We start from the raw sequence: 57,671 nt of genomic DNA, 5'->3' as shown, positions 1-57,671 counted from the left end.
CGTAAGCGCATTTAAATGCGTCTGCTCCATATAATATAAAAGGAGTGGTGACTTATGTCAGAGTATCTTGGTACAATCATTGTGGCGGCCATAATCGTTCTGATGGTGTTCTTCATTGTCAGAGGTATGGTAAAGGATAGAAAAAAGGGCAAACACATATGTGGTGGCGACTGTTCGAACTGTCATGGCGGATGTAGTCACAAGCTCTAAATAAAATAATAGTTGTAGTTTTAAATAGAATGTGCGTCGTAAAAAATTACGGCGCACATTTATTTACAATGTGCTTGCAATAAGGAAGGATTTACTATATTATAAAAACATGTTGGTACACGACTGGCGGAGACAGCCGATGGCTGGTAGGAATTACCTACAGGGAGTGTACTGTTAAGACAAGCCGACCGCCTGGGCAAGCAAATATATCAAGACATGTATTTGTGTGCGCAGGTGGCCGGCTTTCTTTTTTAGGATGCTTTGCAGCATAACATCAGCTCACAGGTACGAGAAAACACATGGAGGTATAACAGAAAATGGAAATGTTATCACTTGAGAAGGAACTTAGCGAAAATGCATATCCAGGACGCGGAATCGTTATCGGTGTGTCCGAGGATGGTAAGAAGGCAGTGACAGCTTATTTCATCATGGGAAGAAGCTCAAACAGCCGTAACAGAGTATTTGTGACAGAGGGCGAAGGAATCAGAACAGAGGCGTTTGATCCATCAAAGCTTGAGGATCCAAGCCTTATCATCTATGCACCTGTAAGAGTTCTTGGCAACAAGACTATAGTTACAAATGGCGATCAGACAGACACTATATATGACGGACTTGACGATGAGCTCACATTTGAGCAGTCACTCAGAAGCAGACAGTTTGAGCCTGACGGCCCTAACTACACACCTAGAATCTCAGGTGTCATGCACATAAAGAATGGTGTGTTCGACTATTCAATGTCCATACTTAAGAGCAACAACGGCAACCCTGCTGCAAATAACAGATACACATTTTCATACGAGAACCCTGTAGCCGGTGAGGGACATTTCATTCACACATATATGCATGATGGCAATCCGCTCCCAAGCTTTGAGGGTGAGCCAAAGTGGGTTAAGATATCCGGTGATATCGATGAGTTCACAGACAAGGTATGGAACAGCCTCAATGAGGACAACAAGGTGTCACTGTTCGTCAGATATATTGACATCGCAACAGGTGAGTATGAGACAAAGATCGTGAACAAGAATAAGTAATTAAAGAATAAAGGAGATATTTGATCATGAACGAGATTCAGTTAAAGTACGGTTGTAATCCAAATCAGAAGCCATCAAGAATATATATGGAGGATGGCGGTGATCTTCCTGTTAAGGTTTTAAACGGCAAGCCTGGATACATCAACTTCCTTGATGCATTTAACGGATGGCAGCTCGTAAAGGAACTCAAGGCGGCAACAGGACTTCCAGCAGCAACATCATTCAAGCATGTTTCACCAGCAGGTGCTGCAGTTGGACTTCCACTTACAGATACACTTGCAAAGATCTACTGGGTAGATGATCTCGGAGAGCTCTCACCACTTGCATGCGCATATGCAAGAGCAAGAGGTGCTGACAGAATGTCATCATTCGGCGATTTCATCGCACTTTCAGATGTATGTGACGCAGACACAGCACGCCTTATCAAGAGAGAGGTATCAGATGGTGTTATCGCTCCTGGATACACAGATGAGGCTATGGAACTTCTTCTTGCAAAGAAGAAGGGAAATTACAACATCATCCAGATAGATGAGAACTATGTTCCTGCTGAGATCGAGAGAAAGCAGGTATACGGTGTTACATTTGAGCAGGGAAGAAATGAGCTCAAGATCGACAAGGATCTTCTGTCAAACTTTGTTACAAAGAACAAGGATCTTCCAGAGCAGGCTGAGATCGATATGAAGATCGCGCTCATCACACTCAAGTATACACAGTCAAACTCAGTATGCTATGTAAAGGGCGGACAGGCTATAGGTATCGGAGCCGGACAGCAGTCAAGAATCCACTGTACAAGACTTGCAGGACAGAAGGCAGACAACTGGTTCCTTCGTCAGTCACCACAGGTTATGGGACTTCAGTTTGTTGACGGACTTGGAAGAGCCGACAGAGACAATGCCATCGACGTATACATGGGTGATGAGTATGAGGACGTTCTTAAGGAAGGCGAGTGGCAGAAGAGATTCAAGGTTAAGCCTGAGGTGTTCACAGCAGAGCAGAAGAAGGCATGGCTTGCGCAGAACACAGATGTTGTCCTTGGATCAGATGCATTCTTCCCATTCTCAGACAATATAGAGAGAGCTCACAAGAGCGGTGTCAAGTACATTGCACAGCCTGGCGGATCAGTTCGTGACGATCTTGTTATCGAGTGTGCTGACAAGTACGATATGGTCATGGTATTTACAGGAATCAGATTATTCCATCACTAATCTGCCAGACCTGTCGGCGTCAGATATTGTATTTATAGAAGAATTGAGAGCGGTTTTGCTGATGAAAATCAGCAAAGCCGCTTTTTTACTTTATATATTTGTTGGATTGTGCTAATATAAAATGATGTATAAACTGCGGTAGCTATGCCGTGTAATAAAAATACTGTGATTCAAAGGAGATAACATATGTCTAGACGTAAACGCAGCATATTTAAAGAGAGAAGAAAGATCAACTATAAACTAATTTTTGCATTGGTGATACTTGCGTGTGTGGCTGTATTGCTGATCTCATACGCTATATCGGCAATAGTGTCACAGAAGGATGAACTTTACGATCAGGGCGTAAAATATTACAAGTCAGGTTCGTATCAGGAGGCAATAGATTCATTTGACAATGCCTTGGCAGAGAATCAGTTGTTCTCAAAGAAAAAGGATCAGAATATAAAGCTGTATCTGGCTGATGCGTATCTCAAGAGCGCGCAGTACACAGAGGCCGCAAATACATACAACGAATTGATACAGGATTCATATACCGGATCAAATGTAAAAGATCTGAAGGAACTGGCAACTGCACTCAGTGATTTCTCACAGGGAAATTATGGCGGTGCTCTCGATGTGCTTCTGAAGCAGGCGGAGACATATCCGGAGCTTTATATGTACATAGGAACATGCTACGCAGTTACTGATGAGTCCGATAAGATGTTTGAGAGCTATGAAAAATATGTCCAGACATTTGGATTCAACTCGTATGTATATGCCATGTACGGTTCATATTATCTGAATAACGGTGATATGGAGTCTGCAATCGCATATATTACAAATGGACTTGACAGTGGAGACAAGATATACAGAAAAGAGCTCCTGATGCTTGAGATAACATATTATGAGAAGAACGAGGATTATGATAAGGCTTATGAGATAGCGGGACAGCTTGTGTCTGAGTATCCGGATTATGAGAAAGGACAGAAGGAGTATACATTCCTGAGCACAAGAGTGTCACAGTAGTATTTGTATTGGGAGGAGTTATTTTATATGGAGATTCAGCTTTGGAAGGAGATACTGTCTCCTTACGAGCAGGCGGTTGATGAGCTTCTCGTGAAGTTCAACCACATAATAATGCAGTACAAGAGTATGGGAAAGTACTCACCTATAGAGAGTGTGACCGGAAGGGTGAAAACGGTCTCCAGTATTATCGATAAGCTTCAGAAGAAGAATATTCCTATGGACCGGATCGTTGAGGAGATGGATGACATAGCCGGAATCAGGATCATGTGCCAGTTCACCGAGGATATCAGCAAGGTGGTTGAGATTATACGTGGCAGACAGGACATGAGGATACGTGAGGAGAAGGATTATATAGCAAATGCCAAGGCCAGCGGCTATCAGAGCTATCACATCATACTTGATTACGATGTATATACGGTAAATGGATGCACCACCATACAGGCGGAGATCCAGATAAGGACCATGGCGATGAACTTCTGGGCAACCATAGAACATTCATTGCAGTACAAGTACAGGAAGGGAATTCCTGATGACATAAGGGCGAAGCTTAGGAACGCTGCGGATGCCACAGTTGCACTTGACAGGGAGATGTCTTATGTCCGCGGAGAGATCATGGATGCACAGAATTCATTCAATATCAAGGCGAATATAGTTTCGGAGATCATTGTAAATATCCAGAATCTGTACAAGGTGGGAAATCCAAGAGAGATCCAGAAGATTCAGGATGAGTTTTATTCTATATATAAGAAGGATGATATGGAGCTGCTTGAGAATTTTGCAAAGCAGCTTGACATAATAGCTGAGGGTTACAAGGCCCAGAGCATAAGATAAAAGGAGTTTATTATGGCTTTACCAAAAGCGTTTGACGAGAGGATCAGAACACAGCTTGGCGATGAATACGAGGATTATATAAAGTGTTTTGACAGTGATATGTATCATGGAATCAGGGTGAACACATCCAAGATATCCGTGGAGGACTTTCTGAAGATAAGTCCTTTCGAGCTGGAGCCTGTGCCGTGGACTAAGAATGGTTTTTACTATGATCACAGGAAGTATACGCCGTCCAAGCATCCATACTATTATGCGGGGCTCTATTATATACAGGAGCCAAGTGCCATGACACCTGCCAGCGTTCTGGATATAGAGGATGGAGATGTGGTACTAGATATATGCGCGGCACCGGGAGGCAAATCCACCGAGCTTGCGGCGAAGCTTAATGGCACGGGAATACTTATATCCAATGATATAAGCAACTCGAGAGCCAAGGCGCTTCTGAAGAACCTGGAACTTTTCGGAATAGGAAACATGTGTGTGGTAAGTGAACCTCCAAATAATCTGTCAAAGGCATTTGAGGGTACATTCGATAAGATACTTATAGATGCACCGTGTTCCGGAGAGGGCATGTTCAGAAAATCCTCATCGATGATGACTGCATGGGAGAACAACGGAACTGAACTTTTTGCCGGACTGCAGAGAGGAATATTAAATGAAGCGTGCAAGATGTTGAAACCGGGCGGAAAGCTGCTTTATTCCACATGTACATTTTCCCCCGAGGAGGATGAGAGGTCGGTGGAGTATCTGCTGTCGATAGATGACAGTATGCATCTTGTGGATTTTCCTAAATATGAGAAATTTGATGACGGCAATCCGGCCTGGGGAGAGACCGGCAATCCTGAGCTTGTGAAATGTTCAAGACTGTGGCCTCATCACGTGAAGGGCGAAGGTCATTTCATAGCTCTGTTTGAAAAGGATCAGGATGACTCATATAGAGGAAACTCAACATACTCGTTCAAGTCGTACAGGCCGGATGAGGATTTCATCGCATTTATAAAGCATGTATCTGAGTCTGCGGGTATAAAGACAGACAGGATAGAGGAAAATAAGGGAAGACTTTATTATATATCAGAGGGAATGCCTGATGTTAAGGGACTCAGGCTTTTGAGGCATGGACTGTTCCTCGGTGAGGTCAAGAAGAACAGATTTGAACCGAGTCAGTCACTTGCGATGTATCTCAAGTCAGATCAGTTTGACAATGTTGTGAGTTTTTTGGCGGATGACATAAGGGTCATAAAGTATTTAAAGGGAGAGACCGTCGAGCTGGAAGATGATCAGGATATAGAGAATGGGTATGTGCTTGTCTGCGTGGATGGATATCCGCTCGGGTGGGCCAAGAACAACAGAGGAGTATTAAAAAACAAATATTTATCGGGATGGAGGATGATGTCATGAGAAAGGTAGCGATAATCACAGGAGCATCTTCAGGGATTGGAAGAGAATTTGCACTTCAGATAGCACAGCGATACAGGACAATCGACGAGATATGGCTTATAGCAAGGAGAAAAGACAGGCTTGCTGAGGTTAAGACCGAGATAAACGCGGTAAGTGGAAAGCTTGTAAGGATACTTGCGCTTGACCTAACCGATGAGACTGATATCAAGTTCTACAGAAATCTTCTTGAGAGACAGGCTCCATCAATAAGAGTACTTGTAAATGCAGCTGGATACGGAATAGCAGGCCATTTTGAGAATATGACAGTGGACGACGTGACTGGAATGTTGAATCTCAACTGCAGGGCGCTGGCTGCCATAACACATATATCTCTGCCATATATGTCAGGCCCTTCAAATATAATCAATCTTGCTTCATCTGCAGCTTTTCTGCCTCAGCCATCATTTGCTATATATGCGGCATCCAAATCAATGGTGCTGAGCTTTTCAAGAGCACTTAACAGAGAGCTTGAGGAAAAGGGGATAACTGTTACGGCTGTCTGCCCGGGACCTGTCAAGACAGAGTTCTTCGATGTTGCGCAGAAGTACACAAAGTCCAAGCCGTATAAGATGATTCTAAGAGCAGATCCTGTGAAGGTTGTAAAAAAGGCACTGTTTGACGCGTATTATATGAGCGATATATCGGTGTATTCGCCGCTTATGAAGGCGTTCAGACTTGTGAGCAAGTACCTGCCTCACAGTTTGCTGATCAGATTTATGAAGTAGATATATGGGCTGCAGGCGGACATAGCTCTACAGCCAGACCAGAGATAAATGGAGGATGATATGGAAAAAGGACAACACGGATACATGAACAGGCATAAGAGAAATGTTCTTATAAGTATCATTGTACTTGGATTGTTTGTTATAGCCGGAGTATTCTTTACTGTGGCTATGTTTGACACAAGAAAGACTGTATTTATAGTCATACCTATACTCGTCGCCCTGCCGCTTGCAAAACAGCTTGTGGCATACATAATGTGTGCAGGGTTCAAGGAACTCACGAAGGATGAGTACGCTAAACTTGAGAAGTTATCATACTTTGGAGATCCGTCACTTGTATATGATGTGTCGATAAGCAGGTACGAGGGAATAGTGTATTTCCCTGCTGCGGTCATAAGAGATGGCAGAATGCTGTTTTACTACAATGGTGGATATGGCAAAAAGATACCTGATGAGGCAGCGCTCAAGAAGATCATTACAGAGGCTCTGGCAGACCAGAAAAAATATGTTGTGATTATAGCCACAGACATTGATGGTTTTGTGGCAAAGGCCGAGAAGATCAAAGCACCTTCAGATGAATTTGTCGGTGCCGATGAGAAGATCAGAAACAGATTATATGAGCTGGGAATATAGACAAAAATGAGAGAGATAGTTATTTCAAAGAACGAAGCCGGCCAGAGGCTTAACAAGCTGGTCATGAAGTACCTTAACAAGGCTCCTTCAAGCTTCGTCTACAGGATGATAAGAAAGAAAAACATAAAACTTAATAACGGCAAGGCGGTTGGAAATGAGATCGTGTATGTTGGGGATGTGATACAGCTCTATCTGTCGGATGAGACCATAGAATCATTCAGGGATGACAGCGTGAGAGCCGGTGCTTTCACAGGTGGAAACAGGTTTAAACCGGAGATCATATATCACGACCACAACATACTTATAGTCAATAAACCGGCGGGTGTATTGTCACAGAAGGCATCGAAGGACGATTACTCGATCAATGAGAGTGTCATCGATTATCTGCTTGACAATGAGTATATAACTGAGACTCAGCTCAGAACCTTCAAGCCTTCTGTATGCAACAGGCTGGACAGGAATACCTCCGGCCTTGTTCTGTGTGGAGTGTCACTTATGGGAAGTCAGGAGCTTTCGAGGATCATAAGGGAGAGACGCATAGACAAATATTACTACACCATAGTCAAGGGAAATATGACAGAGACGCAGGATATTACGGCATATCTCGTGAAGGATGATAAGAAGAACACTGTGACAATACGTGACAGCGTGGAGGAGATACGCAGGGCTGCCGGGGACTTGGGCTATGATAAGATCCATACCATATTCCAGCCGGTCAGAACAAATGGAAAATATACAGAGCTTAAGGTAAAGCTCATAACGGGTAAGACTCACCAGATAAGGGCACAGCTCCAGCACATGGGGTATCCGGTGATCGGTGACCAGAAGTATGGTGACAGGGAGACAAACATACATTTCAGACAGACATACAAGCTTAGAAACCAGATTCTGCACTGCGGCGAGGTGGAGTTTACCGATGTTGTCGGTGGACTGGATTATCTGACGGGCAAGAGCTTCTCAGCATTCAAGCCTGATATGTATAAAAGAATAGAAAAGGATTTGTTTGAATAGATGGCTACATGGAATTCGCGAGGGCTTCGTGGCTCCACACTGGAGGATATGATAAACAACACAAATGAATATTACAGACAGAAGAACCTCGCGCTGGTCCAGAAGATCCCGACACCTATCACGCCGATAAAGATTGACAAGGACAGCAGCCAGATCACCCTGGCGTATTTCGAGAAGGATTCAACCGTCGACTATATAGGTGTTGTCCAGGGAGTTCCGGTATGTTTCGATGCAAAGGAATGTGCCACTGATACATTTACAATGCGTAACATTCATGAGCATCAGATAAGGTTCATGGAGGATTTCGAGAGACAGAACGGTGTAAGCTTCCTTATCATAATGTTCTCGGGACGAAATGAACTGTATTATATGAGATTCGAGGAGCTTAAGGGGTATCTTGAGAGAGTCCAGAATGGGCATGCCAACAACTTCAAGTACAATGAACTTGATCCCAATTTCTTTATAAGAGCCAAGGGTGGTGCATTGGTACATTATCTTGAACCTCTAAGCAGGGATCTTGATGATAGAGGTTGACAAATACAATCCGCTTTAATATAATGTGCACGTTGACATGCTACCAAAGTAGCAAATTATCACTTTAATGCGATAAAGTAAAAATAAAGAACGTGAAGCATGGCAAAGTTTAATTGACAAGGAGATATGATTATGCAGGACAAACTGTTACAGACCCCGGATGGAGTGAGAGACACCTACGATGTAGAATGTAAGAAGAAGAGAAAGGTTATGCATGAACTCCATCATATTCTGGAGTTATACAGCTATCACGATATAGAGACACCTACATTTGAGTTTTTTGATATATTTAACAGAGATAAGGGTTCAGCACCTTCCAATGAGATGTACAAGTTCTTTGACAGGGACAACAATACTTTGGTGCTCAGGCCGGATATAACACCTTCAATAGCGAGATGTGTTGCAAAGTATTATGCAGATGAGGAACTTCCTGTCAGACTCTGCTATACAGGCAATACCTATACAAACACACTCAAGCTTCAGGGAAAACTCAAGGAGGTCACACAGATCGGTGCCGAGCTTGTAAATGATGATTCATCCGCTGCTGACGCTGAGATAATCGCAACTGTGATAGACTGCTTCAACGAGATCGGGATCAGTGATTTCCAGATAGAGATAGGCCAGATAGACTACTTCAAGGGTCTGGTTGCTGAATCTGGTATCAGTGAGGACGAGGAGGATCAGATAAAAGAGTACATCCATATCAAGAACTTTTTCGGACTTGAGGAGTATGTGGATGCACTTGATATAAGTGACTCTCTTAAGAAAGCATTTGTTGCATTTGATTCTCTGTTCGGCGGAATATCCATGCTTGACAAGGCTGAGGGATATGTGTCAAATGAGACATCACTTGAGGCTGTGAAGAGGCTCAGAAGAGTGTATGCAGCTCTTGAGTGCTACGGATATCAGGATCACATAAGCTTTGATCTCGGTATGCTTGACGGATACAACTATTATACAGGAATCATATTCCGCGGATATACTTATGGAACCGGTGATGCTGTTGTCAAGGGCGGCCGTTACAATAATCTTCTCAAGCAGTTTGGAAAGGATGCACCGTCTATCGGTTTTGCCTTCACTGTTGAGGAGCTCATAATGGCCATGAACAGACAGAATATAGACATAGATGTGGATTATTCAAACACGATCATCCTTTATGATATAGAGAATCAGGGCAAGGCTATCAAGGCTGGTATGAAGCTCAGAAGTGAGGGACGCAAGATAGAGCTCATAAGAAAGTCACAGAAGAAATCGGTTGATGACTATATCGAGTATGCGGGTAGAGAGCATTTCTCAGGCCTTATATATTTTGAACAGTCAGGCGATGCGGTGGCATACGATCTGATAAGCCGATCACACTCCAAGTGGGATGGCAATTTATAGAAGAAACTTTTACGGCTTGATTGAGAATAGATTGAATTAGATGAAAGGTTATGGAGAGATGAGATATTTAACATTTGCCCTTGCTAAGGGGCGACTTGCAAAAAAGACACTTGCGCTGCTTGAACAGATAGGTATAACATGTGAGGAGATGAAGGATCCCGACACAAGAAAGCTTATATTTGTGAACGAGGAGCTTAAGATGAAGTTCTTCCTGTCAAAGGCCACAGATGTTCCTACTTATGTAGAATATGGTGCGGCCGATATAGGCGTTGTAGGTAAGGACACAATACTTGAGGAGGGAAGAAACCTGTATGAGGTCATGGATCTCGGTTTCGGAAAGTGCCGCATGTGTGTATGCGGACCGGCATCTGCCAGAGAGCTTCTCAAGAAGAATGAGATCATAAGAGTTGCAAGTAAGTATCCGGTGATCGCAAAGGATTACTTCAACAACCGTAAGCACCAGACAGTTGAGATAATCAAGCTCAATGGTTCAGTGGAGCTCGCTCCTATAGTTGGACTTTCAGAGGTGATCGTAGATATAGTTGAGACAGGAAGCACACTCAGGGAGAACGGACTTGAGGTGCTTGAGGAAATTTGTCCACTCTCAGCCCGCATGGTTGTGAACCAGGTAAGTCTCAAGATGGAGAATGAGAGGATACACAAGCTGTTGGAAGATCTCAACAGACTTATAAAGGAAGAGAACAAGTAGCATATATAGATGATATAATGAGCGCAAGTGAGCCAACATGCTTGCATGATTGGCGAGCGGCGAATTGGATCATGATAGTTGCGAAAGCAACGGAAAGCACCGTAGGTGCGAATCATGATATAATGAAGCACGCTGAGGCATGCGCATGTCATCGCGCTCACGCACGACGACCTATGATATAACAAATTGATAATCACACGGAGGCATAACAGAGATGAGAATCGTAAAGCTTAACGCAGAGACAAAGAAGGATCTTCTGAAGAATCTTCTGAAGAGAAGTCCAAGTAATTTCGGTAACTATGCAGAGATTGTACAGGGAATAGTTGACGATGTGAGAGATAACGGTGATGCCGCACTCTTCTCATACACAAAGAAGTTCGACAAGGCAGATATAACAGCAGAAAATGTCAAGGTTACACAGGAAGAGATAGACTACGCATATACACAGGTCAGCCCTGAGCTCCTTGACGTTATCAGAAAAGCCAAGAAGAACATTTGGGAGTACCATGAGAAGCAGAAGCAGTATAGCTGGTTTGACTCCAAGCCAAATGGAACTCTTCTCGGACAGAAGGTTACAGCACTTGCATCTGTAGGTGTCTATGTTCCGGGTGGAAAGGCTGTTTACCCTTCATCAGTTCTGATGAATGTTATGCCGGCAAAGGTTGCAGGCGTTGAGAAGATAGTCATGACAACTCCATGTAATGCTGAGGGTGAGGTGTACGCCACAACACTCGTTGCAGCAAAGGAAGCAGGAGTGGATGAGATATACAAGGCAGGCGGCGCGCAGGCTATAGCTGCCCTTGCATACGGAACAGAGTCAGTACCTAAGGTTGACAAGATAGTTGGCCCTGGAAACATATTTGTCGCTCTTGCAAAGCGTGCCGTATACGGACATGTCAGCATAGATTCCATAGCCGGCCCATCAGAGGTAATGGTACTTGCCGATGAGACTGCCAATTCTAGATACGTGGCTGCAGATCTACTGTCACAGGCAGAGCATGACGAGATGGCATCAGCCATACTTGTGACCACATCAGAGGAGCTTGCCGAGAAGGTATCAGTTCAGGTTGACAAGTTCATCGATGAGCTTTCAAGAAAAGAGATAATGAGAAAGTCTATAGACAATTACGGATATATTCTTCTTGCAGACAACATGAGCGATGCCATAGATGCTGTCAACGACATTGCATCAGAGCATCTCGAGATCGTAACAGCCAATCCATTTGACGTGATGACAAGAGTGAAGAATGCTGGAGCTATATTTATCGGAGAATACTCATCAGAGCCTCTTGGAGATTACTTTGCAGGCCCTAACCATGTACTTCCAACAAACGGTACAGCAAAGTTCTTCTCACCGCTTTCAGTAGACGATTTCATCAAGAAATCCAGCATAATCTACTATTCAAGAGAGGCACTTGAGGCAGTTCACACTGACATTGAAGCATTTGCCAAGGCTGAGCAGCTCACAGCACATGCCAATTCAATAGCAGTAAGATTTGAAAAATAAGACATAATGATATAGAATATGGGAAGGAGACAGGGATATGGCAGAGAAAGCAGCTAGAATCGCCAAATGTACAAGAACGACAAACGAGACAGACATAACCCTCGAGTTTAATATAGATGGAAAAGGACAGTCAAAGATCGACACAGGAATCGGTTTCTTTGACCACATGCTCACAAGTTTTGCGAAGCATGGTTTCTTTGATCTCAACGTTACAGTCAAGGGAGATCTGTATGTGGATTGTCACCACACCATTGAGGATGTGGGAATTGTGCTGGGCAAGGCCATCAAGGAGGCTCTTGGAGACAAGAAGGCCATCAAGAGATTTGGCAATTTCTTCCTGCCGATGGACGAGACTCTCGTAATGTGTGCCATAGATCTGTCGGGAAGACCATATCTTGTCTATGATCTGAACCTCCGCACAGAGAGGGTTGGATACTTCGACACACAGATGGTCAAGGAATTCTTCTATGCAGTATCATACGCTGCTGAGATGAATCTCAATATTAAGCAGTTCTCAGGGGAGAACGATCACCACATCATAGAGGCCGCATTCAAGGCATTTGCGAAGGCTCTTGATGAGGCGACAACTTATGACAGAAGATTAAACGGAAAGGTGCTTTCTACCAAGGGCACACTTTAAGGAGGTGCTGGTTCACTATGGATAATGATATGATCTGCAAAAAGATAATTCCATGTCTGGATCTGAACAATGCGGTCGAGATGGCAAAATATTACAATGATGCCGGAGCTGATGAGATAGCTTATTTTGACAGCAAGGCAACAAAAGATGGCAGAGAACCCAATGTTGCCATTATAAGACAGATATGTGACAGTGTTGATATTCCACTTATTGCCTGTGGCGGTGTGAGGGAGCTTGAAGATGTCAAGAAGCTTCTGTATGCAGGTGCATCCAAGGTATGTATGAAATCTGCGGCGCTGAACACGCCGGAGCTTGTCACTGAGGCTTCTGACAGATTTGGTTCAGAGCGAATAATCTGTACTATAGATCTTAGTGAGTGTGATGATCCTGTCGGATATGCCAGAAAACTGAAGGCGCTTGGAGCGGGAGAACTTCTGCTGCTTCACAACAACATGGTGCCGGAATATCTGGATATAGTAAAATCCATAAGAGAAAATGTTGCACTTCCTGTTATAGTTTCTACCTATTCCACTAACGGGGAAGCTGTGGCAGAGATGCTCAATGAGACAAATGCTGAATCAATTTCTCTGTACAATCTCCAGAAGATGGATATAATGGAGATTAAACAGCATTGCCGTGAGGCAAATATAGATGTGGATCTGTTTGAATCGTCCATGCCTTTTGAGGCGTTCAAACTCAATTCGGATGGACTTATTCCATGTGTTACACAGCACTATAAGACCGGTGAAGTGCTCATGGTCGCTTATATGAACAAGGAGTCGTATGAGAAGACCATCAGAACAGGGCGCATGACATACTGGAGCCGCAGCCGCAATGAGCTGTGGACCAAGGGTGATACATCCGGTCATTATCAGTTTGTCAAATCTCTTACGATAGACTGTGACAAGGACACCATACTTGCCAAGGTGTCACAGATAGGAGCTGCGTGTCATACAGGCAGCCGTACTTGTTTCTTTACAGATCTGGTGAGAAAGGAGTACAATGATACCAATCCTATGAAGGTATTCGAGGAGGTATACAATACCATACGCGACAGAAAGGATCAGCCAGGAGATGATTCTTATACCAATTATCTGTTCGGCAAGGGTATTGACAAGATCCTGAAGAAGGTCGGTGAGGGAGCTACGGAGATAGTCATAGCTGCCAAGAATCCTGATTCAGAGGATATAAAATATGAAATATCTGACTTCCTTTATCATCTCATGTGTCTGATGGTAGAGAGAGGAATCAGCTGGAAAGATATTACAGAAGAACTGGCTGACAGAAGATAGAGTGGAGGATATTAGACAATGCAAAATTATGGCGTGAACGAACTGAGAAAAATGTTCCTGGAATTCATGGAGAGCAAGGGTCATCTTAGAATGAAGAGCTTTTCACTTATTCCACACAATGACAACAGCTTACTGCTGATCAATTCAGGTATGGCACCACTTAAGCCTTACTTTACAGGTCAGGAGGTACCACCTAGAAGACGTGTGACAACATGCCAGAAGTGTATCAGAACAGGAGATATCGAGAATGTAGGTAAGACAGCCCGTCATGGTACATTCTTTGAGATGCTGGGTAATTTCTCATTTGGCGATTATTTCAAGCATGAGGCTATATCATGGACATGGGAGTTCCTCACAGAGGTTGTAGGACTTGACAAGAACAGACTCTATCCATCGGTTTATCAGGATGACGATGAGGCATTTGATATATGGAATAAGGAGATCGGTGTCGATGCTGACCGTATATTCAGATTCGGCAAGGAGGACAACTTCTGGGAGCACGGAGCTGGTCCTTGTGGTCCTTGTTCAGAGGTTTACTATGACAGAGGCGAGAAGTATGGCTGCGGTAAGCCTGGCTGTACTGTAGGCTGTGACTGTGACAGATACATGGAGGTTTGGAACAACGTATTTACACAGTTCAACAATGACGGACACAACAACTACACAGAGCTTGAGCAGAAGAACATAGATACAGGTATGGGTCTTGAGAGACTCGCAGTTGTTGTTCAGGATGTTGATTCTATATTTGATGTTGATACGATCAAGGCTCTCCGCGACAAGGTATGTGAGATGGCAGGCGTGGAATATGAGACAGATCATGAGAAGGATGTATCGATCAGACTTATAACTGATCATATCCGTTCAGTTACATTCATGACATCAGATGGTATCGTTCCATCGAACGAGGGCCGTGGTTATGTTCTTAGACGTCTTCTCAGACGTGCTGCAAGACACGGAAGACTTCTCGGCATCAAGGGCAAGTTCCTGTCAGAGCTTGCAAAGACAGTTATCGAGGTGTCAGAGGATGCATATCCTGAGCTCAGTGAGAAGAAGGAATATATCTTCAATAAGATAGACAAGGAAGAGGAGAGCTTCAATAAGACCATAGATACAGGTCTTGCGATCCTCAAGGATTATATAGACGAGACTAAGGCTGCAGGTGAGAAGGTTCTCTCAGGTGACAAGGCATTCAAGCTCTATGACACCTATGGATTCCCTCTTGATCTCACAAAGGAGATCCTCGAGGAGGAGGGGATCGAGGTTGATGAGGACAGATTCACCGAGTGCATGAATATCCAGAAGGAGACTGCAAGAAAGGCCAGAAAGACCACAACATACATGGGTGCAGACGCAACCGTATATGAGCAGCTTCCTGTTGACATGACATCTGAGTTTGTCGGATATGACAAGCTGACATACAAGTCAACTATATCAGCCATCACAACAGAGGTTGGTGAGGGTGATGATAAGAAGTCAGTTCTTGCAGATACTGTATCTGAGGGAGCACAGGCTTCAGTTATAGTTCCTGAGACACCTTTCTACGCTACCATGGGTGGTCAGATCGGTGATAAGGGAATCATCAAGACAGAGAACGGTACATTCGTTGTTGAGGATACTGTCAAGGTTGTAGGCGGCAAGATCGCACATATCGGTTATGTTGAGTCAGGCGAACTCAATGTTGGTGATGAGGCAGAACTCACAGTTGATGCTGAGAACAGAGCACTCATATGTAACAACCATTCCGCAACACATCTTCTTCAGAGAGCACTCAAGATGGTTCTCGGAGATCATGTAGAGCAGGCAGGTTCACTCGTTGAGCCGGGAAGACTGAGATTTGACTTCTCACATGATCAGGCGATGACTAAGGAAGAGATCAAGAAGGTTGAGGATATTGTAAATGAGCAGATCCAGCTCGATATACCTGTATGCACGGATGTAATGTCTGTAGATGAGGCTAAGGAGACCGGAGCCATGGCTCTGTTTGGTGAGAAGTATGGTGAGAAGGTCCGTGTGGTATCAATGGGAGACTTCTCAAAGGAGCTCTGCGGTGGTACACATGTTGCCAGCACAGGAGCTATAAAAACATTCAAGATCATATCAGAGGCAGGTGTGGCCGCAGGTACAAGACGTATCGAGGCACTTACATCTGTCGGAGCACTTGATTACTACAGAAATGTAGAGCAGGAGCTCATGGATGCTGCAAAGGCAGCTAAGACTGATATCTATGGTGTGGCATCAAGAATAGAACAGCTTCTTGCAGAGGTTAAGGAACTTACGAATGAGAATAAGAAGCTCAAGGATAAGATGGCAAAGGAGGCAGCTGGAGACGTTCTTTCAAGTGCTATAGACAAGGACGGAATCAAGATCCTCACAGCGGCTATCCCGGATACAGATATGAATTCACTGAGAAACCTCGGAGATGACTTCAAGAGCAAGCTTGGTGACAGCGTTGTTGTTCTTGCATCTGCAAAGGATGGCAAGGTAAATCTCATTGCCATGGCTACAGACGGCGCAGTTGCTAAGGGAGCCCATGCCGGTAATATCATCAAGGCCGTGGCTGGCCTTGTAGGTGGTGGCGGCGGTGGTCGTCCTAACATGGCTCAGGCCGGTGGAAAGAATCCTGACGGAATCGAAGCAGCTCTTGCCCAGGCGGTTACAGAGGCTCAGAATCAGATAGCTTAAGGTTTCGTGACAGATATTTTATTAATTTGTCATTTTCCTGTTGACGATTAGGAATTTTATGTATATAATACATTTTGTGCTTAAAAATACCCAATCAGTTGTTATTTGGTAGCATAATTTTACAACTGGAGGGAGGTCAGGTGAGAGAATGTCAAGTGTAATAGTTAAAGAGAACGAAAACTTAGATAGCGCTCTTCGCAGATTTAAGAGAAATTGTGCGAAGGCTGGTATTCAGCAGGAGATTCGTAAGAGAGAGCATTACGAAAAGCCTAGTGTAAAGCGTAAGAAGAAGTCAGAGGCAGCTAGAAAGCGCAAGTACAAATAAATCATAGTATATATATTTGATTTTAAATTGATTTCTAAGAGTACCGAGTTTATTCGGTACTCTTTTTTTATGTGTATTCATATAATGTTCCAAAAGCGTTATGGTGGTATTCATGAAAGACAGAGCGAAAAAAGTTATAGCATTTGAACCTCCGTGCTGGTGTCCGGACTCGGCGGGAACGACCTCCAGACTCACCATGTTCAACAATGATGAGCTGGTGATAGAGAATTTCAGACATGTGATCTACTCTGACGACGAGAGAGTGTCTGTTAAGACCCGGAAAGGGATATTGAATATATATGGGAAAAGATTACAGATTGCTTACTACGCATCCTATGAAGTGAAAATATGCGGTTCGATAAACAGTGTAGATTGGCTGACAGTGTGACTGCATGAATATTAGAAGGGAAATAAGAGGTGTGTGCTATGTGAGCTGTGACAGCCGCGCAGCTCTGCGCCTGATGAATATATGCAGCCATAAAGGAATACGTACATGGTGCGAGAGGGATGTAAAGAAGAACAGAAAAAAGAATGGCAGTAAACAGAATGACAGTAAATGGAATGGCAAGGCAGAAAACTTCTTCATATACTCCGATGACAGAAAAAGACTTGAAGAGATAGCGGACAAATGTATGATAGATATCCGAATAGCTGAGAAGAAGACTCTGAGAACCGGTTTGCTGGGCAATAGGAAGAGGATCTCGATATTACTCGGAGTTTTATTATTTTTGCTGTTTGTATACTGGGAATCAGGGTATGTATGGTACATAGAAATTGACGGATGTGAGGATTATACAAGTGAGGAAATTGCAGATCTTATCGAGATGGAGTATCCGTGCTATGGACATAGAAAAAAGAGTATTGATCTGAGCGAACTGACAGACATGCTGACGGATAATCTTGGGGAGATATGTTGGGCATCCTGCAGCATCAGTGGGACAAAGCTTACAGTTGCGCTCAAGGAGTCCGTGGATGTATTTACAGTTCCGGAAGTTGACAGACCGTGTGACCTCGTGGCAACAATGGATTGTACGATCTATTCCATTGTTGCATCGGCGGGGACGCCTGTTGCATTAGTAGGAGATGAAGTGAAAAGAGGGGATACTCTTATATCAGGAACAGTTAACATATGCAATGATGACAGTGAGGTTGTGGATACGGTATTTGTACCTGCTTCCGGAGAGATATATGGTCTTTGTGATGTAGAGTACAGAGATGTGGTTGAGAGTGAGCTCCAGGAAAAGGAGACTACAGACAGGAAGGTAAACAAAGTAGATATAAAAATTGGACGCCGGGTATTTACTCCGTATAAAACTGCTGCCTCCGACGGCTCATACGACCTTTCCGCCGAGGAAAAACGGCTGCATATCGGCGATATGTATTTTCCGTTATCCGTGAATATAGAGCGAAAAGTGTTCTATAAAGTAAATACACGTAAGCTTACGGATAAGGAGCAGAAAGACAGACTTAACCAGCATCTGCATGTTTATATTGGCAAAATGCAAGAAAAAGGGGTGCAAATTGTCCGAAAAAATGTTATTATTACTAATGAAAGCGGTGAGGCTTCGGCTGAAGGCGATATCAGTATCAGACTCCCGGTTGCTGTGCCGAGATATATTGACGTAAACAATACATCGGGGAGCGAAGAGGTGGAGCCTGACTGACAAATAATAATGACAGGGGATACAAGTATTGAGCGAATATTCAGAATCCGTAACTGTTGCATCAAACTATATACAGACTGTGTTTGGACAGTTTGATGCCAATATAAAAAAGATTGAGAAAGAATACAGTGTGTCAATGATACTTCGCGATGACAAGCTTAAGGTCAGCGGCTCCGAGGAAGGCGTGAAGAAGTCTATTCAGGTTATAGAACAGCTCTTCCAGATGGCAGACCGTGGCTCGTCCATCGATGAACAGAAGGTAGACTACACTATATCGATAGTCAATGAACACCCGCAGGAGGCTAAGGAGAGTCTTGCTGAGCTTGACAGGGACATAATCTGTCACACGATGAGCGGCAAGCCGATCAAACCGAAGACTGTCGGACAGAGAACATATGTCAATTCAATAGAAAAGTCCATGATAGTATTCGGAGTGGGCCCTGCCGGAACAGGAAAGACTTATCTTGCCATGGCAAAAGCCATAACGGCATTTAAGAATAATGAGGTTGGAAGGATCATACTTACAAGGCCGGCCATAGAGGCCGGTGAGAAACTGGGATTTCTTCCGGGTGACCTTCAGAGCAAGGTTGATCCTTATCTTAGGCCGCTCTATGATGCATTGTATGAGATAATGGGTGCTGATGCATTTATGAAGAATATGGAAAAGGGACTGATCGAGGTTGCTCCTCTTGCCTACATGAGAGGAAGAACTCTTGATAATGCGTATATTGTGCTGGATGAGGCCCAGAATACCACTCCTGCCCAGATGAAGATGTTCCTTACCAGAATAGGATTTGGCTCAAAGGCCATAATAACAGGAGACCTTTCACAGAAGGATCTTCCACACGACGCGCAGTCAGGTCTTGATGTTGCACTCAAGGTGTTAAAGGATATTGATGACATAAGCATTTGCCATCTGACGAGTCTTGATGTTGTGAGACATCCTTTGGTGCAGAAGATCGTAAATGCGTATGAGAAATATGAGGATAAGAGGAGCAGACAGGCAAAGCCTAGAAAAACCACAACTGCTCAGAAAAACAGAGGAAAATAATATGTCAGTTAATATTGAGAATGAGTATGGAGATATTGATATTAAGAATTATGAGGATGTCATAACAAGTATCGTCCAGGCTTCGCTGGAATTCGTTGGGTGTCCATATCCCTGCGAGGTGAACGTGCTGCTCACGGACAATGACTCCATACATGAAATCAATAACCAGCAGAGGAATATAGACAGGGCGACAGATGTTCTGTCATTTCCACTGATTGATTATACAATTCCTGGAAACTTTGATGGTCTCGAGGATAGCCGGTGTGACTACTTTGATCTTACTACAGATGAACTGCTATTGGGAGATATCGTTATATCTATTGACAAGGTGTATGAGCAGGCAACTGAGTACAATCACTCAAAGACGAGAGAGCTGGCTTTTCTTGTAGCCCACAGTATGCTCCATTTGTCAGGATATGACCATATGGAGGACGATGAGCGCAGGGTCATGGAAGAGATGCAGGAAAAAATACTTACAATGAAAGGATATACAAGAGACTATGAGGAGAATTAAGACGGGATTAGTTCTGGCAACCGCTCTTGTGATGGGATTATCACTTTTTGGATGCGGCTCGAAGAAAACGGAGGAGAATGTCACTACAACGGAGGCTAAGGCAGAGGTGGATGTATCACAGGCCGATATGATGAAGTCTGCCACAGCGGTTGATGAGACTTACCATGAGGGAGTATATAATGATCTTACAGGCGAGTGGAACACCGACAGAAAGGAAGAGTACGGAAGACCGATCGCTATAATGATCAACAATATTGAGAATGCGATTCCTCAGTCAGGCATAGGCCAGGCTGATGTTTTATATGAGTTTGTCGTTGAGGGCGGAATAACAAGAATGCTTGCAATATTCAACGACTATGACAATCTTGAGAAGGTCGGTTCGATCAGAAGCTGCAGACCTTACTATGTTACAACTGCCATGGAGTTTGATGCTATATACATGCATTATGGTCAGTCTCCACAGGGACAGGAGGAGCTTGACAGGACAGGAATAGATCATATAAGCGGACTTGGTGGAGAAGGATCTGTATCTTTCTACAGATCATCAGACCGCGAGGCTCCACACAATGTGTACACAAACAGCGATATGATCAAGGCTGGTCTTGATTATCTTGGATGCTCAACTACCCACAACAAGGGATACAAGAGCAAGTTTGAGTTCAATGAGGAAGATACGGTTCCTGAGGGCGAGTCTGTAAACAAGCTCACACTCAACATGTCAGTTTACACACAGCCTTGGTTTGAATATGATTCAAAGAATAAGGTATATAACAGATTCCAGTATGGTGACAAGCAGATCGATGACCTCACAGGAAAGCAGCTCACATTCAAGAATATCATCATACAGTTTGCTCACTACACCAGCATTGATGATCACGACAGACAGATGATCGATCTCGTTGGCACAGGAGACGGATACTATGTTTCAGATGGAAAGATCGTTCCTATCACATGGACGAAGTCAACCGATGACTCCGTGACAAAGTATTCAACAGCAGATGGAAAAGAACTTCAGCTCAATCCGGGCAAGACCTATGTCACAGTATTTGAGAGTGATAATAAGGCCGGAGTTGTATGGGAATAATACAGACATAAACCACATATATTAACAAAGACAGAAGATGGGATGGAATATCCTGTCTTCTGTTTTTTGTTATGAAGAGAAGGTGTGGTAATGTTTAAAAGAATTATGTATTTTTTTGTTATCATTATAGCGGTATTTGTGTTATCTTTTATAACTAGAGAGATCGTGGTGAGCACGGCGTGCAGATCCGGAGACAGTAAAAGTGTGTATAGAGAATTTGATGGTATGGATAGCGGGCATATATTACCCATATCAAATGAGAGTGAACCGGAGCTTTACGGAGGGCTCGTGATTGCTGCTGAGGGTGGAACACCACATGGCAATTTCTATGTGAGCACTTATAATGGACATGTGGCGGTGTACAACAGATTTGGCAGTCTTTGCAGGGAGACGACTTGTACAGTGGATTCATTGGACAAGCGTATAAGAGAACTGATCCACAAGCACGTGTATTTCAATGATATAGATGACATGAACAGGTTTATTGACAGCCTGTAAAACGTATGATAAATGATTATGGGAAAGGTGTATCGGAATGATTTATGATATTATAGTTATCGGCGGTGGCCCGGCTGGGATGACAGCCGCAATAAAAGCAAAAGAGACAGCACCATCGGCTTCGGTAAAGCTTATAGATAAAAACAAAAAACTCGGAAAGAAGCTGTATGCGACGGGAAATGGCAAATGTAACATTGCAAATACGAAGCTTGATCTGTCATGCTATTCCAGTGCAAATGAATTTTTCCCATTTCAGTTCGTAACAACGGACAGTCATAATGATGTCATGGATTTTTTTGAAAGCCTTGGTGTTTCCAGCTATGATGATAATGGATATATATATCCTGCATCGTTGCAGGCATCTACCATAGTGTGGGCACTGACGGACAGGCTCAAAATTCTTGGTATAGAAAACAGCACATCGGAGGAAGTCCTGAGTATAAAACAGGGAAAAGATGGTACATATATTGTAGACACAGACAAAGGCGGGTATAGGACGACCCAGGTGATACTTGCACCCGGAGGTGCGGCTGCGCCAAAGCTTGGCGGATCTGATAGAGTATACAGACTTCTGGATGATCTGAATGTACGGTTTGTGAAAACGCATCCGGCTCTGTGTAAATTAAAATGCCATGAATATATATCTGATATGTCAGGGGTACGTGCAAAGGCTGTTGTCCGCCTAATGTGTGATGGCGAGGAGTATGACCACGAGAGAGGCGAGGTTCAGTTTGCATCGGGATATCTTTCGGGTATAGCGGTTTTTAATATGAGTATACAGTGTATAGACCTGATGGAGACTGGCAAGAAGCCATACATAGAACTTGAACTTGTTCCGGACATCAGTGATGATATGCTGGCGGACAGGATGAGACGATTTGCCGAGGTAAATGGCAGACGGAGAGTCGAGGCGATGCTCAATGGTATTGTCAACGAGAAGATCGCCGGGTATATTATAAAAAGTCTTGGTATCAAAGCTTCTGAAGCAGCCGGACTTGACGCGGCTGATATAACATCCATATGTGATATGCTCAAACATATGAGATTCAACATAGATGGATTCGGTAGCTATGAGGACAGCCAGGCGGCAAGCGGTGGAGTTGACACATTGCAGCTCAGGGCAGATAACCTGGAACTTGATGGACACAGAGGCTTATACGCCGCTGGAGAGTATGTCGATGTGACCGGCAAATGTGGTGGATATAATATAATGTGGGCTGTTATAAGCGGCATGAGAGCCGGGGAGTCTGCAGGAAAGAGAATAAAAGATGATCAGAATTAACAATGTAAAACTGCAGCTTGGATTTACAGAGGCAGATGTTAGAAGTGTTATCAAAAAGACGCTGAAGACAGATAAGGAGTTTGAGTATATTTTTTTCAAGCTGTCTCTTGATGACAGGCGGAGAAACCAGGTGAAATATATTGCATCCATAGATGTGGATGTTCCGAATCCGGAAAAATTATTGAAAAGACTTCACAATAATAATGTTATGTTAACAAATGCTACCCAATATAAATTTCCGGAGCCGGGAAATGTCAAAATGACCTATAGGCCTGTGGTGATAGGAACAGGACCGGGTGGCTTATTTGCTGCACTGTATCTTGCCAGAGCCGGATACAGACCGGTTGTTTTTGAGCGCGGCATGGATGTTGACAGGAGAATGGAGCATATAGAGAGATTCTGGAAGGGTGAGGAAGGACTTGATCCAAATTGTAATGTACAGTTTGGAGAGGGCGGCGCAGGAACCTTTTCGGACGGCAAGCTGAATACGGTCATAAAGGATGGCTCGGGCAGACGCACTGAGGTCATGCGGACATTTGTGGAGTATGGTGCAGATCCGTCCATAATGTATATAAATAAGCCACATGTGGGCACTGATGTGCTGTCTGGTATTGTAAGGAATATGCGTGAGGATATAAAGAGACTTGGCGGAGAGGTACATTTTGATTCACTTTTTACCGGTTATGATCAGATCACACAGGATGAGGTGTGTGTACATATAAAGAACCTTTCAGATGGCAGTGAGAAGGAATACAGGACAAATGCCCTTGTTCTGGCACTTGGACACAGCTCAAGGGATACTGTGGAGATGCTTTACAAAAAAGGTGTTCCGATGGAGCCAAAGCCATTTGCCATGGGACTTCGTATCGAACACAAGCGAGCAGATATAGATGTCATGAAGTATGGCGATGATCCGGCGTATGCAAAGCTGCTGCCGGCGGCAGACTACAAGATGACGCATCAGGCGTCAAATGGCAGGGCTGTATATTCATTCTGTATGTGCCCTGGAGGTTACGTGGTGAATGCATCATCCGAGCACGGTGAGACGTGTGTGAATGGTATGAGCTACAGCGGCAGGGATGGTGAGAATTCCAACAGCGCCATTGTGGTAAATGTTACCCCGGAGGATTACGGGTCAGATCATCCTCTTGCGGGAATGAAGTTTCAGAGAAGATGGGAGAAGGCCGCATACGAGGCCGGACAGGGGGCTGTTCCGGTGCAGCTCTTCGGAGATTACAGAAGGGATATTCCTACGGAAAAGCTGGGCGGTGTTAAGCCTCAGATTAAGGGTAAATACAGGCTCACAAGCCTCAAATGCTGTTTGCCAGAGTATATAAAGGATGCTATAATAGAAGGAGTTGTGTCCTTTGATAAGAGGATGCCGGGATACTCATCTGACGATGCAGTTCTCTCAGGAATCGAGGCCAGAACCTCATCACCTGTTCGCATGATACGAGGCGATGAGCTGCGCTGTGAGGGGACATGTATATACCCGTGCGGGGAAGGCGCGGGCTATGCAGGGGGAATAACCTCAGCCGCTGTCGATGGTATGAAGGTGGCCGAGGCCATAGCATCCAGATTCAGCAATGAGGCAATAACAGACGGTACACAGGAGAATATAAATGGATAGAGAGTATTTGAAAGACAAGAAAAAGATAGTAATAAAGATTGGTTCATCTTCACTTATTCACGAGGAGACGGGTGGACTTGACTATACAAAGCTTGAGAAGCTGGTGCGCATCATATGTGATTTGAGAAATCAGGACAAGGATGTGGTCCTCGTATCATCGGGAGCCATCGGAGTCGGAGTACAGGCGCTGGGACTTGCCAGAAGACCTAAGACGACCTCGCTCAGACAGGCGTGTGCTGCAGTGGGACAGGGACAGCTAATGATGATATATCAGAAGCTTTTTCAAGAGTATCACAGCACAGCAGCTCAGGTTCTGCTAACATTTGATGTTATATCGTCGGATGAGAGGAGAAAGAATGCCATCAACACATTCAACGAGCTTCTTCAGCTCGGTGTCGTACCGATCGTCAATGAGAACGATACGGTTGCCATCGATGAGCTGGATGACAGCGTGGCATTTGGCGACAATGATACACTGTCTGCCATAGTTGCATCCATGATCCATGCAGATCTCCTGATACTTCTCACGGATATAGACGGTCTGTACACTGATGATCCACATAGTAACCCTGATGCAAAACTGATACCAGAGGTGAACTGCATAGATGATCACATTATGGATATGGGTAAGGGCGCAGGCTCCAAGTACGGAACCGGTGGAATGACGACCAAGATCGCAGCCGCCAGGATAGCAACCAACTCCAATTCGGATATGGTCATAGTATCCGGAGCGGATATGGACAATATTGTTAAGGTAATGAACGGAGAAAGTATAGGAACTCTGTTCACGGCATATAAGGATCATGACTTTGACGTTGTCAGATTTATTTTAAATAAGGAGTATCTTATATAGTTATGAAAGAGACGATAATCGATGCGGCAAAGATCGCACGTATAAATGAGTTATATCACAAGTCCAAGGCTGAGGGGCTCACCGACGCCGAGAAGAAAGAACAGCAGCAGTTAAGGCAGGAATATATATTTGCGGTGAAGAATAATCTCAGGAACACGCTCAACAATATAGACATCAAGGAGAAGGACGGTTCCATAACCAGACTTCAGGATCTTGATCCTACCAGAAAGGCATAGGCTGGCTTATGAATAGCGAGGATAGTGTAAATTCCGGCAGCAAGGAAGTTATAAGAAAAAGAATAAAAGTGGTCAGAAATGACATGGACAGGGATGACTGTGCACGCAGATCTGAACTTATATGCAGACGTCTGTCTGAGCTTCCTGAATACGAGAATGCTCTCAATATATGTGCATATATTTCCAAAGGAAATGAAGTGGATACGAAGCTTATAATTGAGAAGGCGTGGTCGGACGGAAAGCATGTATATGTTCCAAAGGTTTATGGACAAGACATGGAGTTTATTGAGATCACAGACTACGGGGAACTTACATCCGGAAACTTTGGGATACTCGAACCGGTTTCTGATGATTTTGAGGAGATCGAAGATGGGCTTATGTTCATGCCCGGGATTGCATTTGATCACAGCCGCAACCGCATAGGCTTTGGCGGAGGGTATTACGACAGATATCTGGCGAGGCATGCAGGGCTTGTCACGGTGGCACTGGCGTATGAATTCCAGATAGTTGATAAGATAGACAGTGAACCTACAGATATCAGACCACATATCATAGTAACAGAATCGGAAGTTATATCATAATGGAGGGTCAATGAACAGAGACGAGATAACAGCAAAGATCGCTGAACTTGAAAAGAAGATACAGATGGATAAGCTGCAAAATGCCGGGGCGGATGATGCCGGAAAAGTTGCAGGACGCACTCAGTCCGGTGATATGGCTGACAGCTATGCGCTGTGCCTTGGCGGTGGCGGCGGTAAAGGAGCGTACCAGCTCGGGGTGTACAGAGCACTTGCAGAGTATGGACTTATGGACAAGGTTACAGCCATATCAGGAACTTCCATAGGTGCGATAAATGCCGTGCTTTTCGCGTGCAATGATCCTGACAGAAGCGAGGAGGCATGGAAGAAGATACATTTTGAGACGGTGTTTGACGTTGATCCTGATCTGATGTTCAACGACAAATCGGGATTCATGTCGCGCAGGGAGATGATAAAGCTCATGGACAGCTATGTGGATTACGGAAAGCTGTCTGATGGGCAGGTCACCGTGTATGCAGCCATAGCTGAGTGCGCGCAGGAAGGTGAAAGACAGGCTGAGTATATAAGCCTTGCAGGAATGGATGCGGAGGAGATCAGGACAGTTGTCATGGCATCATCCACCCTGCCTATGCTCTATGAGTCTGTGACTTATAACGGTAAGGAGTATTGTGATGGCGGTCTCGCCGACAATGTTCCGGTGAAACCTCTGTATGATATGGGATATAGGAATATCGTTGTGTGCGGCCTTAATCCCGACTCAAAGAAAGACATATCTGCATATACAGATGCGGATATCATAGAGATATATCCAAGTGTAAGCCTGGGAGATCTGATAGATGGAACCTTGAATTTCTCTGCAAATTCAGTAAAATTCAGAAGCCTGCTCGGTTATAAGGATGCCATGAGGGCACTTAAGGTTCATTTTGAGAATGATCCTGATTACATCGCGGCGCTGGATCATTACAGGGATATTGATCTTGCGGATATACAGACTCAGATGAGGATGGATGCCGCGGATTCCAGCGTGAAAAATACTATGGATAACATAGGCAGGATACTTGGTAAGCTAGGCATAGAGGAATAACTCCAGTCGGATTTACGCAGCTTTAAAGAAATAGATAAGGATACATAGATATTATGAATGATTTGGAAAAAGTTATTGACGGCATAGATCTGGGGCTTCCAGCTCCGTTTGAGGAACCGGAGAGGCAGTATTATTTTATAAAAAAGGGCAGGGAGTATGTCACAGCAAGAAGCAAAGAGCTGGGACGTGACCTTACCTGTTCCATACAGACATTTGGCTGTCAGATGAACGTCCGGGATTCTGAGAAGCTTGCCGGAATACTTGAGCAGATGGGATATGTTAGGACCGAGTCCGAACATGCGGACTTTATAATATATAACACATGTACGGTCAGGGAGAATGCCAACAGAAAGGTTTATGGTCACCTTGGTCTCATGAAGCACCTCAAGGAGAAAAATCCTGAGATGAAGATAGCTCTGTGCGGATGCATGATGCAGGAGCAGCATGTGGTGACAACCATAAGCAAGAGCTATAGGTTTGTCGATATGGTATTTGGAACACACAATGTATATAAGCTTGCTGAGATATTTGTGAGCAGGATAGAATCCGGAAGCATGGTCATAGATATCTGGAAGGACGCCAAGGAGGTCGTGGAGGATCTTCCTGCGGTGAGGGAATTCCCATTCAAATCAGGTGTAAATATCATGTTTGGATGCAACAATTTCTGTACCTACTGTATAGTTCCATATGTAAGAGGAAGGGAGCGAAGCAGAAATCCGGAGGATATCATAGCTGAGTGTGAGAGGCTTGCTGACGACGGAGTGGTGGAGATCATGCTCCTCGGGCAGAATGTCAATTCATATGGCAAGAATCTTGAGCATCCGATCACATTTGCGGAACTGTTGAGGCGTGTGTGTGCCATAGAGAAGATACAGAGAGTAAGATTCATGACCTCACATCCAAAGGATCTGTCGGATGAACTGATAGATGTCATCGCGGAGAATCAAAAGATCTGCAGACATCTCCATCTGCCGGTACAGTCGGGCTCGACAAAGATACTGAATGCGATGAACAGACGGTACACAAAGGAGTCATATCTTGCACTGGTTGACCGCATAAGGGCAAAGGTTCCGGAGATATCACTCACCACTGATATAATCGTGGGATTCCCTGGTGAGACCGAGGAGGATTTCCTTGAGACCATGGACGTGGTTGAGAAAGTACAGTATGACACCGCATTTACATTTATATATTCAAAGAGAACAGGAACTCCTGCCGCCGGAATGGAGAATGGTTCCACAAAGGAAGAGATACAGGATAGATACAACAGGCTTTTAAGGCGTGTGCAGGAGATAAGTGATGTGAAGACCATTGCGATAAAGGGACAGACACAGCCGGTTCTGGTTGAGGGCTTTGACGAGAAGGGCGACGGCCTTCTGACCGGAAGGCTCTCCAACAACATACTTGTCCATTTCCCTGGGTGTGCGGAGATGGTTGGAAAGATCCTGAATGTAAAGCTTGTTGAGTGTAAGGGATTTTATTACATGGGTGAATTAGCAGAATAGGAGTAGTTGAAGTGGCAGCATTAACACCAATGATGGCTCAGTATATGGAAGTTAAGAATCAGTATAAGGACTGTATTCTCTTCTACAGACTGGGAGATTTCTACGAGATGTTCTTCGACGATGCCCTGACGGCATCCAGGGAACTTGAGATAACACTGACCGGCAGGGACTGTGGTCAGGAGGAGCGCGCACCGATGTGCGGTGTTCCGTATCATGCTTGTGACATATACCTGAACAAGCTGATAGAGAAGGGCTACAAGGTAGCCATATGTGAGCAGATGGAAGATCCGAAGCTCGCAAAGGGTATAGTAAAAAGAGAAGTTATACGTATAGTTACGCCTGGTACAAATATGTCCCAGGCTATTCTTGATGAGACGAGGAATAACTATCTCATGTGTATATTTGGCTGTAATGATGAGTATGGTGTGGCCGTATGCGATATCACAACAGGGGAGTTCCGTTCCTGTCATATCTCATCCACATCCAAGCTGTACGACGAGATAAACAAATATTCACCGACGGAGATCATAGGAAATGAGGTTTTTCTGTCATGCGGCCTGAACTTTGATTACATGAAGGAGAAGATGAAGATAACGATATCGGAGGCCCCGTCTCATTATTTTAACGATGACACCTGTGAGGATTTCATCAAGAGACAGTTTAAGGTCGGATCAATAGATGGTCTCGGCATAGATGAGCAGGAGGATATGCTGCTGTCAGCGGGTGCACTTCTCCAGTATCTACATGAGACACAGAAGAACTCACTGGATCATATCAACAGGATAGATATATATTCCATAGAGGACTTCATGATCATAGACAGCTCATCCAGAAGGAATCTGGAGCTGACAGAGACACTCAGGGATAAGCAGAAGAGAGGCTCACTACTCTGGGTGCTTGACAAGACCAAAACGGCCATGGGAGCGAGAATGCTCAGAAATATGATAGAGCAGCCCCTTATCCACAAAGATGATATAGAAGCCAGACTTGACGCGATAACAGAGCTCAACGACTCTGTCATAACCAGAGACGAACTCCGTGAGTACATGAATACCATATACGATCTCGAGAGACTTATGACGAGGATATCGTTAAGAACAGCGAATCCGAGAGATCTTCTGGCATTTAAGACGTCCATACAGCTTCTGCCATTTATAATACAGCTTCTCGGTGAATTCCATTCGGATGAGCTCACCGAGATCAGGGATGGAATAGATGATCTGCAGGATCTCTATGACCTTCTTGACCGTGCCATAGTTGATGAGCCGCCTATACTTATCAGAGAGGGCGGAATATTCAAAGATGGCTATCTTGAGGACATAGACACTCTGAAGAATGCCACAACTGATGGCAAGAACTGGATCGCAGAGCTTGAGGCCAGAGAGAAGGAAAAGACCGGAATCAAGAATCTCAAGATAAAGTTTAATAAGGTGTTCGGATATTATTTTGATGTAACCAATTCATATAAGAGTCTTGTGCCGGATTATTTCATCAGAAAGCAGACACTTGCCAATTCTGAGAGATACACAACCGAGGAGCTTGACAGACTGGCTGGAGTTATACTCGGATCATCCGACAAGCTTGTTGCGCTGGAGTACGACACATATGTTGAGCTCAGGGACACCCTTGCTGCAGAGCTCACAAGGGTACAGAGAACAGCACACAGCATAGCCATGCTCGACGCTCTGTGTTCACTCTCATATGTGGCTGTTGCAAATGGGTATGTTAGACCTGAGATCAATACAGATGGAGTCATCGACATAAAGGACGGACGTCATCCGGTCGTTGAGAAGATGCTGAACAACGATATGTTCATCACAAACGACACATATCTGAACAACCATGAGAGCAGGATATCTATCATCACCGGTCCTAACATGGCTGGTAAATCCACATATATGAGACAGACTGCGCTCATAGTTCTCATGGCTCAGGTTGGAAGCTTTGTCCCTGCGGCATCTGCCAATATAGGCATATGCGACAGGATATTTACAAGAGTGGGAGCTTCCGACGACCTTGCATCAGGACAGTCCACATTTATGGTGGAGATGAGCGAGGTCGCAAATATACTCAGAAATGCCACGAAGAACAGCCTTCTCATCCTTGATGAGATAGGTCGAGGAACAAGCACATATGACGGTCTGGCGATCGCCTGGGCTGTCGTTGAGTATATAAGCAACAGTGAACTGCTCGGAGCAAAAACTCTGTTTGCGACACATTACCATGAGCTCACGGAGCTTGAGGGTAAGCTGTCGGCAGTCAACAACTACTGTATAGCGGTCAAGGAAGATGGAGACGACATAGTGTTCCTCAGAAAGATCGTCAAGGGCGGTGCCGACAGAAGCTACGGTATACAGGTTGCAAAGCTTGCCGGTGTGCCGGATGTCGTTATAGCGAGAGCAAATGAGATATGTAATCAGCTTATAGACAAGGACATAACCACCAAGCTGAAGGAGATAAAGGTTACAAATGATTTCAAGCCGAAGAAAGAAGACACCCAGATGTCAATGTTCGGCTCACTTGCCGAATCACAGGTGATCGAGGACATAAAGTGTGTTGATCTGTCAAACATGACACCTATGAAGGCGTTGCTTTATTTAAATGAATTGCAGGAGCGACTTAAATAATAAGGAGCGATAAGTGATGATAAAAGTATTAGACCAGAATACGATAAACAAGATAGCAGCCGGTGAGGTTATAGAGAAGCCGAGCTCGGTCATCAAGGAGCTTGTGGAAAATTCTATAGACTCAGGTGCCACAGCGGTAACCGTCGAGGTAAAGGGAGGCGGACTGTCATTTCTCAGAGTCACCGACAACGGAGCAGGCATAAAGAAGGATGAGGTCAAGCTTGCATTCCTCAGACATGCCACAAGTAAGCTTGTGACAGTCGAGGATCTCCTGAGTATCTCTTCTCTTGGTTTCCGTGGTGAGGCACTTGCAAGTATAGCGGCGGTTGCACAGGTTGAGATGATCACCAAGACCGCTGATGATGTGACCGGTCTCAGATACCAGATACATGGCGGTAAGGAGATATCCAGCGAGGAGATAGGTGCTCCGGGTGGAACAACCATAATTGTCAGAAATCTTTTCTACAATACACCGGCGAGAAAGAAGTTCATGAAGACTGATGCCACGGAGACAAGCTATATCTACGATTTGATGTGCCGTATATGCATGTCACACCCGGAGATCTCATTTAAGTTCATTGCAAATGGAACAGACAAGCTGTTCACATCAGGCAATGGCAAACTCAGAGACATAATCTACCATATCTATGGAAGAGACATCACCTCAAATCTTCTTGAGATAAATGCGGAAAATGACTATATGAAGATCTCCGGATATATAGCAAGACCTTGTATATCAAGGGGCAACAGATCATTTGAGGGCTACTATGTAAATCACAGATATATAAAGAGTGCGGTGCTCACCAAGGCGATCGAGGATGCTTTCAGGACATTTGTCATGATACACAAGTTTCCATTCACCGAGATCAATTTCCAGGTGAGACCTGATCTCCTCGATGTAAATGTACATCCGACCAAGATGGAGTTGAAATTCGCCAACAGTCAGGATATATACAGCTTCACCTACAATGCCATAAGGGAGACACTGTTATTCAAAGAGCTCATTCCTGATGTGGCGCCGGGTAAAGATCCAAAGCCTGAGACCTTCAAGCAGAGGGATGTTGGCAAGGCACCGGAGGCGTTCGAGAATAAGAGGCGTGAGGCGATAGTCAGGGCAGAGGAGCGGACTGTACCGCAGAGTCAGCCTGAGCAGCTTAGCTCGGCGGAGACGCAGACATCACCACAGCAGCTTTGCCCGATCGAACCACAGACATCATCACAGCCGGTCCGCCCGGTTATAGAGATCATAGATGAGACTAGCAGCTCAAACAATAAAGGATCAGACGTCATAGATAATAACAAGACGGAGAAGCCGGCAGGAAACTACATATATGCGGATAGAAAGAATGATCTGGGGAGATCTGTAGTACAAAACAGAAATGTGGTAAACGAGAGTCCGGCATATACAGCTCCGGCACCTGCTAGACCTTCGGTCACAGCGGCAACACCAGACTCAACAGTATCTGCAGTTTCAGATGAAGCTTCAGATACTGACTACGATGAAGAAGCCAGAAAAAAGTACGTCCAGCAGGATATGTTCCAGGAGAAGTTCCTGACAAGGGAAGCCCGTGCAAAGCACAGACTAATAGGACAGCTTTTCAAGACATACTGGCTCATAGAGTACGATGGCAAGTTCTTCATAATGGATCAGCATGCTGCCCATGAGAAGGTCAAGTACGAAGAGCTTATGGAGAATTACAAGAATAAGAAGATATACTCACAGTATCTTATGCCTCCTGCGGTCGTTACACTCAGTGCCGCAGAGATAGAGTTCCTTCATGAGAATATGGAGATGTTCGAGGCGCTTGGATATCAGATAGAGAACTTCGGAGGCAGGGAGTTTAAGCTGAACGCTGTACCTGACAACTTGTTTGGTCTTGATGGCAGAGAGCTTTTCATAGACTTCATAGCTGATGCGAGCAGCAGTGCGAAAAAGGTGACCGTAGACACATTTATACATAAGCTTTCCACCATGGCGTGTAAGGCTGCGATAAAGGGTAACACGGAGATAAGCTTCAAGGAGGCTGACGCACTTATAGATCAGCTATTAAAGCTTGAAAATCCATACACATGTCCTCACGGACGTCCGACTGTCATATCCATGACGGAGGCGGAGATTGAGAAGAAGTTTAAACGAATAGTGTAGGAGATTAACATGATGGATAAGAATATGAAACCACTGATAATCCTCACCGGCCCCACGGCTGTCGGCAAGACGGCACTGTCCATAGGGCTGGCGAAGACGGTGGACGGCGAGATCATATCCGCTGATTCCATGCAGGTATACAGAAAGATGAATATAGGAACGGCGAAGATAGGGCCCGAGGAGATGCAGGGGGTAAGGCATCATCTGATAGATATTCTTGATCCGGCAGAAGAGTTCAACGTTGTGCTTTTCAAGAAATATGCTCTTCGTGCTATGGAGGATATATATTCCCGGGGAAAAATTCCAATCATAGTAGGTGGTACCGGCTTCTATATCCAGGCGCTTTTGTATGATATAGATTTTGAGGAAAATGACAATGATATGTCATACAGGGAAAAGCTGCAGAACCTTGCAGATACCCACGGCAAGACATTTCTTCATGACATGCTAGCGGAGGTCGACCCTGAATCCGCTGAAAAGATACATGAGAACAATGTAAAAAGAGTGATACGGGCTCTTGAATTTTATAAAAAAACAGGTATGAAGATATCTGAACATAACGAGACTGAGTCGCAGAAGGAGTCACCATATAATTTTGAATATTTTGTGTTAAATGATGACAGACAGAAATTATATGATAGAATAGACAGACGGATAGATATCATGCTTGAGGCAGGGCTTCTGGACGAGGTAAAACTGCTTGTGAGCGAGGGTTACAGCAGGGAGCTGGTGTCCATGCAGGGGCTTGGCTACAAGGAGATAATCGATTATATTCAGGGCAGATGCACTCTGGATGAGGCAGTATATACGCTAAAGAGAGATACAAGGCATTTTGCCAAGAGACAGATCACATGGTTCAAGAGGGAAAAACATGTGACCTGGGTTGATAAAAGTGAGTACGACAGCGAGTCTGAAATATTGTCATTTATGCTGGACAGGCTTCGCGAAAAGGAGATTATACAGAGATGAAAGATATGTTAAAGGATTACTACAGATCACTGAATGTGGATGAAAAGGTGTTTGAATACTGCAACAGTGTGGAGGAGAAACTTAAGGATAGATTCGCAGCCATCGATGCTGTGAGTGAGATCAACCAGCTCAAGGTCCTGAAGGCCATGCAGGACAACAGATTGTCCGAGGCGCATTTTGCCGGCTCTTCAGGCTATGGCTATACAGATGACGGAAGAGATGCCCTTGAGAGGATATATGCAGATGTATTCCACACGGAAGATGCTCTTGTCAGGACACAGATAGTGTGCGGAACCCATGCACTCTGCACGGCCATGTTTGGTAATCTGCGCCCGGGAGATGAAATCCTTGCCATAGCGGGAAAACCGTATGACACACTGGATGAGATCATAGGCATCCGTGAGTCCAGGGGGTCACTTGCAGAGTATGGTGTCACATATGCCCAGGTAGATCTGCTACCGAATGGAAACTTTGACATTGACGGAATAAAGAATGCGATCAATAGCCGCACAAGACTTGTGGAGATACAGAGATCTAAGGGATATGCAGTCAGAAAGACGCTGTCTGTACAGCAGATCGGTGAGGCCATAAAGGCGGTCAAGAGTGTAAATCCTGATATCATATGTATGGTAGATAACTGTTACGGAGAATTTGTACAGGATATAGAGCCGTCGGATGTTGGGGCTGATCTGGTAGTCGGCTCTCTTATCAAGAATCCGGGAGGCGGACTTGCACCGATAGGAGGTTATATATGCGGTAAGAAGGAGTATGTGGAGAATGCTTCATACAGACTCACGACTCCGGGACTCGGCAAGGAGGTTGGAGCCTCACTTGGCAATACAAAGGCTCTCACTCAGGGACTTTTCATGGCACCTACAGTTACTGCAAGTGCGCTTAAGGGTGCGATATTTGCAGCAAATGTATACGAGGGACTGGGCTTTAAGGCTGTTCCTGACAGCACAGAGGACAGATACGATATTATTCAGGCTGTTGAGCTTCAGACTCCTGAGAGGGTCGTGGCATTCTGTGAAGGAATCCAGGCTGCAGCGCCGGTTGACAGTTATGTAAGACCTGAGCCTTGGGATATGCCGGGCTATGATTCACCGGTCATCATGGCCGCTGGAGCATTTGTGTCTGGTTCATCCATTGAGCTCTCAGCGGATGCACCTATGCGCCCACCTTATGCGGTATATTTTCAGGGGGGACTTACATATCCCCATGCCAAGTACGGCATAATAATGTCATTACAGAAAATGGTAGAAAAAAACCTTATAGTATGGTAGATTAATTAGTCGGCCATATAAAATTTTCTCTGGAGCTTGGAGAGGCGGAAGGAGGAAATATGGATAAAAATTATTGCAAAGAGAATTTTGCAGGAGGACTTTCGGTCTCCATGAAAGAAATGTCGGAGACTGAGAGACCGTATGAGAAGAGCTTTAAGTATGGAGTTGAGGTTCTCACAGATGCTGAACTTCTGGCAGTCATCCTCAGAACCGGAAGCAGGAAGGCAAATGCGCTGTCCACAGCCTACAGGATACTGGATGCCCATCCGGTTCACAAGGGTATAGTGGGGCTTAATTACCTGACTGTGAGTGAACTTGAAGAGATAAGCGGAGTTGGAAAGGTAAAAGCAATACAGATGAAATGTCTGGCTGAGATATCCAGGAGAATGGCCAGGGCTTCATTTAAGCCGTTTTTGTCGTTCCAGTCCCCACAGAGCATTGCGGATTATTTCATGGAGAACACAAGATATCTCGAAAAGGAATACGTGTATCTCCTCATGTTTGATGCGAAGCATAAGCTCATAAAGGATGTCCGCATTTCAGAGGGAACAGTGAACAGTTCGATGTTATCTCCGAGAGAGGTGTTTGTGGAGGCGCTCAGATACGATGCTGTCTATATCATACTTGTGCATAACCACCCATCCGGAGATCCGACTCCGAGCGGTCAGGATATAGATATCACCAGAGAGATGGACAGAGCCGGGGAACTGATAGGGATAGAGCTTTCAGATCATATTATTTTGGGAAATAACTGCTATGTCAGCTTAGCTGAGCGAGGTATTTTATAATGAAACGAAGACGAAATAGGAACAGAAAAAGAATAGAGATCACACCGAGATATTTTTTGCTTGGACTCACAGGCTTTTGCGTTGTGCTCATGCTTGTATCTCTTTTTGCGGGAGGAATATTTGCACCGGTGAGGAATTTTACCAACATATTTGTCCAACCCATGCAGAAAGGGGTAAATACCATAGGCAGATGGGTTCAGAGCAAAACTGAGGCATTCCAGAATTATGACGCACTGTTAAAGGAGAATGAAACACTCAAGGATCAGCTTGAACAGAGTCAGAAGCAGGTGGCACAGTACCAGCAGAATTCGTATGAGCTCGAACGTCTTCAGGCACTTTATGAGCTTGATCTCCAGTATTCCGATTATAAGAAGACTGCTGCCAGGGTCATATCAAAGGATACCGGCGGATGGTTTCAGGTGTTCTATGTCGACAAGGGAACAGATGATGGTGTTGTCGAGGGCTGCAATGTCATGTATGGCAACGGCCTGTGTGGAATAGTCACAGAGGCCGGAAAGGATTATGCCAAGGTAAGAGCCATCATAGACGATACATCAAATGTAAACGGAATGATATTACCGTCAGAGGCTATTTGTAATGTTGAGGGAAGTGTCAGCAATTATGAGAATGGCTATCTTATCGCTGAAAACATTGACAAGGACGCAGAGGTCGGAGTCGGCGATCAGGTCGTCACATCCTATGTGTCAAGCAAATATCTGTCGGGAATTAACATAGGGTATGTAACAAAAATAGAGGAAGATTCCAACAATCTTACAAAGACTGCATATATCACTCCGGCATGTGATTTTTCAAAGATACAGGAGGTACTCATAGTCCTCCAGACCAAGAAAACTGTTTCGGAGTAGAAGTAAAGAGGTTAAACAGACATTGAGAAGAGTTATCACACTTGGATTATTAATCATAATATGTTTTGTGCTTCAGTCAGCACTTTTTCCATATATTTCAGTTGCGGGTGCGACTCCCAATCTGATGCTCATCCTCACGGTGTCCTTTGGACTTATGAGAGGTCGAAAAGAGGGAATGCTGGTGGGATTTTTCTGTGGCTTTTTATATGATCTGTACTTTGGCTTTGCCATAGGCCCTTTTATGATCATATATATGCTCATTGGATACTGTAACGGATTTTTCCACAGACTGTATCTCGTGGAGGATGTACTGCTGCCTATCATCATCATAACACTTGATGATTTCATATTTAATTTCATAACATTTATAATATTCTTTGTAATGCGTAACAGACTCAGTTTTGGGCTGTACATGAAGGATATTATTTTGCCGGATATGATATACACAGCCATACTTACGATGATAGTATTCAAGCTGTTTGTCTTTATAAACAAGAGGCTGAAACGCGCTGAAAAAGGAAGTGAGACATAGTGATCAGAGATATATTAGAGATAATCAAAGATTTTATAGTAGAAAAGTTAAAGAGCCGTATTTTTTATGTCACTCTGTTTTTTTTGTGCCTGTCAGGCGTGCTTGTGTACAGATTGTTTAATCTTCAGATCATAAATGGAGAAAAATATCAGTCCAGCTTCCAGTACAAATCACTTAAGACGGTGTCGGTCAAGGCCACCAGAGGAAAGATTTTCGACTGCAACGGAAAACTGCTTGCATCTAACGAATCTTCATACAATCTGAGTTTCACCAGCAATGCAGACCTCACTGAGGCGGCAGACAAGAAGAATATGTCGGTCAATGAGCTAAGAAATGAGATAGTTTATAAGACGATACTTATACTTGAGCAGAATGGAGACAGTCTGTCCGTGGAGCTTCCGATCAAGCTGGATGCAAATGGCAACATGAAATTCACGATAAGCGGCTCACAACTCAATACATTTTATATGAATGTTTATGGTGCAAGCTCAGTTGATGCCCTCACCGATGCACAGAAGAATGCTACAGCAAGGGAAGTATTTGACTATATGAGAAGTGATGAACTTTTCAATATCTCGGGTGATTATTCGGATGCCTATGTGCTCAAGATCCTTGCCGTGAGATATGAGGTATGGCTCAACAGATACCAGCAGTACATGACAGTGGATATCGCCAACAATATAAGTCAGCAGAGCTATGCTGCGATAACTGAGAATATGGATACACTGCTCGGAATGGATGTGAGTATTGAATCAAACAGAGTATACAATGATGCCATATATTTTTCGCATATAATCGGATATATCGGCAACATTTCAAATGAGGAGCTCGAGGAGTACAATGCGAAGCTTGACGAGGATCAGCAGTATGATTCCAATGATATGGTTGGAAAGCTTGGTTTGGAACAGTCGTACGAGGATCAGCTTCGTGGTGTTGACGGTTCCCAGAAGATGTACGTTGACAACATGGGAAAAGTCCTTGAGATTATAGAAAAAACTGATTCTGTTGCAGGAAACGATATTTACCTCACACTTGACTCTGATCTTCAGAAATACTGCTACAACGCACTTGAAAAGGAATTGTCGTATATTCTCCTTGCAAATCTCAAGAACGTGACGACATCCAAGGAGAAAGAGGATATACCTATAACGGATGTGTACTCGGCATTCTTTGACAACAACATTATAGACATAAAGGCCCTTAATGCTGCGAATGCAACTGACAATGAAAAGAATGTGTACAACACATTTGTATCAAGCAAGCAGTACACACTCAATGCGCTTTCGGACATTCTGAAGAGCAGTCACACGGAACTGTATAATCTTTCGGATCAGTACAAGGATTATATGGAGTTTATATGTGAGACGCTGAGCTCAAACGGCATATATGACAGCAGTGCAGTGGATAAGGACAGTGACACATATAACAACTATGTAAATGACAAGATATCATTATATGAGTATCTGAAATACTGCATAAGCCAGGGAGTAATAGACATAACCGGCATTCAGACAAGCAGTGATTATTATGATACGGATGAGATATACAATGTTATTGTCGATTATGTACTCAAAGAATTTGAGGATGACTCCGATTTCGACAAACGAGTCTTCAAATATATGATATTATCAGGTGAAATAACAGGTTCCCAGGTAATATACCTGTTATACGACCAGGGAATCCTTAATAGTACAACAGACGAAGATTACGAGGAATTTACGTCAGGTGTCCTCAGCAATTTTGAATTTATTTACAGAAAGATCAAAAAGCTTGAGATAACACCTGCCATGCTTGCTCTTGACCCATGCTCGGGATCCATCGTGGTGGTCGATCCGGCGACAGGAACTGTAAGGGCTATGGTAAGCTACCCAAGCTACGACAACAACAAGCTCACAAATGTGATCGATCCTGACTATTATGCCAAGATAACAGAAGATAAGACGACCCCTATGTACAATCGTGCAACCATGCAGAGAACTGCACCGGGTTCCACATACAAGATGCTCATTGCTGCAGCTGGTCTGCAGGAGGGCGTTATAGACGTTGGATCAGTTATAACTGATTACGGTACATTCTCAAAGGTTGTTCCTTCACCGGCCTGCTGGCTCAGAAGCGGACACGGAACACTTGGTCTCGCTGACGCCATAGAGGTATCGTGTAACGGTTTCTTCTATGAGGTTGGATACCGCCTTGCCACAGACAGCAAGGGAGTATATCAGGATGCACAGGGTATAGATAAGATACAGAAGTACGCTTCGTTATTTGGACTTGACCAGAAGTCAGGTGTGGAGATAGAAGAGATGGATCCGCATGTGTCAGATACTGATGCGGTACGTTCTTCTATCGGACAGGGTACAAATAACTATGCGCCTGTCCAGCTTGCCAGATATGTGACAACCATCGCTAATGAGGGCAACTGTTATGACCTGACACTGGTGAACGAGATAAAAAATATAGATGGAAGAACAGTGTATAAGAGTGACAACGTTCCTAAGAATACAGTTGATCTGACGGACAGCCAGTGGGCGGTCATAAAACAGGGAATGCGTCAGATGGTAAGTGAACACACAAGTCCATCGGCTCTTATAAATCAGATAAATGTCAATGTTGCCGGCAAGACGGGAACAGCAGAGGAGGATACCACAAGGCCGGATCACGCATTGTTTGTGTCATTTGCGCCTTATGAGAACCCTGAGGTCAGTGTAACATGTGTTATTCCACATGGATATACATCGGGTAACGCAGAGGAGCTTGCCGGAATGGTGTACGCATATATGTATGACCCTGACAAGCTTGATACGCTTGACATAACAGGAAACAACCAGATGTCAGATTAATTGAGATACCAAAGATATATCACAGAACCTGTGTGTAGGAAATAATATGACAGGAGCAGATGATATGGATGGTATGGACAGATTATCAATCAAGGCAGATAGATCAGGCATAGTTGTCTATGTACCGGCGGCTATGTCTGTAAATGATATCTGCTGCGATCTGTATTGCAGGATCCTCGATAATATAAGTGCCTTCCAGAAAAAAGGAACTGTATGTATATCTTTCAGGGGATGTACCCTGGAGCGTGGAGACACGGAGGAGATAATCAGTTTTTTAAACAGCATTGATAAGATTCATGTCAGATTTGCAGCTAAACCTGACATAGATCAATATACAGGTTCCGGTGTCCGGGATGATGGGGATCGTGAACCACAACAGGCAAAAGTCAGTATGGCTTTGCCGGATATGACTAAAACGCACAGTGACAATGAAAGACCATATATCTTCCGCGGTGACATAGGGAGAAAGCAGACCCTTGAGATCAGGGGAAATGTCATTATCCTCGGAGATGTTGCCAGGGATGCCAGGGTTGTATCCGGTAAGAATATCGTGGTCGTTGGGGAACTGGCGGGAGCTGCCATAGCGGGTAAGCTGGCGGCTGGAAACAATTTCATAATAGCGATGAGAATGTGCCCACAGCTTTTGCAGATAGGAAAAGCGAAAAGTACAGGAATCAGACTTCCGGGTGCAAAAAGAATGCCAATGATAGCTACGAATGATGAAGGAATCATAAATATAACCTACATATGATAGTAAATTTAGGAGGATTTTTATTATGTGTGAAGTTATTGTTGTTACATCAGGAAAAGGCGGAGTTGGCAAGACGACCACATCGGCGAATATAGGAACCGGTCTTGCGTCCCTCGGGAACAGAGTGGTGATGATAGATACAGATATAGGTCTCAGAAACCTGGATGTTGTGCTTGGCCTGGAAAACCGCATAGTCTATAATCTGATAGATGTAATAGAGGGAAACTGCAGATATAAGCAGGCTCTTATAAAGGCGAGGAACTACAACAATCTGTACCTGCTGCCTTGCGCGCAGACCAGGGATAAGACAGCGGTCAGCCCGGAACAGATCATCAAGCTCATAGACGAGATAAGAGACGAGTATGACTACATAATCATTGACTGCCCGGCCGGTATAGAACAGGGCTTTAAGAACGCCATAGCTGCTGCTGACAGGGCTGTCATAGTGACAACTCCCGAGGTCTCGGCCATAAGGGATGCAGACAGGATAATCGGTCTGCTCGAGGCGTATGGAATTGAAAAACAGCACCTCATAATCAACAGGATAAGATATGATATGGTCAAAAAGGGCAATATGATGTCCGTCGATGATGTGGTTGATATACTTGCAGTGGATCTGCTTGGAGTAATCGCCGATGATGAGGACATAGTCATATCGACAAACAAAGGAGAACCGGTCGTGTGCAGCAACACGAAATCGGGACATGCATATATGAATATATGCAGAAAGATAGTGGATGATTCCCTTGAAGTTGAAGATTATTATTCAGGGAAGAACCGCTCACTGCGTTCGCTTTTCAGACGTAAAAGAGCCTGAAGGGAGGAATATGGGGATGAATAAGATATATTTATATAACACAGGAAGTTATGCCAAAGAAAGGCTTATAAGCATGCTGGCTTCAGACAGGATAGGGTGTAATCCGGATTTCCTGGACGATATGAAGCATACCATAAAGCAGGAGATAGACAGATACATCAATGTAAAGGAATCAGATATCGATATCCAGGTCAAGGAGCGTATGCTAGTGGCATATATTCCATTGTTAAGCGTGGATACAGAGAAGAAGGATAACGAATATACATACAGAACAATAGGACGAGGATCAGTGAATTATGAACTTATTCAAGAAGGATCAACTGAACTTAAAACAATTCAGTCTTGATCAGGATCAAAAAAAATACAGTATACTGGATTACAATTTCAAATTGTTTTTCCTGATAATAGCAGCCATGGCCATGGGTACTGTGATCATAGTGAGCGTAGATGAGACAAAACTCACAAAGCAGTTGATCGGTGCCGGGGTGTGTATACTGGGAATGATAATAGTATCACTCATAGACTATAATTTCATATGCAAATACTACATGGTACTATACGCTGCAAATATAGTGCTGCTGGGACTTGTACTGGTGGCAGGATCAGGTGCGGATTCCCATGGAGCCAGCAGATGGTTCCAGATATCCGATTCATTTACCATACAGCCATCGGAGTTTGCCAAGATAATACTGATAATCTGCACGGCTGTTTTTCTTGAAAAACATGCGGATGATCTGAACACGGCAAAGACGCTGCTGAAGCTTGCAGCTTTCCTTGCAATACCGATCGGACTTATATTTGCCGAGCCGGATCTTTCAACCACGATATGTATATGTGCAACATTGTTTATAGTCATATTTATAGCGGGGCTCTCACTCAAGATAATAGGTATTGCGGTACTGATACTCATACCATTCTTTGGAGGCTTCTTCTGGTATATCCAGCAGGACAACCTGCCTCAGTTTCTGAACGGATATCAGAGACAGCGTATACTTGGACATATGTATGGAGGCGGATCCACCCAGGATCAGCAGAACAACTCGATCATGGCCATAGGATCGGGACAGTTGACCGGTAAGGGGATCAACAGCTCTGATGTGGCAACCGTAAAAGATACAAATCTCATATCTGAGCAGCAGACAGACTTTATATTCTCGGCAGTGGGAGAAGAATTAGGTTTCATCGGAAGTGTTATTATTATTGCAATTTTACTGCTCATAGTGTTACAATGTATTAGGGTTGCTAGGCGTTCCGGTGATAAAAAGGGAATGTATATAGCAACAGGTATGGCAGCGCTGGTCAGCATCCAGTCATTTATCAATATTGGTGTTGCCACATCCATACTTCCGAACACGGGATTACCTTTGCCATTCATAAGTTACGGACTGAGTTCACTCGTCAGTTTGTGTGCCGGAATGGGCATGGTTCTCAATATAAATTTGCAAAAGAAAAAGTATTAGGAGGATTTTCATGAATATTGGTTTGATAGCACATGATGCTAAGAAAAAACTGATGCAGAACTTCTGTATAGCATATAGAGGAATTCTTAATAAGCATGAGCTTTACGCAACAGGAACTACCGGAAGACTTATTGAGGAGGTTACCAATCTTACAGTTCACAAATATATTGCAGGACATCTTGGCGGTGAGCAGCAGCTCGGATCACAGATAGAGAACAATGACATCGATATGGTAATCTTTCTGAGAGATCCGCTTCATCCAAAGAATCATGAACCTGATATAAACAACATATTTACATTGTGTGATACACATAATATTCCGCTTGCGACTAATCTGGCAACTGCCGAGCTTCTTATACTGGCACTTGACAGAGGAGATCTTGACTGGCGTGAATTCTACAAGTAAATATATTTCAGCACCGTTATCAGGCTGTTGAATATATTTCGGAGGTTATATTATGTTTAATCAAAGCAGAATAGGAAAATACATGCGAAGAAGTATCTCTTTGATACTTGTGTTGTCGATGGTTCTTCTGACCGGCTGCGGAAGCAAGACCTACAAAGCTGGAAAACAGCTCGACATAGGTGTGTTGCCTGATCTTCCGGTGTATGGGGAGCTCGGAATGGCATACGATAACGCTGTGATAGCACAGGGCGAGGAGATAGATGCCGCAAACTACAACGGATGTTATGCCGCTATGCTTGTCGATGAGACGACCAAGGATACCATAGTGGCTCATAATGTACATGGAAAGATATATCCGGCAAGTATGACCAAGATCATGACAGGTATACTCGTTATGGAGAGCATAGAAAAGGGAGATATATCCCTTGACGATGTGGTAACTCTCAACAGAAAGGTAACATTTGACGATTGGGATGCCATGGCCAGTGACCTGGTCGGAGGCTGCAGCCTGACGGTCAAGAACCTGCTGTACGGTCTCATGATAACATCATACAATGACTGTGGTGTTATACTTGCAGAGCTGATAGCCGGCAGCGAATCAGCATTTTGTGACATGATGAATGAAAAGGCGAAGGAGATTGGTGCTACAAATACCCACTTTGTCAACTGTCATGGACTTCACGACGATGACCATTACACTACAGCGTATGATCTGTATCTTATAATAAAGGAATTTTCAAAGCATGACCTTGCGTATGTGATAGATTCACTTGATACATATGATTTCACATACACGGATGCAGATGGCAATAAACAGGTGGTAACCATAGAGCCGACAAATGAATTCTTAACTGGTGAGGTAAATTTTCCAGATGGATACTCGATAGGTTCGTGGAAGACCGGAACCACAGAGGAGGCACTCAACTGTCTTATCATGGAGCTTAAGAACGATTCCACCGGTGAAGAGTATATTGCTCTTGTAGCCGGAGCAGATGGAAAAGAGGCACTGTACAGCGCCATGACTGAACTTATAAATAAGGCAAAGTGATGTGTGTATCTGACATATATGATACGGACATTATTTGTATAAATTTTACATCAAGATTCAGGAGGCATGAAAAATGATTCACATTATTGCAGGAGATAAGGGTAAGGGAAAGACAAAGGCACTGATAGATAAGGTCAACAATGAAGTAAAGGTTGTTTCCGGTACGGTAGTATTTCTTGATAATAACAACAAGCATCTCTATGAGCTCAGCAACAGAGTCAAGATGATCAACTGTACAAGCTATGGAATTAGCAAGCTGGATTCGTTCACCGGATTCGTGCGAGGAATAATCTCCCAGAACAGTGATATTGAGAAGATTTATATAGATAATTTTAAGACGGTTGCATACGTTGGAGAGTCACATATCGTTGAGGCATTGGACGAGATAAAGAACATATCCGATATGTTCAATGTTGATATAGTGATCTGTCTGGCAACAGATGTCAATGACGTACCAGAGGATTTCAAGGACTGCGTTATTGCGGCATTATAAGCTGGATGCCGCCTTATATTTCAGATAGAATGTGGTTGGCATATGTATGTTGCCAGCCATTTTCTGTGCCAGAGTAAATTACGGGAGACATATTATGGCGACAATAAAACGAAAAAAACAAAAGACAAAGATCGAACTTCCAAAGCTTAAAATGCCGGGCTTTGGAACATTCCTTTTTGCACTCGTATTCATATATATACTCATCAGGGTCGTTGCGTATGTTAATGATTCTGATCCGATAATATTCACGGTTGAGCAGAGTACGTACGATACTGATTTCACGGCTACAGGGCTTGCGGTAAGAAGTGAGACTGTCATAACCGCCTCGGCGACGGGAACACCATGCTACTATATAAGAGATGGCGAGAAGGTATCCAAGGGTGCAAATATATATGCCATTGACAGCTCGGGCTCCATGCAGGCAGCAATGAGCGACATGCAGGAGAATGGTTCAGCACTTCTCACGAGCGCAGATTACACAAGTCTGAACAATCAGATAAAGATGTTCAAAAATGGATTTTCGGCATCCAATTTTGGTAATGTATATAATTTCAAGACAAGCATCGACAACAAGCTTTTAGAGCTCTATGAGGAGCTTGCTCTTGAGCAGGTCAGCAATGGTTCTTCATCATTTTCACTTGATGCCCAGAAGGCGCCATTCAGCGGACTTGTCACATACTATCAGGATGGATATGAGAGCGTCGATGTGAAGAATCTGACACCTGAGCTTTTTGATAAAACTGTGTATACAAAACAGTCACTCAAGTCAGATGGCCAGGTTTCTGCGGGCAGCGCTGTATGTAAGCTTATCAACGATGAGGAATGGAATATTGCCATATCGCTCAGCAAGGATGAATTTGACAAGGTTACACAGAATGAATACGCTTCATTTACCATCAATAATTCGAGCAGAAAGATCAGATCGACATACGATAAGATCGAAAAAGATGGTCATTATTATATAGTGGTATCATTCAACAAATATATCGCGCAGTATGTAAATGAAAGATTTCTGGACATCAACTTCATGTTCGAGGAATCCAGCGGTCTGAAGATACCGGCTTCATCCGTAATAACAAAGGATGTATATATGATACCTGTGGATTACCTGACAGGAGGCAGTGGTGATTCAGATCTGACTCATTTTAATCAGGTAACATATGGCAATTCGGGAAGCACTTCAATAAAACAGATATCACCGATAATATATTTTACCGACAAGAGATTCTGTTATGTTGATCCGTCAAGTATAGATTCAGATGCGGTACTGCAGAAGAATAATTCCAAGGAGACATTTTCCGTTGCCACAGCCGCCAAGTATACGATGGATGGTGTTCTGTGTGTATCAAGAGGAACTGCGGAATTCAGAAGAATAGAGGTTATCGTATCGGGTGATGATTACTCGATCATCAAGCCGGATCTTTCATATGGAATATCCAGATATGACAGAATATTACTGGACGGACATTCCATGAAAGAGGGAGAGCTTATATATCAATAGTACAGACACAGGAGATGATAATATGCTTAAAGAAAATTACGAAAAAGTAAAAGAGAACATAGTCAGGGCATGTGAAAAGGCCGGCAGATCACCGGAGGATGTCACTCTGATCGCCGTTAGCAAGACAAAGCCTTTGTCAGATATAGAGGAATTGCTCAGTGATACGAATGCCGTTGATTTTGGTGAGAATAAGGTTCAGGAGCTTGTGGACAAATACGAGAATGTCTCAAGACCTGTAAACTGGCATATGATAGGTCACCTGCAGACGAACAAGGTAAAATACATTGTAGATAAGGTGTGTATGATACACTCCGTTGATTCGTTAAATCTTGCCAAAACCATTGAGAAGGAGGCTGCAAAGCATGATGTCACAGTCAATATTCTCATTGAGGTAAATGTTGCACAGGAAGAAACAAAATTTGGACTGTCATGCGACGAGGTACTTCCGCTTATCCAGGAGATAAAAGATTTCCCTCATATCAGGGTTAAGGGTCTTATGACTATCGCTCCATTTGTGGATGATCCCGAGGACAACAGGGTCTATTTCCGCAAATTGAAAGATTTATCACTTGACATACAATCTAAAAGCATTGATAATATCGATATGAGTGTCTTGTCGATGGGTATGACAAACGACTATGAAGTTGCAGTTGAAGAAGGTGCAACGTTGGTTAGAGTTGGCACGGGAATATTCGGTGCCAGAAATTATAATATTTAAAGGAGAACAATCATGGCAAAGGGAAATACAAAGAAAAGTTTTCTTGATTATTTCAAATTAAGTGATTCAAGCGACGATGACTTTGATGATGATTTGTTTGATGAAGATGAAGATGACTATGAAGATGAAGACGATATGGACGATCGCTTAGACGATGAGTACGATGATGAGGATGATTACGATGCGCCTCAGACAGAGTCCAGAGTGAAGGCTTCACCGCTCAAGTCCTTTAATAAGTACAAAGGTTCTGCATCATCTGACAATGGATCGGCCAGATCAAAAGCTGCAAGATCTTCTCATGGTCAGCAGTCAGGAGCAGGTAATGGAAAGCTCGTATCGATCAACAGCAGATCCAGAGCAATGGATGACAGTGAAGTATTTGTTATCAAGCCGGACGAGTTTGACGATGCGCAGATGATAATCGATCATCTCAATCGAGGACAGATAATCGTAATAAACATGGAGGATCTTGATCTTCCAACTGCACAGAGAATAGCGGATTTCATTGGAGGAGCAAGTTATGCTGTGGATGGTCTGTTTCAGGCTATTTCGGGCAACATATTCCTTGCCACACCTAATGGAACCTACGTATCTGGTGATTTAAGAGAGGAATTGGCTGGAGGATCTCTTCAGGGGGAAACTCTTTCAAGTAAGGCAACTTATTAATATATGTTTTTACGGGGGATTACATATGCTTACACCAGTTGATTTACAACAGAAGAAGTTCACGCATGGAATGGGATATGCGCGAAAAGATGTAGATGCATTTTTTGACATAGTTGTGCTCAGCTACACAGAACTGTATAAGTCCAATGCAGATCTTACCAATCAGGTGAAAACTCTGACTGACAGTTTAGTACATTACAGAACAACCGAGTCAAAGCTCCAGAAATCTCTCATGCTAGCAGAGAAGAATGCTGAGGAGTCTACAAAGAACGCCACTGATAAGGCGAGACTGATAGAGAATGATGCCAAGATCAAGGCTAATAATATAGTGCAGGAGGCCAGGGAGGAGCTTGAGCGCATAGAGGGAAGTATTGATGGAATAAAACAGCAGTACAAGGACTATGTATGTGCATTCAAGGCTCTGATGGAAGCCCATATGAATTACCTTGCCCAGAATCCTATCAATGAGGAGATGGGACTTAATTTCGACGATGTATTAAGCGAGGGCAGTTCAAATGCTTCTTATTCACAGTCGACACAGAGCGCAGCTATGAATTCGTTTATGAACTCCTATGACGGCGATCCACAGGGCCGCGAGGAATCAACTCTCGGATCAGGAGGCGGCTCAGCCATGGGTGATTCAACACTTGGCGGTGCCGGTGGCGGAAGTGTTACAAGTGATTCGTCTGTATACACAAAGAATCTTGGCGGTAAGTCATTTGTTAATCCATTTGGAAACTAACAATATATTTTATACTAATGGAGAATGTTTATATGTGTAATGCACTCACAGTTCATCTGAATGATGAACCAATCTATGACATTTTCTTTGCAAACGATTTTAATTCCCTGCCTGAGCTTTTAGCCGGACAGGGAATTGCTGATAGAAGGGTATGTATCGTTACAGAGAGTAATGTTGCGCCTCTTTATCTCGATGAGATCAGGAATCAGCTTGATGGAAAATGCAAAGAATTGATATCTATTATATTTGAGGCCGGTGAGTCTCAGAAGAATCTTGATACAGTAAAGATGATCTACGAGAAGCTTATTCTTGCAAAGTTTGACAGAAAAGATCTTCTGGTGGCTCTTGGAGGCGGCGTGACGGGCGATATAACCGGATTTACTGCTGCAACGTATCTCAGAGGCATAGACTTTGTACAGATACCTACAAGTCTTCTGGCACAGGTGGACAGCAGTATTGGTGGAAAGACAGGCGTTGACTTTGATTCATATAAGAACATGGTCGGAGCCTTTCACATGCCAAAGCTTGTGTATATCAATGTGTCAACACTCACCACGTTATCCGATGAGCAGTTTATTTCGGGAATGGGAGAGATCATAAAACATGGACTCATAAAGGATTCTGCATATTTTGACTGGCTTATAGAAAACCACGACAGAATACTTGCAAGGGATAAGGATGTCCTGATGGAGATGATCAGGGTGAGCTGCAACATCAAGAGAGTTGTTGTGGAGAACGATCCTACGGAGAAGGGCGACAGAGCTCTGCTCAATTTTGGACATACTCTTGGACATGCCATAGAGAGATACCTCGACCTTAAGCTGAGTCATGGGGCATGTGTCGGCATCGGATGCTGCCTTGCGTCTGTTATCTCATACAATAGGGGTGACATCACAGAGGACGAGCTTCATAAGATCATACATGCATTTGATATGTTTGGTTTCCCTACTCTCAAGGACTACCCTGTCGATGCAGATGCTGTCATAGAGTACACTAAGAACGATAAGAAGATGGTTGGGGACAAGATAAAATTTATCCTTCTTCACACTATTGGCGATGCATATATCAATACCAATGTCGTTCCTGATGATATGAAAAAGGCATTTGAGTGGCATTGATGTTCAAAGGAGGAACGGATATTATGAAAAAGAGAATACCGATGGCTATACTTGCCATTATTATTCTTACAGCTTTAGATCAACTGGTGAAACATCTCATATCAACCAACTTTCAGGTTGGACAGACAAGGAAAATAATCGATGGAATTTTCCAGCTCAACTATGTTCAGAACAGAGGTGCGGCCTGGGGAAGTTTCTCAGGTAAGATCGTTTTCCTGCTTGCGATAACATTTGTTATCCTGCTTGCGGCTATATATGTATACATCAGGCTTGCAGGCAATCAGGAAAAGAAATATACACCGCTCAGGATATCACTGGTATTTCTCATATCGGGAGCTGTCGGCAATATGATCGACAGAGTTGCCCGTGGATATGTGGTTGACATGTTTGACTTCTGCCTTATTAACTTCCCGGTATTCAATGTCGCAGATATATTTGTCACATGCAGTTTTATTGTTATAGTTATTCTGGTGCTGTTCAAGTATAAGGATGATGAGCTCTCAGAGATCATACACCAAAAACAGACAGATGGACAGGAATAGTATATGGAAGAATATAACATCGAAGCCAGCGGCGACTGGGCAGGGAAAAGAATAGACAAGGTTCTCAGCGGGTATTTCAGCGATTATTCGAGATCTTTCATAAAGAAGTTATTTGATGACGGATATATTCAGGTCAACGGTAAGGCTTCAAAGCCGAGCTACAGTGTACGTACCGGAGATATTTTTGATATATCTGTGCCGGATCCGGTCAGCATTGACATTGAGCCTGAGAATATACCGCTCGACATCATATATGAGGATGATGACGTGATACTTGTGAATAAACCAAAGGGAATGGTGGTTCATCCGGCACCGGGACACTACAGTGGGACTCTGGTCAACGGACTGATGTACCATTTTAAGGATTCCCTTTCCGGTATAAATGGAGAATTCAGGCCGGGAATCGTTCACAGGATAGATATGGATACAACAGGTGTACTTGTGGTGTGTAAGAACGATAATGCCCATAGATCATTGTCTGAGCAGCTTCACGAGCATAGTATAACCAGAAAGTATTATGCCATAGTCCATGGAAATATCGCACAGGATGATGGTACTGTGGATGCGCCGATCGGAAGAAGTCCTAAGGATCGGAAGAAGATGGCGATCAATACCAGAAATGGCAGACATGCCGTCACACATTACAGGGTTCTGGAGCGTTTTGGAGGAAAGTATACCTTTATTGAGTGTCAGCTTGAGACCGGCAGGACACATCAGATCCGAGTTCATATGGCATCCATTGGACATCCCATACTTGGGGATGAAGTTTATGGACCGAAGAAATGTCCGTTTAAGCTGCAGGGACAGACGCTGCATGCTGGTATTCTCGGTTTTGAACATCCCTCAACCGGGGAATACGTTGAGTTCAAGGCTGATCTGCCGGAATATTTTGAAGATCTTATAAAGAAGCTAAAACTGTTAAATTAATATAATGTAACAAACGAGTATAGACAATTGTCACAAATTACGTGCAATTGTCTATACTTTTTTATTTACAGTTTATTGTATAAATGTTATAATAACCCATATAGGAATTTAAGTATTTTGTACATAAGTAATATATTTTGATATTTTTTACATGGAGAATACGAGAAGATGGGAGTGGTTACTATGGCAGAGAAGAAGATTATTACTATAGGTAGACAGTTCGGAAGTGGAGGCAAGCAGATCGGAGAAGCTCTTGCAGAAAAGATGAACATACCATTTTACGACAAGGAGTTACTTAAAGAAGCAGCAAAGAACAGTGGAATATGTGAAGAGATTTTTGACAGCTTTGACGAAAAGCCTACGAATAGCTTTCTTTACTCACTGGTGATGGATCCATATTCACTGGGATTTGGCAGTTCAACAGAGCTTCCTCTCAACCACAAAGTTTTCCTTGCGGCATTTGACACCATCAAGAATCTTGCAGAGAAAGATGGTTCATGTGTATTTGTCGGCAGATGTGCTGATTACGCACTCAGGGATCTGGACAACGTGGTGAATATATTCCTGTATGCAGACATGGATGACAGAACAGCCAGAATCGCCAAGAAGTACAACATAAGTGAATCGAAGGCCAAGGATATGATCAAGAAGGAAGACAAGGCAAGAGCTTCATATTACAACTATTATACATCCAAGAGATGGGGCGAGATGAAGGGATACGACATATGTATCAATACTTCGAAGTACGGCATAGATAAGACGATAGATCTGTTATATGACATTGTAAATAATTATTGATCTCAGTCATGATTATTATTGAAAATTGTAATATATCATCATAATAATGTCATTATAAAATCTTGTATATAAAAATGACAGTAGGTTGTTTGTTAAACGCTTACTGTCATTTTTGTTTTGTGATTGGATTCATTTTTTATATCCATAAGCTATTAATCAGTGCCTTGACCACCCGTCTATTCCGGCACCCTCGATGGAGGAAAATATACGATCTTTTACATCAGGCACGCGTACTTTGAGTTCGTCTATAATGTCTTTGCTTTCCTGACGCTTTGTGACGCCGTCAGCGGGACAAGGGTTCTTGCAGACTGGAAGATCGTTGGCGCGTGCAAATGCTCTTATTTCGCCTTCCAGGGCGTATATAAGAGGTCTTATGAGTGTGACTCCTGATTTCTCCAGATGAGTGACAGGAGAGAAGGTGTGAATGCGCCCCTCATACAGCATGGACATCAGGAAGCTGTCTATAACGTCATCCTTGTGATGGGCATATGCGATCTTGTTGCAGCCAAGTTCTGCAGCACAATCATTGAAGGCTCCTTTACGCATACGGCTGCAGAGTGAACATGGATTAGGTTCCTTCCTGTAATCGAAAACGATCTCGCCTATATGAGTTTTGCAAACCGTGTAATTGACTCCAAGTGACTCGCAATATTCCTTAAGTCTGGACGTGTCAAAATCCTTAAATCCAAGATCTACGGTTATAGCTTCAATTTCAAATGGTATGGGATAAAACTTTTTCAGTTTGGACATTGCATATAAAAGTGTCAGACTGTCTTTGCCTCCGGATATTCCTATGGCTATCTTGTCACCGGGACTGATCATATCGTAATCAGTTATAGCTCGTCTTGTATATGATAAAAGCTTTTGTGATTTCATAAAAATACTCCTTAAGTTAACATAATATTATTATGGTTTAATTGTGCGTTTTTCACGAAGCTGTACTTCGTTCCTGAAACGACGTTTTCTGTCCTCATCCATATCAGCGTAGTGTTTTCTTGTTGTATTTACATCCGAGTGGCCTAATACGTCCGCCACCAGGTATATGTCGTCTGTAGCCCTATAAAGCTCAGTGCCAAACGTACTCCTGAGTTTGTGAGGTGTTATATGCTTTAAAGGAACGGAGGTAAGAGAGTATTTTTTTACAATATTCTCAACTGATCTGACAGATATTCTTTTTAATTGACCGGACAGAAATAACGCATCCTCATGGCCTTTTTCCGGTATCAGTTTTTTCCTTTCATCAAGATATTCAAGCAAAGCTTCACTTGCCTCATCACTGAAGTATACGTATGCCTCCTTGCCACCTTTTCGAACGATCTTAATCCGCATATTATCGAAGTCAACGTCACGTATATCAATTCCAACGCATTCGGATACACGCATGCCGGTGCTGAGCATAAGTGATAAAAGCGCCAGGTCACGGACTTTATTTTTCTCATGATATTTTTTCTGGCGTTCAGTCAGGCCGCTGCCATACTCAACATTATCAAGAAAATCTGCAACCTCGTTTGGCTCCATTCGTATAATTTTCTTATCGTGTATCTTTGGCATGTCGACCTTTTCTGCAGCGTTTGAGCTTATACGGTCGTTTTTATACAGGTATGCAAAAAATACCCGGAGTGCAGATAATTTGCGTTTTAACGCCTGTTCACCGTTGGTGTATGTACGTCCGTTTTTAGTGTAAAGCTTCATGGCATGCAGGAACTCCTCGATGTCCTCGGCCTCAAGTCTGCTGAGATCCTCAGTAGTAATATCAAGTGGAGTTTTATCACGAAAGAATGGGTTATTTTCACATAAATACTCGTAGAATGTTTTTATATCCCTGGCGTAACCAAGGCGTGTTCTTGTGGATGTAGTATTCTCAATTCCACGAAAAGCGATCGTTGCGTATTGTGGTAACTCGGAAAGAATATCTCTGAGCAATAATATATTATTCTCATCGACCTGTTTGTTGTATGGCTTGGCTGGCATCGTTATATTTGAAACCTCCTGATATATGTTAATTTGTTGGCATATTCATGTATATGGCTAAATGGATTATAGCATAATCTAATAAAATATGCTATATTTTTTCGTAAAACCTGAGTTTAGCGAATAGAAACATATAGACTAAAATACATTCCAACTGCACTGCTTTCACTGATTCTTACGACTCTCTAAGCAAAAATCTAAACAGAAAACGCATATAGAATCTATCATTTAATAGAATCTATATGCGTTGATCAAGAACATCTAATTCCTTGTTTAATTGAGATCAGTCACTTCATAATATGGTATTACCAGGTTGGTTCCGGCTACTATCGATGAATCGTTGTTCAGATTGTTGATCGAGACAACTTCATCGATATAATCCTGGGTTGATGTATATTCATCAGTCATATACTTCTGAGCTATATCCCAAAGTGAATCGCCGGACTCAACGGATATACATGTGTAATACTTGGTGCTGGCATTGGTGGCATCAGCTTCGGATGCATCCATGTGTGTGATCGAAACATATAATACTGCTGCTATGATTATGGCTACAATTATTGTCACCTTTTTATTGCTAATGAAATTAAATAATCTATTCATATCTATCCCTCCTGAACGTATGTTTGTTACTATGTTCGTATTATATCGAACAGATGTTTTGTTGTCAAGTGATTTTCGAACACTTGTACGACTGCAGTTCGTATTGTAACTCTGAATCCTTAATACTCCTATATTATGCACTATCAAGTGTCCATTTTTATTCCCACGAAAGAATAGATCCGGTCAAGAATATTCAAAACAAAGCAAAATTAAAACAGAACATTCGTTTGCAATATCAGAACATATGTGCTATCATATTTTGTATATAACAGATTTTGTTAAATAGAATTTATTTGTGGAGGTTCAATATACATGGGAAAAGGAAAGATATCTGATAAACAGACAGAGATTTTGGAATATATCAAGGAAGAACAGCTTAAGAAAGGCTATCCACCTTCAGTAAGAGAGATCTGCAAGGCTGTTGGACTCAAGTCTACATCATCAGTACATGCCCATCTCGCATCTCTTGAGGAGAACGGATATATAAGGCGTGATCCAACAAAACCAAGGGCTATAGAGATAATAGATGATGATTTTGCATTGTCAAGGCGTGAGGTTATTAATATACCTGTTGTTGGACAGGTTGCAGCGGGACTTCCTATCCTTGCCACACAGAATATTATGGATTATTTTCCTATTCCACCGGAATATTTACATAACACCAATAATCAGACATTCATGCTTCGCGTTAAGGGCGAAAGTATGATCAACATCGGAATCAACGATGGTGATCTCCTTATTGTTGAACAATGCTCTTCTGCTTCCAATCGTGATATTGTGGTTGCACTTATCGATGACGGGGCTACAGTAAAGAGATATTTTAAGGAGAATGGTCATATAAGACTTCAGCCGGAGAATGATTATATGGATCCAATTATCGTAGACCACTGCGATATACTCGGAAAGGTTATCGGATTATTTAGGCAGATGTAATTACAATATAATATAATAAATCCATTAAGAAAGAGATCCCCAGGTCAACATACGTCAGCAACATTTACGTATATGACCTGGGGATCAATTTATGTCATATTTTTTAAGAGGGGGCTTATTAAAAGTAAATTAACTTCAAAATGGTTAATTTATATCAACTTGTTAATTACATTATACCAATTAATTAGCTTATTTCAAGCCTAAATCCAACAAAAATAGGCTAAAAAACCATAAAAAACAGTTTTTTAGCCTATTAGCTTAATGTATATTTAGCCTATTTTTAAGTAATCACATTTTAGTATATGTGCTTATCAGCATTCTGTTCTGCTATCTGTTTGAATTCCTTGAAATGAGCCTGGAATAATAATACCACCTTTGGATCAAACTGTTTACCACTCTGGCTTACTATCTCGGTATAAGCCTCCTCCATAGACCAGCCTTTCTTGTAGTATCTTGCTGATGTAAGGGCATCGAATACATCACATACAGCCATAAGCCTGCTGATATATGCGATCTCTTCTCCCTTCATATGCAGATATCCAGAGCCATCCCACTTCTCATGATGTTCCTTGGCGATTGTTCTTGCAATCTGAAGGATCTGTCCCGGACATTTTGAGAGAAGTGCGTCGCCATATAATACATGACTCTTCATAATGGCGAACTCCTCATCTGTAAGACGGGAAGGTTTGTTGAGTATTTCTTCGCTGATCATCAGTTTGCCAATATCGTGCATCATGGCTGCGGTTGAAAGCATGTCAACATAATCGTCATCAAAACCGGATGCCTTTCCAAGAACCTCCATGTATTTTGCAACTCTCTTGATGTGCTCACCTGTTGATTTTGACTTGCTCTCTGAGAGCTCGGCAAACGCATATATGAGTTCCTTCTGATTAGTTTTGACCTCTTCAGCATGGTCTATAACATTATTGAGCATTGTTGAGTTTCTTGATACTATGAAATATGATACAAATGACATGATAAAAATGGCTATAACACATGGCGCTATGACCAGTATCATATTGTCAGCAAAGT

At 43.4% G+C, this 57,671-nt stretch carries 58 protein-coding genes and 1 riboswitch (1 of these 59 running past the window's edge); of the genes, 54 read left to right on the top strand and 4 right to left on the bottom strand.

The window, feature by feature from the left end:
* Positions 1–54: 54 nt before the first annotated feature.
* The 53 genes from DWW60_RS01525 to DWW60_RS01265 all read left to right on the top strand — a co-directional run bounded on the left by DWW60_RS01525 (position 55) and on the right by DWW60_RS01265 (position 53,132).
* Positions 55–210, top strand: a complete 156-nt coding sequence (locus DWW60_RS01525) for a FeoB-associated Cys-rich membrane protein (RefSeq protein ID WP_022216501.1) — start codon at positions 55–57, stop codon at positions 208–210.
* A 109-nt stretch (positions 211–319) separates the two neighbouring features.
* A riboswitch (ZMP/ZTP riboswitch) is annotated at positions 320–415 on the top strand.
* A 112-nt stretch (positions 416–527) separates the two neighbouring features.
* Positions 528–1,241, top strand: a complete 714-nt coding sequence (locus DWW60_RS01520) for an IMP cyclohydrolase (RefSeq protein WP_022216500.1) — start codon at positions 528–530, stop codon at positions 1,239–1,241.
* Positions 1,242–1,267: 26 nt separating this feature from the next.
* Positions 1,268–2,446, top strand: coding sequence for a phosphoribosylaminoimidazolecarboxamide formyltransferase (locus DWW60_RS01515; protein ID WP_117874231.1), 1,179 nt, complete (start codon positions 1,268–1,270; stop codon positions 2,444–2,446).
* A 186-nt stretch (positions 2,447–2,632) separates the two neighbouring features.
* Positions 2,633–3,451 carry a tetratricopeptide repeat protein gene (locus tag DWW60_RS01510; protein WP_117874230.1) on the top strand — a complete coding sequence of 273 codons (819 nt, stop codon included), beginning with the start codon at positions 2,633–2,635 and terminating at the stop codon, positions 3,449–3,451.
* Between the two features lie 27 nt (positions 3,452–3,478).
* Positions 3,479–4,282 carry a GTP pyrophosphokinase gene (locus tag DWW60_RS01505; RefSeq protein WP_117874229.1) on the top strand — a complete coding sequence of 268 codons (804 nt, stop codon included), beginning with the start codon at positions 3,479–3,481 and terminating at the stop codon, positions 4,280–4,282.
* A 12-nt stretch (positions 4,283–4,294) separates the two neighbouring features.
* Positions 4,295–5,680, top strand: coding sequence for an RsmF rRNA methyltransferase first C-terminal domain-containing protein (locus DWW60_RS01500; RefSeq protein WP_117874228.1), 1,386 nt, complete (start codon positions 4,295–4,297; stop codon positions 5,678–5,680).
* The gene (locus DWW60_RS01495) at positions 5,677–6,444 is read left to right on the top strand and encodes an SDR family NAD(P)-dependent oxidoreductase (protein ID WP_015534903.1); all 768 of its coding nucleotides are present in this window, start codon (positions 5,677–5,679) and stop codon (positions 6,442–6,444) included. Before DWW60_RS01500 ends, DWW60_RS01495 begins: the two co-directional genes overlap by 4 nt.
* A gap of 60 nt (positions 6,445–6,504) precedes the next feature.
* Positions 6,505–7,074 (top strand): hypothetical protein, encoded by a 570-nt coding sequence (locus DWW60_RS01490; protein WP_015534904.1) that lies wholly within the window; start codon positions 6,505–6,507, stop codon positions 7,072–7,074.
* A 6-nt stretch (positions 7,075–7,080) separates the two neighbouring features.
* The gene (locus tag DWW60_RS01485; RefSeq protein WP_022216496.1) at positions 7,081–8,085 is read left to right on the top strand and encodes an RluA family pseudouridine synthase; all 1,005 of its coding nucleotides are present in this window, start codon (positions 7,081–7,083) and stop codon (positions 8,083–8,085) included.
* The gene (locus DWW60_RS01480) at positions 8,086–8,619 is read left to right on the top strand and encodes a Holliday junction resolvase RecU (protein WP_022216495.1); all 534 of its coding nucleotides are present in this window, start codon (positions 8,086–8,088) and stop codon (positions 8,617–8,619) included.
* 132 nt (positions 8,620–8,751) lie between these two features.
* The gene (gene hisZ / locus DWW60_RS01475) at positions 8,752–10,002 is read left to right on the top strand and encodes an ATP phosphoribosyltransferase regulatory subunit (RefSeq protein ID WP_022216494.1); all 1,251 of its coding nucleotides are present in this window, start codon (positions 8,752–8,754) and stop codon (positions 10,000–10,002) included.
* Positions 10,003–10,060: 58 nt separating this feature from the next.
* Positions 10,061–10,711, top strand: a complete 651-nt coding sequence (gene hisG / locus DWW60_RS01470; RefSeq protein ID WP_022216493.1) for an ATP phosphoribosyltransferase — start codon at positions 10,061–10,063, stop codon at positions 10,709–10,711.
* A 214-nt stretch (positions 10,712–10,925) separates the two neighbouring features.
* Positions 10,926–12,218: a histidinol dehydrogenase gene (gene hisD / locus DWW60_RS01465; RefSeq protein ID WP_117874226.1), complete on the top strand. Its 1,293-nt coding sequence runs from the start codon at positions 10,926–10,928 to the stop codon at positions 12,216–12,218.
* Between the two features lie 37 nt (positions 12,219–12,255).
* Complete coding sequence (gene hisB, locus DWW60_RS01460; RefSeq protein ID WP_015534907.1) at positions 12,256–12,858, top strand: imidazoleglycerol-phosphate dehydratase HisB; 603 nt, start codon at positions 12,256–12,258, stop codon at positions 12,856–12,858.
* 17 nt (positions 12,859–12,875) lie between these two features.
* Complete coding sequence (gene hisIE, locus DWW60_RS01455) at positions 12,876–14,150, top strand: bifunctional phosphoribosyl-AMP cyclohydrolase/phosphoribosyl-ATP diphosphatase HisIE (RefSeq protein ID WP_082419752.1); 1,275 nt, start codon at positions 12,876–12,878, stop codon at positions 14,148–14,150.
* A gap of 18 nt (positions 14,151–14,168) precedes the next feature.
* The gene (alaS, locus tag DWW60_RS01450; protein WP_015534909.1) at positions 14,169–16,832 is read left to right on the top strand and encodes an alanine--tRNA ligase; all 2,664 of its coding nucleotides are present in this window, start codon (positions 14,169–14,171) and stop codon (positions 16,830–16,832) included.
* A gap of 148 nt (positions 16,833–16,980) precedes the next feature.
* Complete coding sequence (gene rpsU, locus DWW60_RS01445; RefSeq protein ID WP_004851031.1) at positions 16,981–17,157, top strand: 30S ribosomal protein S21; 177 nt, start codon at positions 16,981–16,983, stop codon at positions 17,155–17,157.
* Positions 17,158–17,269: 112 nt separating this feature from the next.
* Positions 17,270–17,545 (top strand): YabP/YqfC family sporulation protein, encoded by a 276-nt coding sequence (locus DWW60_RS01440; RefSeq protein ID WP_022216491.1) that lies wholly within the window; start codon positions 17,270–17,272, stop codon positions 17,543–17,545.
* Positions 17,546–17,549: 4 nt separating this feature from the next.
* Positions 17,550–18,821: a sporulation protein YqfD gene (locus tag DWW60_RS01435; RefSeq protein WP_117874225.1), complete on the top strand. Its 1,272-nt coding sequence runs from the start codon at positions 17,550–17,552 to the stop codon at positions 18,819–18,821.
* A gap of 28 nt (positions 18,822–18,849) precedes the next feature.
* Positions 18,850–19,872, top strand: a complete 1,023-nt coding sequence (locus DWW60_RS01430; protein WP_022216489.1) for a PhoH family protein — start codon at positions 18,850–18,852, stop codon at positions 19,870–19,872.
* A gap of 1 nt (position 19,873) precedes the next feature.
* The gene (gene ybeY / locus DWW60_RS01425; RefSeq protein ID WP_015534911.1) at positions 19,874–20,386 is read left to right on the top strand and encodes an rRNA maturation RNase YbeY; all 513 of its coding nucleotides are present in this window, start codon (positions 19,874–19,876) and stop codon (positions 20,384–20,386) included.
* Positions 20,373–21,470 carry a DUF3048 domain-containing protein gene (locus tag DWW60_RS01420; protein ID WP_015534912.1) on the top strand — a complete coding sequence of 366 codons (1,098 nt, stop codon included), beginning with the start codon at positions 20,373–20,375 and terminating at the stop codon, positions 21,468–21,470. Before ybeY ends, DWW60_RS01420 begins: the two co-directional genes overlap by 14 nt.
* A gap of 90 nt (positions 21,471–21,560) precedes the next feature.
* Positions 21,561–21,968 carry a hypothetical protein gene (locus tag DWW60_RS01415; RefSeq protein WP_055279963.1) on the top strand — a complete coding sequence of 136 codons (408 nt, stop codon included), beginning with the start codon at positions 21,561–21,563 and terminating at the stop codon, positions 21,966–21,968.
* Between the two features lie 37 nt (positions 21,969–22,005).
* Positions 22,006–23,250 carry an aminoacetone oxidase family FAD-binding enzyme gene (locus tag DWW60_RS01410; RefSeq protein WP_117874224.1) on the top strand — a complete coding sequence of 415 codons (1,245 nt, stop codon included), beginning with the start codon at positions 22,006–22,008 and terminating at the stop codon, positions 23,248–23,250.
* Positions 23,237–24,880 (top strand): NAD(P)/FAD-dependent oxidoreductase, encoded by a 1,644-nt coding sequence (locus DWW60_RS01405; protein WP_117874223.1) that lies wholly within the window; start codon positions 23,237–23,239, stop codon positions 24,878–24,880. The genes DWW60_RS01410 and DWW60_RS01405 overlap by 14 nt, the downstream gene beginning before the upstream one ends.
* A complete protein-coding gene (gene proB, locus DWW60_RS01400; protein WP_117874222.1) occupies positions 24,873–25,733 on the top strand; it encodes a glutamate 5-kinase in 861 nt (286 codons plus the stop codon). Before DWW60_RS01405 ends, proB begins: the two co-directional genes overlap by 8 nt.
* Positions 25,734–25,750: 17 nt before the next feature.
* Complete coding sequence (locus tag DWW60_RS01395) at positions 25,751–25,969, top strand: DUF896 domain-containing protein (protein ID WP_117874325.1); 219 nt, start codon at positions 25,751–25,753, stop codon at positions 25,967–25,969.
* A gap of 8 nt (positions 25,970–25,977) precedes the next feature.
* The gene (locus DWW60_RS01390; protein WP_117874221.1) at positions 25,978–26,550 is read left to right on the top strand and encodes a 5-formyltetrahydrofolate cyclo-ligase; all 573 of its coding nucleotides are present in this window, start codon (positions 25,978–25,980) and stop codon (positions 26,548–26,550) included.
* 10 nt (positions 26,551–26,560) lie between these two features.
* The gene (locus DWW60_RS01385; protein ID WP_117874220.1) at positions 26,561–27,592 is read left to right on the top strand and encodes a patatin-like phospholipase family protein; all 1,032 of its coding nucleotides are present in this window, start codon (positions 26,561–26,563) and stop codon (positions 27,590–27,592) included.
* Positions 27,593–27,645: 53 nt separating this feature from the next.
* Complete coding sequence (gene miaB, locus DWW60_RS01380) at positions 27,646–29,097, top strand: tRNA (N6-isopentenyl adenosine(37)-C2)-methylthiotransferase MiaB (RefSeq protein ID WP_055144470.1); 1,452 nt, start codon at positions 27,646–27,648, stop codon at positions 29,095–29,097.
* A 29-nt stretch (positions 29,098–29,126) separates the two neighbouring features.
* Positions 29,127–31,724, top strand: coding sequence for a DNA mismatch repair protein MutS (gene mutS / locus DWW60_RS01375; protein WP_117874324.1), 2,598 nt, complete (start codon positions 29,127–29,129; stop codon positions 31,722–31,724).
* Positions 31,725–31,740: 16 nt separating this feature from the next.
* Positions 31,741–33,870: a DNA mismatch repair endonuclease MutL gene (gene mutL / locus DWW60_RS01370; protein WP_117874219.1), complete on the top strand. Its 2,130-nt coding sequence runs from the start codon at positions 31,741–31,743 to the stop codon at positions 33,868–33,870.
* 12 nt (positions 33,871–33,882) lie between these two features.
* Complete coding sequence (gene miaA / locus DWW60_RS01365; protein WP_243002903.1) at positions 33,883–34,839, top strand: tRNA (adenosine(37)-N6)-dimethylallyltransferase MiaA; 957 nt, start codon at positions 33,883–33,885, stop codon at positions 34,837–34,839.
* On the top strand, positions 34,836–36,122 hold the full coding sequence (locus DWW60_RS01360; RefSeq protein WP_117548968.1) for a methionine gamma-lyase family protein: 1,287 nt from the start codon (positions 34,836–34,838) through the stop codon (positions 36,120–36,122). The genes miaA and DWW60_RS01360 overlap by 4 nt, the downstream gene beginning before the upstream one ends.
* Positions 36,123–36,181: 59 nt before the next feature.
* Positions 36,182–36,910 (top strand): RadC family protein, encoded by a 729-nt coding sequence (gene radC / locus DWW60_RS01355; protein ID WP_015534923.1) that lies wholly within the window; start codon positions 36,182–36,184, stop codon positions 36,908–36,910.
* Positions 36,910–37,776, top strand: a complete 867-nt coding sequence (gene mreC, locus DWW60_RS01350; protein WP_243002895.1) for a rod shape-determining protein MreC — start codon at positions 36,910–36,912, stop codon at positions 37,774–37,776. Before radC ends, mreC begins: the two co-directional genes overlap by 1 nt.
* Positions 37,777–37,798: 22 nt before the next feature.
* Positions 37,799–38,308 (top strand): rod shape-determining protein MreD, encoded by a 510-nt coding sequence (gene mreD, locus DWW60_RS01345; protein ID WP_022216476.1) that lies wholly within the window; start codon positions 37,799–37,801, stop codon positions 38,306–38,308.
* Positions 38,308–41,145 carry a penicillin-binding transpeptidase domain-containing protein gene (locus DWW60_RS01340; RefSeq protein ID WP_117874218.1) on the top strand — a complete coding sequence of 946 codons (2,838 nt, stop codon included), beginning with the start codon at positions 38,308–38,310 and terminating at the stop codon, positions 41,143–41,145. Before mreD ends, DWW60_RS01340 begins: the two co-directional genes overlap by 1 nt.
* 46 nt (positions 41,146–41,191) lie before the next feature.
* A complete protein-coding gene (locus DWW60_RS01335; protein WP_055144455.1) occupies positions 41,192–41,896 on the top strand; it encodes a septum site-determining protein MinC in 705 nt (234 codons plus the stop codon).
* Between the two features lie 25 nt (positions 41,897–41,921).
* Positions 41,922–42,713 (top strand): septum site-determining protein MinD, encoded by a 792-nt coding sequence (minD, locus tag DWW60_RS01330; RefSeq protein ID WP_022216474.1) that lies wholly within the window; start codon positions 41,922–41,924, stop codon positions 42,711–42,713.
* Positions 42,714–42,729: 16 nt separating this feature from the next.
* Positions 42,730–43,059 (top strand): cell division topological specificity factor MinE, encoded by a 330-nt coding sequence (locus DWW60_RS01325; protein WP_117548966.1) that lies wholly within the window; start codon positions 42,730–42,732, stop codon positions 43,057–43,059.
* Complete coding sequence (locus DWW60_RS01320) at positions 43,010–44,173, top strand: FtsW/RodA/SpoVE family cell cycle protein (RefSeq protein WP_117548965.1); 1,164 nt, start codon at positions 43,010–43,012, stop codon at positions 44,171–44,173. The genes DWW60_RS01325 and DWW60_RS01320 overlap by 50 nt, the downstream gene beginning before the upstream one ends.
* Positions 44,174–44,183: 10 nt before the next feature.
* Positions 44,184–44,579 carry a methylglyoxal synthase gene (locus DWW60_RS01315; RefSeq protein ID WP_022216472.1) on the top strand — a complete coding sequence of 132 codons (396 nt, stop codon included), beginning with the start codon at positions 44,184–44,186 and terminating at the stop codon, positions 44,577–44,579.
* A gap of 52 nt (positions 44,580–44,631) precedes the next feature.
* Complete coding sequence (locus DWW60_RS01310; RefSeq protein WP_243002894.1) at positions 44,632–45,627, top strand: D-alanyl-D-alanine carboxypeptidase family protein; 996 nt, start codon at positions 44,632–44,634, stop codon at positions 45,625–45,627.
* Between the two features lie 73 nt (positions 45,628–45,700).
* Positions 45,701–46,120, top strand: coding sequence for a hypothetical protein (locus tag DWW60_RS01305; RefSeq protein ID WP_015534931.1), 420 nt, complete (start codon positions 45,701–45,703; stop codon positions 46,118–46,120).
* A gap of 94 nt (positions 46,121–46,214) precedes the next feature.
* A complete protein-coding gene (locus DWW60_RS01300) occupies positions 46,215–47,621 on the top strand; it encodes an HlyD family efflux transporter periplasmic adaptor subunit (protein ID WP_117874217.1) in 1,407 nt (468 codons plus the stop codon).
* A 22-nt stretch (positions 47,622–47,643) separates the two neighbouring features.
* Positions 47,644–48,339: a YggS family pyridoxal phosphate-dependent enzyme gene (locus DWW60_RS01295; RefSeq protein ID WP_022216469.1), complete on the top strand. Its 696-nt coding sequence runs from the start codon at positions 47,644–47,646 to the stop codon at positions 48,337–48,339.
* A 12-nt stretch (positions 48,340–48,351) separates the two neighbouring features.
* The gene (locus DWW60_RS01290; protein WP_015534935.1) at positions 48,352–49,005 is read left to right on the top strand and encodes a cell division protein SepF; all 654 of its coding nucleotides are present in this window, start codon (positions 48,352–48,354) and stop codon (positions 49,003–49,005) included.
* Positions 49,006–49,030: 25 nt separating this feature from the next.
* A complete protein-coding gene (locus DWW60_RS01285; protein WP_015534936.1) occupies positions 49,031–49,747 on the top strand; it encodes a DivIVA domain-containing protein in 717 nt (238 codons plus the stop codon).
* A 32-nt stretch (positions 49,748–49,779) separates the two neighbouring features.
* Entirely contained in the window at positions 49,780–50,865 is a 1,086-nt protein-coding gene (aroB, locus tag DWW60_RS01280; RefSeq protein WP_015534937.1) for a 3-dehydroquinate synthase, read from the top strand.
* A gap of 23 nt (positions 50,866–50,888) precedes the next feature.
* Positions 50,889–51,407, top strand: coding sequence for a signal peptidase II (gene lspA, locus DWW60_RS01275; protein ID WP_117874216.1), 519 nt, complete (start codon positions 50,889–50,891; stop codon positions 51,405–51,407).
* A 3-nt stretch (positions 51,408–51,410) separates the two neighbouring features.
* Positions 51,411–52,334, top strand: coding sequence for an RluA family pseudouridine synthase (locus tag DWW60_RS01270; protein WP_022216467.1), 924 nt, complete (start codon positions 51,411–51,413; stop codon positions 52,332–52,334).
* Positions 52,335–52,517: 183 nt separating this feature from the next.
* A complete protein-coding gene (locus tag DWW60_RS01265; RefSeq protein ID WP_238050269.1) occupies positions 52,518–53,132 on the top strand; it encodes a cytidylate kinase-like family protein in 615 nt (204 codons plus the stop codon).
* Between the two features lie 156 nt (positions 53,133–53,288).
* Here DWW60_RS01265 and DWW60_RS01260 read toward each other — a convergent pair whose 3' ends face one another.
* From DWW60_RS01260 to yneA, 3 genes are all read right to left on the bottom strand, one after another.
* Positions 53,289–54,008 carry a tRNA 2-thiocytidine biosynthesis TtcA family protein gene (locus DWW60_RS01260; RefSeq protein WP_117548961.1) on the bottom strand — a complete coding sequence of 240 codons (720 nt, stop codon included), beginning with the start codon at positions 54,006–54,008 and terminating at the stop codon, positions 53,289–53,291.
* 30 nt (positions 54,009–54,038) lie between these two features.
* The gene (locus tag DWW60_RS01255) at positions 54,039–55,103 is read right to left on the bottom strand and encodes a tyrosine-type recombinase/integrase (protein WP_055144446.1); all 1,065 of its coding nucleotides are present in this window, start codon (positions 55,101–55,103) and stop codon (positions 54,039–54,041) included.
* 273 nt (positions 55,104–55,376) lie between these two features.
* Entirely contained in the window at positions 55,377–55,706 is a 330-nt protein-coding gene (gene yneA / locus DWW60_RS01250; protein WP_015534940.1) for a cell division suppressor protein YneA, read from the bottom strand.
* A 312-nt stretch (positions 55,707–56,018) separates the two neighbouring features.
* On the opposite strand from yneA, the gene lexA reads away from it, so the two are divergent.
* On the top strand, positions 56,019–56,639 hold the full coding sequence (gene lexA / locus DWW60_RS01245; protein WP_022216463.1) for a transcriptional repressor LexA: 621 nt from the start codon (positions 56,019–56,021) through the stop codon (positions 56,637–56,639).
* Between the two features lie 295 nt (positions 56,640–56,934).
* On the opposite strand, the gene DWW60_RS01240 is transcribed toward lexA, so the two are convergent.
* On the bottom strand, positions 56,935–57,671 hold the 3' portion of the coding sequence (locus DWW60_RS01240) for an HD-GYP domain-containing protein (RefSeq protein WP_055222651.1). It continues 451 nt past the right edge of the window; only the last 737 of its 1,188 coding nucleotides appear in the window; the start codon falls outside the window, past its right edge; its stop codon occupies positions 56,935–56,937.

It is taken from the genome of Coprococcus sp. AF16-22, from assembly GCF_003461545.1.
GTDB classification, from domain to species: Bacteria; Bacillota; Clostridia; order Lachnospirales; family Lachnospiraceae; genus Coprococcus; species Coprococcus aceti.
This window is presented reverse-complemented; position numbering and strand designations above follow the sequence as displayed.

Excerpts from the sequence above, each read along its gene's own strand:
- DWW60_RS01525 (WP_022216501.1), top strand. The coding sequence starts at position 55 with ATGTCAGAGTATCTTGGTACAATCATTGTGGCGGCCATAATCGTTCTG.
- DWW60_RS01520 (WP_022216500.1), top strand. The coding sequence starts at position 528 with ATGGAAATGTTATCACTTGAGAAGGAACTTAGCGAAAATGCATATCCA.
- DWW60_RS01515 (WP_117874231.1), top strand. The coding sequence starts at position 1,268 with ATGAACGAGATTCAGTTAAAGTACGGTTGTAATCCAAATCAGAAGCCA.
- DWW60_RS01510 (WP_117874230.1), top strand. The coding sequence starts at position 2,633 with ATGTCTAGACGTAAACGCAGCATATTTAAAGAGAGAAGAAAGATCAAC.
- DWW60_RS01505 (WP_117874229.1), top strand. The coding sequence starts at position 3,479 with ATGGAGATTCAGCTTTGGAAGGAGATACTGTCTCCTTACGAGCAGGCG.
- DWW60_RS01500 (WP_117874228.1), top strand. The coding sequence starts at position 4,295 with ATGGCTTTACCAAAAGCGTTTGACGAGAGGATCAGAACACAGCTTGGC.
- DWW60_RS01495 (WP_015534903.1), top strand. The coding sequence starts at position 5,677 with ATGAGAAAGGTAGCGATAATCACAGGAGCATCTTCAGGGATTGGAAGA.
- DWW60_RS01490 (WP_015534904.1), top strand. The coding sequence starts at position 6,505 with ATGGAAAAAGGACAACACGGATACATGAACAGGCATAAGAGAAATGTT.
- DWW60_RS01485 (WP_022216496.1), top strand. The coding sequence starts at position 7,081 with ATGAGAGAGATAGTTATTTCAAAGAACGAAGCCGGCCAGAGGCTTAAC.
- DWW60_RS01480 (WP_022216495.1), top strand. The coding sequence starts at position 8,086 with ATGGCTACATGGAATTCGCGAGGGCTTCGTGGCTCCACACTGGAGGAT.
- hisZ (WP_022216494.1), top strand. The coding sequence starts at position 8,752 with ATGCAGGACAAACTGTTACAGACCCCGGATGGAGTGAGAGACACCTAC.
- hisG (WP_022216493.1), top strand. The coding sequence starts at position 10,061 with ATGAGATATTTAACATTTGCCCTTGCTAAGGGGCGACTTGCAAAAAAG.
- hisD (WP_117874226.1), top strand. The coding sequence starts at position 10,926 with ATGAGAATCGTAAAGCTTAACGCAGAGACAAAGAAGGATCTTCTGAAG.
- hisB (WP_015534907.1), top strand. The coding sequence starts at position 12,256 with ATGGCAGAGAAAGCAGCTAGAATCGCCAAATGTACAAGAACGACAAAC.
- hisIE (WP_082419752.1), top strand. The coding sequence starts at position 12,876 with ATGGATAATGATATGATCTGCAAAAAGATAATTCCATGTCTGGATCTG.
- alaS (WP_015534909.1), top strand. The coding sequence starts at position 14,169 with ATGCAAAATTATGGCGTGAACGAACTGAGAAAAATGTTCCTGGAATTC.
- rpsU (WP_004851031.1), top strand. The coding sequence starts at position 16,981 with ATGTCAAGTGTAATAGTTAAAGAGAACGAAAACTTAGATAGCGCTCTT.
- DWW60_RS01440 (WP_022216491.1), top strand. The coding sequence starts at position 17,270 with ATGAAAGACAGAGCGAAAAAAGTTATAGCATTTGAACCTCCGTGCTGG.
- DWW60_RS01435 (WP_117874225.1), top strand. The coding sequence starts at position 17,550 with ATGAATATTAGAAGGGAAATAAGAGGTGTGTGCTATGTGAGCTGTGAC.
- ybeY (WP_015534911.1), top strand. The coding sequence starts at position 19,874 with ATGTCAGTTAATATTGAGAATGAGTATGGAGATATTGATATTAAGAAT.
- DWW60_RS01420 (WP_015534912.1), top strand. The coding sequence starts at position 20,373 with ATGAGGAGAATTAAGACGGGATTAGTTCTGGCAACCGCTCTTGTGATG.
- DWW60_RS01415 (WP_055279963.1), top strand. The coding sequence starts at position 21,561 with ATGTTTAAAAGAATTATGTATTTTTTTGTTATCATTATAGCGGTATTT.
- DWW60_RS01410 (WP_117874224.1), top strand. The coding sequence starts at position 22,006 with ATGATTTATGATATTATAGTTATCGGCGGTGGCCCGGCTGGGATGACA.
- DWW60_RS01405 (WP_117874223.1), top strand. The coding sequence starts at position 23,237 with ATGATCAGAATTAACAATGTAAAACTGCAGCTTGGATTTACAGAGGCA.
- proB (WP_117874222.1), top strand. The coding sequence starts at position 24,873 with ATGGATAGAGAGTATTTGAAAGACAAGAAAAAGATAGTAATAAAGATT.
- DWW60_RS01390 (WP_117874221.1), top strand. The coding sequence starts at position 25,978 with ATGAATAGCGAGGATAGTGTAAATTCCGGCAGCAAGGAAGTTATAAGA.
- DWW60_RS01385 (WP_117874220.1), top strand. The coding sequence starts at position 26,561 with ATGAACAGAGACGAGATAACAGCAAAGATCGCTGAACTTGAAAAGAAG.
- miaB (WP_055144470.1), top strand. The coding sequence starts at position 27,646 with ATGAATGATTTGGAAAAAGTTATTGACGGCATAGATCTGGGGCTTCCA.
- mutS (WP_117874324.1), top strand. The coding sequence starts at position 29,127 with ATGATGGCTCAGTATATGGAAGTTAAGAATCAGTATAAGGACTGTATT.
- mutL (WP_117874219.1), top strand. The coding sequence starts at position 31,741 with ATGATAAAAGTATTAGACCAGAATACGATAAACAAGATAGCAGCCGGT.
- miaA (WP_243002903.1), top strand. The coding sequence starts at position 33,883 with ATGGATAAGAATATGAAACCACTGATAATCCTCACCGGCCCCACGGCT.
- DWW60_RS01360 (WP_117548968.1), top strand. The coding sequence starts at position 34,836 with ATGAAAGATATGTTAAAGGATTACTACAGATCACTGAATGTGGATGAA.
- radC (WP_015534923.1), top strand. The coding sequence starts at position 36,182 with ATGGATAAAAATTATTGCAAAGAGAATTTTGCAGGAGGACTTTCGGTC.
- mreC (WP_243002895.1), top strand. The coding sequence starts at position 36,910 with ATGAAACGAAGACGAAATAGGAACAGAAAAAGAATAGAGATCACACCG.
- DWW60_RS01335 (WP_055144455.1), top strand. The coding sequence starts at position 41,192 with ATGACAGGAGCAGATGATATGGATGGTATGGACAGATTATCAATCAAG.
- minD (WP_022216474.1), top strand. The coding sequence starts at position 41,922 with ATGTGTGAAGTTATTGTTGTTACATCAGGAAAAGGCGGAGTTGGCAAG.
- DWW60_RS01325 (WP_117548966.1), top strand. The coding sequence starts at position 42,730 with ATGAATAAGATATATTTATATAACACAGGAAGTTATGCCAAAGAAAGG.
- DWW60_RS01320 (WP_117548965.1), top strand. The coding sequence starts at position 43,010 with ATGAACTTATTCAAGAAGGATCAACTGAACTTAAAACAATTCAGTCTT.
- DWW60_RS01315 (WP_022216472.1), top strand. The coding sequence starts at position 44,184 with ATGAATATTGGTTTGATAGCACATGATGCTAAGAAAAAACTGATGCAG.
- DWW60_RS01310 (WP_243002894.1), top strand. The coding sequence starts at position 44,632 with ATGTTTAATCAAAGCAGAATAGGAAAATACATGCGAAGAAGTATCTCT.
- DWW60_RS01305 (WP_015534931.1), top strand. The coding sequence starts at position 45,701 with ATGATTCACATTATTGCAGGAGATAAGGGTAAGGGAAAGACAAAGGCA.
- DWW60_RS01300 (WP_117874217.1), top strand. The coding sequence starts at position 46,215 with ATGGCGACAATAAAACGAAAAAAACAAAAGACAAAGATCGAACTTCCA.
- DWW60_RS01295 (WP_022216469.1), top strand. The coding sequence starts at position 47,644 with ATGCTTAAAGAAAATTACGAAAAAGTAAAAGAGAACATAGTCAGGGCA.
- DWW60_RS01290 (WP_015534935.1), top strand. The coding sequence starts at position 48,352 with ATGGCAAAGGGAAATACAAAGAAAAGTTTTCTTGATTATTTCAAATTA.
- DWW60_RS01285 (WP_015534936.1), top strand. The coding sequence starts at position 49,031 with ATGCTTACACCAGTTGATTTACAACAGAAGAAGTTCACGCATGGAATG.
- aroB (WP_015534937.1), top strand. The coding sequence starts at position 49,780 with ATGTGTAATGCACTCACAGTTCATCTGAATGATGAACCAATCTATGAC.
- lspA (WP_117874216.1), top strand. The coding sequence starts at position 50,889 with ATGAAAAAGAGAATACCGATGGCTATACTTGCCATTATTATTCTTACA.
- DWW60_RS01270 (WP_022216467.1), top strand. The coding sequence starts at position 51,411 with ATGGAAGAATATAACATCGAAGCCAGCGGCGACTGGGCAGGGAAAAGA.
- DWW60_RS01265 (WP_238050269.1), top strand. The coding sequence starts at position 52,518 with ATGGCAGAGAAGAAGATTATTACTATAGGTAGACAGTTCGGAAGTGGA.
- DWW60_RS01260 (WP_117548961.1), bottom strand. The coding sequence starts at position 54,008 with ATGAAATCACAAAAGCTTTTATCATATACAAGACGAGCTATAACTGAT.
- DWW60_RS01255 (WP_055144446.1), bottom strand. The coding sequence starts at position 55,103 with ATGCCAGCCAAGCCATACAACAAACAGGTCGATGAGAATAATATATTA.
- yneA (WP_015534940.1), bottom strand. The coding sequence starts at position 55,706 with ATGAATAGATTATTTAATTTCATTAGCAATAAAAAGGTGACAATAATT.
- lexA (WP_022216463.1), top strand. The coding sequence starts at position 56,019 with ATGGGAAAAGGAAAGATATCTGATAAACAGACAGAGATTTTGGAATAT.